The organism is Nocardioides sp. (genome assembly GCF_047602075.1).
Lineage (GTDB): Bacteria > Actinomycetota > Actinomycetes > Propionibacteriales > Nocardioidaceae > Nocardioides.
The window spans coordinates 220,158-276,581 of record NZ_JASGIF010000001.1 but is presented as its reverse complement, the minus strand read 5'-3'; the positions used below and the strand labels follow the sequence as shown (position 1 = coordinate 276,581).

At 68.8% G+C, this 56,424-nt stretch carries 59 protein-coding genes (2 of these 59 running past the window's edge); 12 read left to right on the top strand and 47 right to left on the bottom strand.

What is annotated here, in order from left to right:
• Nucleotides 1-1,024 carry the 5' portion of an ABC transporter ATP-binding protein gene (locus tag QM714_RS01530; RefSeq protein ID WP_415096929.1) on the bottom strand. 146 nt of this gene lie to the left of the window's left edge, so 1,024 of the gene's 1,170 nt are visible here — the first part of the coding sequence; its start codon is at nt 1,022-1,024; its stop codon lies beyond the left edge, outside the window.
• Complete coding sequence (locus QM714_RS01525) at nt 1,008-2,189, bottom strand: spermidine/putrescine ABC transporter substrate-binding protein (protein ID WP_415096927.1); 1,182 nt, start codon at nt 2,187-2,189, stop codon at nt 1,008-1,010. Before QM714_RS01525 ends, QM714_RS01530 begins: the two co-directional genes overlap by 17 nt.
• A 163-nt stretch (nt 2,190-2,352) precedes the next feature.
• On the opposite strand from QM714_RS01525, the gene QM714_RS01520 reads away from it, so the two are divergent.
• The 5 genes from QM714_RS01520 to QM714_RS01500 all read left to right on the top strand — a co-directional run bounded on the left by QM714_RS01520 (nt 2,353) and on the right by QM714_RS01500 (nt 6,239).
• Nucleotides 2,353-2,832, top strand: a complete 480-nt coding sequence (locus QM714_RS01520) for an Lrp/AsnC family transcriptional regulator (RefSeq protein WP_415096925.1) — start codon at nt 2,353-2,355, stop codon at nt 2,830-2,832.
• The gene (locus QM714_RS01515; RefSeq protein ID WP_415096923.1) at nt 2,817-4,214 is read left to right on the top strand and encodes an NAD(P)/FAD-dependent oxidoreductase; all 1,398 of its coding nucleotides are present in this window, start codon (nt 2,817-2,819) and stop codon (nt 4,212-4,214) included. The genes QM714_RS01520 and QM714_RS01515 overlap by 16 nt, the downstream gene beginning before the upstream one ends.
• A 168-nt stretch (nt 4,215-4,382) precedes the next feature.
• Nucleotides 4,383-4,754, top strand: coding sequence for a hypothetical protein (locus QM714_RS01510; RefSeq protein ID WP_415096921.1), 372 nt, complete (start codon nt 4,383-4,385; stop codon nt 4,752-4,754).
• A gap of 23 nt (nt 4,755-4,777) precedes the next feature.
• Entirely contained in the window at nt 4,778-5,116 is a 339-nt protein-coding gene (locus tag QM714_RS01505; protein WP_415100935.1) for an RIO1 family regulatory kinase/ATPase, read from the top strand.
• 10 nt (nt 5,117-5,126) lie between these two features.
• Nucleotides 5,127-6,239: an LOG family protein gene (locus QM714_RS01500; protein WP_415096919.1), complete on the top strand. Its 1,113-nt coding sequence runs from the start codon at nt 5,127-5,129 to the stop codon at nt 6,237-6,239.
• A 217-nt stretch (nt 6,240-6,456) separates the two neighbouring features.
• On the opposite strand, the gene rlmN is transcribed toward QM714_RS01500, so the two are convergent.
• From rlmN to rpsB, 7 genes are all read right to left on the bottom strand, one after another.
• The gene (gene rlmN / locus QM714_RS01495) at nt 6,457-7,611 is read right to left on the bottom strand and encodes a 23S rRNA (adenine(2503)-C(2))-methyltransferase RlmN (protein WP_415096917.1); all 1,155 of its coding nucleotides are present in this window, start codon (nt 7,609-7,611) and stop codon (nt 6,457-6,459) included.
• Complete coding sequence (locus QM714_RS01490) at nt 7,608-8,006, bottom strand: hypothetical protein (RefSeq protein WP_415096915.1); 399 nt, start codon at nt 8,004-8,006, stop codon at nt 7,608-7,610. Before QM714_RS01490 ends, rlmN begins: the two co-directional genes overlap by 4 nt.
• Before the next feature lie 40 nt (nt 8,007-8,046).
• Nucleotides 8,047-8,919 carry a phosphatidate cytidylyltransferase gene (locus tag QM714_RS01485; RefSeq protein WP_415096913.1) on the bottom strand — a complete coding sequence of 291 codons (873 nt, stop codon included), beginning with the start codon at nt 8,917-8,919 and terminating at the stop codon, nt 8,047-8,049.
• 13 nt (nt 8,920-8,932) lie between these two features.
• Nucleotides 8,933-9,487, bottom strand: a complete 555-nt coding sequence (frr, locus tag QM714_RS01480) for a ribosome recycling factor (RefSeq protein WP_415100933.1) — start codon at nt 9,485-9,487, stop codon at nt 8,933-8,935.
• Nucleotides 9,488-9,547: 60 nt separating this feature from the next.
• Nucleotides 9,548-10,264 (bottom strand): UMP kinase, encoded by a 717-nt coding sequence (gene pyrH / locus QM714_RS01475; protein WP_415096911.1) that lies wholly within the window; start codon nt 10,262-10,264, stop codon nt 9,548-9,550.
• A 63-nt stretch (nt 10,265-10,327) separates the two neighbouring features.
• Entirely contained in the window at nt 10,328-11,140 is an 813-nt protein-coding gene (gene tsf / locus QM714_RS01470; protein WP_415096909.1) for a translation elongation factor Ts, read from the bottom strand.
• A 51-nt stretch (nt 11,141-11,191) separates the two neighbouring features.
• A complete protein-coding gene (gene rpsB / locus QM714_RS01465; RefSeq protein WP_415096907.1) occupies nt 11,192-12,250 on the bottom strand; it encodes a 30S ribosomal protein S2 in 1,059 nt (352 codons plus the stop codon).
• A 421-nt stretch (nt 12,251-12,671) separates the two neighbouring features.
• On the opposite strand from rpsB, the gene QM714_RS01460 reads away from it, so the two are divergent.
• Complete coding sequence (locus tag QM714_RS01460; protein WP_415096906.1) at nt 12,672-13,265, top strand: murein hydrolase activator EnvC family protein; 594 nt, start codon at nt 12,672-12,674, stop codon at nt 13,263-13,265.
• On the opposite strand, the gene QM714_RS01455 is transcribed toward QM714_RS01460, so the two are convergent.
• The 4 genes from QM714_RS01455 to QM714_RS01440 form a co-directional block, all read right to left on the bottom strand.
• Entirely contained in the window at nt 13,216-14,115 is a 900-nt protein-coding gene (locus tag QM714_RS01455) for a tyrosine recombinase XerC (RefSeq protein WP_415100931.1), read from the bottom strand. The genes QM714_RS01460 and QM714_RS01455 overlap by 50 nt on opposite strands.
• Before the next feature lie 94 nt (nt 14,116-14,209).
• Nucleotides 14,210-15,352, bottom strand: coding sequence for a DNA-processing protein DprA (dprA, locus tag QM714_RS01450; protein ID WP_415096905.1), 1,143 nt, complete (start codon nt 15,350-15,352; stop codon nt 14,210-14,212).
• On the bottom strand, nt 15,349-16,935 hold the full coding sequence (locus tag QM714_RS01445) for a YifB family Mg chelatase-like AAA ATPase (RefSeq protein ID WP_415096904.1): 1,587 nt from the start codon (nt 16,933-16,935) through the stop codon (nt 15,349-15,351). The genes dprA and QM714_RS01445 overlap by 4 nt, the downstream gene beginning before the upstream one ends.
• Nucleotides 16,935-17,309 (bottom strand): YraN family protein, encoded by a 375-nt coding sequence (locus tag QM714_RS01440; RefSeq protein ID WP_415096903.1) that lies wholly within the window; start codon nt 17,307-17,309, stop codon nt 16,935-16,937. Before QM714_RS01440 ends, QM714_RS01445 begins: the two co-directional genes overlap by 1 nt.
• A gap of 219 nt (nt 17,310-17,528) precedes the next feature.
• Between QM714_RS01440 and QM714_RS01435 the strand changes: the two genes are divergently transcribed.
• Entirely contained in the window at nt 17,529-18,161 is a 633-nt protein-coding gene (locus QM714_RS01435) for a TadE/TadG family type IV pilus assembly protein (protein ID WP_415096901.1), read from the top strand.
• Between the two features lie 7 nt (nt 18,162-18,168).
• Nucleotides 18,169-19,998 (top strand): pilus assembly protein TadG-related protein, encoded by a 1,830-nt coding sequence (locus QM714_RS01430; RefSeq protein WP_415096899.1) that lies wholly within the window; start codon nt 18,169-18,171, stop codon nt 19,996-19,998.
• Nucleotides 19,999-20,011: 13 nt separating this feature from the next.
• Here the strand turns inward: QM714_RS01430 and QM714_RS01425 are convergent, their stop codons facing one another.
• From QM714_RS01425 to QM714_RS01385, 9 genes are all read right to left on the bottom strand, one after another.
• Nucleotides 20,012-20,320, bottom strand: a complete 309-nt coding sequence (locus QM714_RS01425) for a DUF2469 domain-containing protein (RefSeq protein WP_415096897.1) — start codon at nt 20,318-20,320, stop codon at nt 20,012-20,014.
• Nucleotides 20,317-21,102: a ribonuclease HII gene (locus tag QM714_RS01420; RefSeq protein WP_415096895.1), complete on the bottom strand. Its 786-nt coding sequence runs from the start codon at nt 21,100-21,102 to the stop codon at nt 20,317-20,319. The genes QM714_RS01425 and QM714_RS01420 overlap by 4 nt, the downstream gene beginning before the upstream one ends.
• Nucleotides 21,103-21,104: 2 nt before the next feature.
• Nucleotides 21,105-21,869 carry a signal peptidase I gene (lepB, locus tag QM714_RS01415; RefSeq protein ID WP_415096893.1) on the bottom strand — a complete coding sequence of 255 codons (765 nt, stop codon included), beginning with the start codon at nt 21,867-21,869 and terminating at the stop codon, nt 21,105-21,107.
• A 24-nt stretch (nt 21,870-21,893) separates the two neighbouring features.
• On the bottom strand, nt 21,894-22,244 hold the full coding sequence (gene rplS / locus QM714_RS01410) for a 50S ribosomal protein L19 (protein ID WP_415096891.1): 351 nt from the start codon (nt 22,242-22,244) through the stop codon (nt 21,894-21,896).
• 210 nt (nt 22,245-22,454) lie between these two features.
• Nucleotides 22,455-23,603 carry a tRNA (guanosine(37)-N1)-methyltransferase TrmD gene (gene trmD / locus QM714_RS01405; protein ID WP_415096889.1) on the bottom strand — a complete coding sequence of 383 codons (1,149 nt, stop codon included), beginning with the start codon at nt 23,601-23,603 and terminating at the stop codon, nt 22,455-22,457.
• 12 nt (nt 23,604-23,615) lie between these two features.
• Nucleotides 23,616-24,164, bottom strand: a complete 549-nt coding sequence (gene rimM, locus QM714_RS01400) for a ribosome maturation factor RimM (RefSeq protein ID WP_415096887.1) — start codon at nt 24,162-24,164, stop codon at nt 23,616-23,618.
• A gap of 33 nt (nt 24,165-24,197) precedes the next feature.
• On the bottom strand, nt 24,198-24,440 hold the full coding sequence (locus tag QM714_RS01395; protein WP_415096885.1) for an RNA-binding protein: 243 nt from the start codon (nt 24,438-24,440) through the stop codon (nt 24,198-24,200).
• A gap of 5 nt (nt 24,441-24,445) precedes the next feature.
• Entirely contained in the window at nt 24,446-25,018 is a 573-nt protein-coding gene (gene rpsP, locus QM714_RS01390; RefSeq protein WP_415096883.1) for a 30S ribosomal protein S16, read from the bottom strand.
• 203 nt (nt 25,019-25,221) lie between these two features.
• The gene (locus QM714_RS01385) at nt 25,222-25,875 is read right to left on the bottom strand and encodes a GNAT family N-acetyltransferase (RefSeq protein ID WP_415096881.1); all 654 of its coding nucleotides are present in this window, start codon (nt 25,873-25,875) and stop codon (nt 25,222-25,224) included.
• Between the two features lie 138 nt (nt 25,876-26,013).
• On the opposite strand from QM714_RS01385, the gene QM714_RS01380 reads away from it, so the two are divergent.
• Nucleotides 26,014-26,940, top strand: coding sequence for a VanW family protein (locus tag QM714_RS01380; protein WP_415096879.1), 927 nt, complete (start codon nt 26,014-26,016; stop codon nt 26,938-26,940).
• Between the two features lie 50 nt (nt 26,941-26,990).
• On the opposite strand, the gene QM714_RS01375 is transcribed toward QM714_RS01380, so the two are convergent.
• Nucleotides 26,991-27,335 carry a hypothetical protein gene (locus QM714_RS01375; RefSeq protein WP_415096877.1) on the bottom strand — a complete coding sequence of 115 codons (345 nt, stop codon included), beginning with the start codon at nt 27,333-27,335 and terminating at the stop codon, nt 26,991-26,993.
• A 132-nt stretch (nt 27,336-27,467) separates the two neighbouring features.
• Here QM714_RS01375 and QM714_RS01370 point away from each other — a divergent pair, with 132 nt between their 5' ends.
• Nucleotides 27,468-28,391 (top strand): LysR family transcriptional regulator, encoded by a 924-nt coding sequence (locus QM714_RS01370; protein WP_415096874.1) that lies wholly within the window; start codon nt 27,468-27,470, stop codon nt 28,389-28,391.
• 11 nt (nt 28,392-28,402) lie between these two features.
• Here the strand turns inward: QM714_RS01370 and QM714_RS01365 are convergent, their stop codons facing one another.
• The 8 genes from QM714_RS01365 to QM714_RS01330 form a co-directional block, all read right to left on the bottom strand.
• Nucleotides 28,403-29,476, bottom strand: coding sequence for an amidohydrolase family protein (locus tag QM714_RS01365; protein ID WP_415096872.1), 1,074 nt, complete (start codon nt 29,474-29,476; stop codon nt 28,403-28,405).
• Between the two features lie 19 nt (nt 29,477-29,495).
• A complete protein-coding gene (ffh, locus tag QM714_RS01360; RefSeq protein WP_415096870.1) occupies nt 29,496-31,040 on the bottom strand; it encodes a signal recognition particle protein in 1,545 nt (514 codons plus the stop codon).
• A gap of 159 nt (nt 31,041-31,199) precedes the next feature.
• Nucleotides 31,200-32,075: a carbohydrate ABC transporter permease gene (locus QM714_RS01355; protein ID WP_415096868.1), complete on the bottom strand. Its 876-nt coding sequence runs from the start codon at nt 32,073-32,075 to the stop codon at nt 31,200-31,202.
• Nucleotides 32,072-32,962 carry a carbohydrate ABC transporter permease gene (locus QM714_RS01350; RefSeq protein WP_415096865.1) on the bottom strand — a complete coding sequence of 297 codons (891 nt, stop codon included), beginning with the start codon at nt 32,960-32,962 and terminating at the stop codon, nt 32,072-32,074. Before QM714_RS01350 ends, QM714_RS01355 begins: the two co-directional genes overlap by 4 nt.
• Before the next feature lie 75 nt (nt 32,963-33,037).
• Nucleotides 33,038-34,378 carry an ABC transporter substrate-binding protein gene (locus QM714_RS01345; protein WP_415096863.1) on the bottom strand — a complete coding sequence of 447 codons (1,341 nt, stop codon included), beginning with the start codon at nt 34,376-34,378 and terminating at the stop codon, nt 33,038-33,040.
• Entirely contained in the window at nt 34,378-35,223 is an 846-nt protein-coding gene (locus tag QM714_RS01340; protein ID WP_415096861.1) for a PfkB family carbohydrate kinase, read from the bottom strand. Before QM714_RS01340 ends, QM714_RS01345 begins: the two co-directional genes overlap by 1 nt.
• Nucleotide 35,224: 1 nt before the next feature.
• On the bottom strand, nt 35,225-36,235 hold the full coding sequence (locus QM714_RS01335; RefSeq protein WP_415096859.1) for an SIS domain-containing protein: 1,011 nt from the start codon (nt 36,233-36,235) through the stop codon (nt 35,225-35,227).
• Complete coding sequence (locus QM714_RS01330) at nt 36,235-37,245, bottom strand: SIS domain-containing protein (protein WP_415096857.1); 1,011 nt, start codon at nt 37,243-37,245, stop codon at nt 36,235-36,237. Before QM714_RS01330 ends, QM714_RS01335 begins: the two co-directional genes overlap by 1 nt.
• 153 nt (nt 37,246-37,398) lie before the next feature.
• On the opposite strand from QM714_RS01330, the gene QM714_RS01325 reads away from it, so the two are divergent.
• Nucleotides 37,399-38,493, top strand: coding sequence for a LacI family DNA-binding transcriptional regulator (locus QM714_RS01325; RefSeq protein ID WP_415096855.1), 1,095 nt, complete (start codon nt 37,399-37,401; stop codon nt 38,491-38,493).
• A gap of 327 nt (nt 38,494-38,820) precedes the next feature.
• Here QM714_RS01325 and QM714_RS01320 read toward each other — a convergent pair whose 3' ends face one another.
• The 7 genes from QM714_RS01320 to QM714_RS01290 all read right to left on the bottom strand — a co-directional run bounded on the left by QM714_RS01320 (nt 38,821) and on the right by QM714_RS01290 (nt 49,697).
• Nucleotides 38,821-41,040: a [protein-PII] uridylyltransferase gene (locus tag QM714_RS01320; protein WP_415096853.1), complete on the bottom strand. Its 2,220-nt coding sequence runs from the start codon at nt 41,038-41,040 to the stop codon at nt 38,821-38,823.
• A 100-nt stretch (nt 41,041-41,140) separates the two neighbouring features.
• Entirely contained in the window at nt 41,141-41,479 is a 339-nt protein-coding gene (locus QM714_RS01315; RefSeq protein WP_415096851.1) for a P-II family nitrogen regulator, read from the bottom strand.
• A complete protein-coding gene (locus tag QM714_RS01310; RefSeq protein ID WP_415096850.1) occupies nt 41,476-42,846 on the bottom strand; it encodes an ammonium transporter in 1,371 nt (456 codons plus the stop codon). The genes QM714_RS01315 and QM714_RS01310 overlap by 4 nt, the downstream gene beginning before the upstream one ends.
• A 212-nt stretch (nt 42,847-43,058) precedes the next feature.
• Entirely contained in the window at nt 43,059-44,204 is a 1,146-nt protein-coding gene (ftsY, locus tag QM714_RS01305) for a signal recognition particle-docking protein FtsY (RefSeq protein ID WP_415096848.1), read from the bottom strand.
• A gap of 54 nt (nt 44,205-44,258) precedes the next feature.
• On the bottom strand, nt 44,259-44,459 hold the full coding sequence (locus QM714_RS01300; protein WP_415096847.1) for a hypothetical protein: 201 nt from the start codon (nt 44,457-44,459) through the stop codon (nt 44,259-44,261).
• Nucleotides 44,460-44,569: 110 nt separating this feature from the next.
• Nucleotides 44,570-48,145, bottom strand: coding sequence for a chromosome segregation protein SMC (gene smc, locus QM714_RS01295; protein WP_415096846.1), 3,576 nt, complete (start codon nt 48,143-48,145; stop codon nt 44,570-44,572).
• Nucleotides 48,146-48,335: 190 nt separating this feature from the next.
• Nucleotides 48,336-49,697 carry an FAD-binding oxidoreductase gene (locus tag QM714_RS01290; protein WP_415096844.1) on the bottom strand — a complete coding sequence of 454 codons (1,362 nt, stop codon included), beginning with the start codon at nt 49,695-49,697 and terminating at the stop codon, nt 48,336-48,338.
• Nucleotides 49,698-50,056: 359 nt separating this feature from the next.
• Here QM714_RS01290 and QM714_RS01285 point away from each other — a divergent pair, with 359 nt between their 5' ends.
• Nucleotides 50,057-50,575: a class I SAM-dependent methyltransferase gene (locus QM714_RS01285; protein ID WP_415096842.1), complete on the top strand. Its 519-nt coding sequence runs from the start codon at nt 50,057-50,059 to the stop codon at nt 50,573-50,575.
• 23 nt (nt 50,576-50,598) lie between these two features.
• On the opposite strand, the gene QM714_RS01280 is transcribed toward QM714_RS01285, so the two are convergent.
• From QM714_RS01280 to QM714_RS01240, 9 genes are all read right to left on the bottom strand, one after another.
• Entirely contained in the window at nt 50,599-51,834 is a 1,236-nt protein-coding gene (locus QM714_RS01280) for an MFS transporter (protein WP_415096840.1), read from the bottom strand.
• A gap of 82 nt (nt 51,835-51,916) precedes the next feature.
• Nucleotides 51,917-52,114 carry a hypothetical protein gene (locus tag QM714_RS01275; RefSeq protein WP_415096838.1) on the bottom strand — a complete coding sequence of 66 codons (198 nt, stop codon included), beginning with the start codon at nt 52,112-52,114 and terminating at the stop codon, nt 51,917-51,919.
• Between the two features lie 79 nt (nt 52,115-52,193).
• On the bottom strand, nt 52,194-53,075 hold the full coding sequence (gene mutM, locus QM714_RS01270; protein ID WP_415096836.1) for a bifunctional DNA-formamidopyrimidine glycosylase/DNA-(apurinic or apyrimidinic site) lyase: 882 nt from the start codon (nt 53,073-53,075) through the stop codon (nt 52,194-52,196).
• Nucleotides 53,075-53,791 (bottom strand): ribonuclease III, encoded by a 717-nt coding sequence (gene rnc, locus QM714_RS01265; RefSeq protein WP_415100929.1) that lies wholly within the window; start codon nt 53,789-53,791, stop codon nt 53,075-53,077. The genes mutM and rnc overlap by 1 nt, the downstream gene beginning before the upstream one ends.
• Nucleotides 53,792-53,804: 13 nt before the next feature.
• A complete protein-coding gene (gene rpmF / locus QM714_RS01260) occupies nt 53,805-53,990 on the bottom strand; it encodes a 50S ribosomal protein L32 (RefSeq protein WP_415096834.1) in 186 nt (61 codons plus the stop codon).
• Nucleotide 53,991: 1 nt separating this feature from the next.
• Nucleotides 53,992-54,588 (bottom strand): YceD family protein, encoded by a 597-nt coding sequence (locus QM714_RS01255; RefSeq protein WP_415096832.1) that lies wholly within the window; start codon nt 54,586-54,588, stop codon nt 53,992-53,994.
• Between the two features lie 76 nt (nt 54,589-54,664).
• A complete protein-coding gene (gene coaD / locus QM714_RS01250; protein WP_415096830.1) occupies nt 54,665-55,162 on the bottom strand; it encodes a pantetheine-phosphate adenylyltransferase in 498 nt (165 codons plus the stop codon).
• A 40-nt stretch (nt 55,163-55,202) separates the two neighbouring features.
• Complete coding sequence (gene rsmD / locus QM714_RS01245; RefSeq protein WP_415096828.1) at nt 55,203-55,775, bottom strand: 16S rRNA (guanine(966)-N(2))-methyltransferase RsmD; 573 nt, start codon at nt 55,773-55,775, stop codon at nt 55,203-55,205.
• A gap of 15 nt (nt 55,776-55,790) precedes the next feature.
• Nucleotides 55,791-56,424, bottom strand: the 3' end of a protein-coding gene (locus QM714_RS01240; RefSeq protein ID WP_415096826.1) for an ATP-dependent DNA helicase RecG. It continues 1,598 nt past the right edge of the window; 634 of the gene's 2,232 nt are visible here — the last part of the coding sequence; its start codon lies beyond the right edge, outside the window; it ends in the stop codon at nt 55,791-55,793.

Below are 56,424 nucleotides of genomic sequence, written 5' to 3'. Positions count from 1 at the left end.
GCTCTTGGCCCCACGGCATCTTCACGAGGTACGCCGTGCTGACGCCGACGAAACTGACATCGGTCACCACGCCGCCAGGGATGCTGTTGCCGGGAGCGTCGAGCTCCTCGCCGGGGTCTCCGATCAGCACCTTCTCGGGACGGATCCCGATCCAGCCGAGGTCGCCCTCGGTGTGTGCTCGGGCCGCGGGGATCGAGACGTCGATGCCGTGCATGTCCACTCGCACCAGGCCGCCGTCGCGGTTCTTGATGCGGCCCTCGATCAGGTTGGACTGCCCCAGGAAGTTGGCGACGAAGGTGGTCGTCGGGTTCTCGTAGAGGTCCGCCGGGGCGCCCATCTGCTCGATGATGCCGTGGTTCATCACCGCGACCGTGTCTGCCATCGTCATGGCCTCCTCCTGGTCGTGGGTGACGTGGATGAAGGTCAGCCCCACGTCGGTCTGGATCCGCTTCAGCTCGATCTGCATCGACCGACGCAACTTGAGGTCGAGCGCACCGAGGGGCTCGTCGAGCAGCAGCACCTCGGGCTGGTTGATCAGGGCTCGGGCAAGCGCGACCCGCTGCTGCTGGCCGCCGGAGAGCTGGGTGGGCTTCTTGCGGGCCTGACTGCCCAGCTCGACCAGGTCCAGCATCGCGGTCACTTGGCTGTCGACGTCGCCGACCTTGCGGCGGCGCAGCCCGAAGGCGACGTTCTCGAAGATATCGAGGTGTGGGAAGAGCGCGTAGTTCTGGAACACCGTGTTGACCGGTCGCTGATAGGGCTTGGCCCGGGTGATCTCTTTGCCCGCGAGGGTGATCGAGCCCGACGTGGGCTCCTCCAGGCCGGCCACCATCCGGAGCGTGGTGGTCTTGCCACATCCGGACGGGCCGAGGAGGGCGAAGAACGAACCCCTCGGCACATCGAGGTCGAGCGAGTCGACCGCAGTGAAGCGGGCGAACTCCTTGGTCAGCGCACGCATCCGTAGGCCGTCGAAGTCGGCCCCTTCGCTGACGGTCGTGGTGGTCTCCTCAGACGCTTTGGACATCGGCCCAGTCCTTCTCGTATTGCGTGGTCTGCTTGGCATCGAGCGGCATGAATGCGAACGTGTTGGCCAGCGTGTCGTCGTCGGGGAAGATCAGCTGGTTGTCTACGAGGCTCGGGTCGACCTTCTCCATGGCCTCCTTGGCGCCCTTGACCGGGCTGATGTAGTTGTTCCAAGCAGCGAGCTTGGCGGCCACTTCAGGCTCGTAGTAGTAGTTCATCCACTTCTCGGCATTCGCCTGATGCGTGGCCAGGTTGGGCACCAGCATGTTGTCGCTCCACAGTGACAGGCCCTCTTCGGGGACCACCCACTTGATGTCGGGGTTGTCGAACTGGGCCTGGATCACATCGCCAGACCAGGCCTCGCAGGCGAGGATGTTGCCTGTCGCCAGGTCGTTGAGGTAGTCGTTGCCGTTGAAGGCTCTGATCTGCCCGCCCTGCACCGCCTTGCCCAAGGTGTCGATGGCGTTCTCCCAGTCGGTCTGGCTGAAGTCCCCGGGATCTGCATCGACCACCTTGAGCATGAAGGCCATCGTGTCGCGCATCTCGGTGAGCAAGGTGACGCGACCCTTGAGGTCGGACCTGGTGAGCAGTTCGGAGAAGCTCTTGACCTCGTCGGTATGCGCGGCGTTGTAGGCGACACCGGTGAAACCGCTCTGCCAGGGCACGTGGAACTCCAGCTTCGGGTCCCACTGCACGCCCTGCAGCGCGGGGATGAGGTTCTTGTGGACGTTCGGGATCCCGGCGGGGTCCAGTGGCTGGATCCAGCCGAGGCCGATCATCCGCGCCGCCATCCAGTCGGTGAGGACCATGATGTCGCGCTGGACCGACTGGCACGAGCCGAGCTGGTTCTTGACCTTCGCGTAGAACTCAAGGTTGTCGTTGACGTCGTCGTTGTAGGTGACCTCCACGCCGTAGCGGCGCTGGAACTCCTGCAGCGTCGAGTTCGTCTTCTTCATCGGGTCGATGTAGGCCGGCCAGTTGGAGACGATCAGCTTCTTCTCGGTCTCCGAGACATCCTTGGCCCGGCACTTGGCCGGGTCCTGCTCGGCCTTCTGGGTCCCGAAGAACGGGAGTTTGAGCGCCGCAAGGCTGAGCCCGGCGAAAGCGACACCCCCCGCGCCCTTGAGCATCGTTCGCCGGCTGCTCCAGCCAGATGGGCCGTCCACGCACGTCCTCCTCACACCAGATGTGTTCGGCAGCCTGTCACGGGGAGGGCATTCATCACAAGGGATTCCCTTGTTGCAAGGTTGTAAATCAACGGAATCCGCCAGCCCCTCCACGGCGGGGGGACCCTTTGACCATTGTGCTGTCGCCTGCCACTCTTCTCTGGTGAACAGCACCCCTCGATCCGGCCACTCACCGGCTGCCCTCGACGATCTGTCGAAGGCGATCATCGAACAGCTCCAGCAGGACGGTCGCCGGTCCTATGCGGCTATCGGCAAGGTCGTCGGTCTGTCCGAGGCCGCCGTCCGACAACGCGTGCAGCGCCTGATCGACTCAGGTGTCATGCAGGTCGTCGCGGTCACCGATCCGATGGAGCTCGGCTTCGCCCGACAGGCCATGGTGGGCATCCGGGTCCGCGGTCCGATCGAGGAGGTAGCCGACCAGATCGCGGCGCTCGACGAGGTCGACTACGTGGTGGTCACCGCCGGCCCCTTCGACCTCCTGGTGGAGGCGGTCTGCGAGAGCGACGAGCACCTGCTGGAGTTGCTGTCGGAACGTATCCGTACGATTCCCGGCGTGGAGTCCACCCAGTCCTTCATGTATCTGAAATTGAAGAAGCAGACCTACTCGTGGGGTGTGCGCTGAAGCGCCCGTACGCCGAGTTGTCGTGGTGGCACTCGGATCCCGCTCTCGACTGGACGCCTCGGCGCGCACTGCCGGGTGATCTGGACGTCGACATCGCCATCGTGGGGGCGGGCTTCACCGGCCTCTGGACGGCCTACTACCTGGCCGAGGCCGATCCGTCCCTGCGGATCGCGGTGGTCGAGCGCGAGGTCGCCGGTTTCGGTGCCTCGGGCCGCAACGGTGGCTGGTGCTCCGCGCTGTTCCCAGCCTCCGCCGACAAGCTGCTGCGGCTGCCGGGCGCGACCCGCGAGTCGGTTATCGGCCAGCACCGCGCCATGTGCCGGACCGTCGACGAGGTCGGCCGAGTGGTCGTGGCCGAGGGAATCGACGCCGACTACGCCAAAGGCGGAACGGTGGTCCTGGCCCGCACGGCGACCCAACTGCACCGGGCCCAGGCTGAGGTGGCCGCTGCCCGCGCGTGGGGTCACGGCGAGGACGACCTGCGTCTGCTCGACGCCGACCAGGCCAATGGCATCCTGCGAGCCACCCAGACCCTGGGCGGCACCTACACCCCGCACTGCGCCGCCATCCACCCGGCCAAGTTGGTGCGCGGACTCGCCGACGCCGTCGCGCGACGGGGGGCGCAGATCTTCGAGCAGACCCGCGTGCTGGCCGTCGAGCCAGGCATCGTCCGAACCGAGCGGGGCGCAGTCCGAGCGGAGACTGTCATCCGCGCCACCGAGGGCTACACCGCCAGCCTAGCCGGCCAGGAGCGGGCCCTCGTTCCCGTCTACTCGATGATGATCGCGAGCGAGCCGCTCCCCGCCGAGATCTGGGACCAGATCGGCCTGCGACGCCGAGAGACCTTCTCCGACTTCCGCCACCTGATCATCTATGGCCAACGCACGGCCGACGACCGCTTGGCGTTCGGCGGCCGCGGCGCGCCGTACCACTTCGGGTCGACCCTCACCGAGGCGCACGACCGAGACGACCAGGTGTTCGCCTCGATCCACCGCACGCTGCTCGAGCTGTTCCCGGTGTTGCGGGGCACTCGATTCACTCACGCCTGGGGCGGTGCGCTCGGCGTCCCCCGCGACTGGTGCGCCTCGGTCGGGCTGGACCCGACGACGCGCGTGGGATGGGCCGGTGGTTACGTCGGCGACGGTGTCGGCACGACCAACCTCTCGGGCCGCACCCTGCGCGACCTGATCCTCGGCGAGGACACCGAGCTCACCCGACTGCCGTGGGTCAACCACCATTCGCCGCCCTGGGAGCCCGAGCCGTTGCGGTGGCTCGGCATCAACTCCGGTCTCGGCGCCATGACGATGGCCGACCACGAGGAGCACCTCACCCGTCGCGAGAGCCTCACCGCGAAGTTGATGGCGCCGTTCCTGGGCCACTGACTCGGCTGGTCGAGGGCCGGAAAACCAGTTGCCCCAGCTGCTCGCGGACACCCATCATCGTCACGACGGTGTGCCTGACCGGGCTCCGGAGTGAGAGGAGGCGTGCGATGACCACCGCTGCCTGTGGCCTGCCCACATTCCTCTCTACTCCCTGGAGCATCTCTTCTCATGACTTCGCCGTTCTCGGCCCCCGAGTGGGGGCCTGTCCCTGATCGCCCACCGGGCGACAGCCTGTCGGATCTCGATCCGGCCTTCGTCGTCGACTTTCGTGCGTACGACGACCCTGACGACACCAACCAGCGCTGGTCGACCTGGCTTGCCGTCGAGCCACTGTGCCGTGGTCCCGAGCCACGACCGGATTGGCTGGTGACCTCCCAGGGCGCGATCGACACCGAGCTGGGCATCCTCAAGTCCGGCAAGGAAGCCGATGTCTTCCTGCTCGAACGCGCCGATCCGGCTGAGCCCGAGACCGGTGTGGTGATGGCCGCCACGCGTTATCGCTCGGCCGAGCACCGCTCCTTCCACCGGGCCGCGATCTAAACCGAAGGCCGCAGCATGAAGCGATCCCGAGACCAGCGCGCGCTCAGACGGCGCCACGGCTGGCTCAGCAGCGTCCGCGCCCGGCGCTGCTGACGTCGTACTTCGACCAGCTCCGTGACGCCATGGCGACGCTGGTCGAGGCTGGCCTGGTCCACGCTGACCTGTCGGCGTACAACCTGCTAGCCGCGGGCGAGCGCCTAGTCATGATCGACCTGCCCCAAGTGATCGACCTCGCTGGAAATCCCGCCGGCTTCGACCTCCTCCAGCGGGACTGCACCAACGTCTGCGACTGGTTCCGCTCCCGCGGCCTTGCCGTGGACGAGGACGACCTGTTCGCAGATCTGCTAGCGCGGGCGTACTAGCCTCCGTGGCGTGAGACGCACCCGCGGCCGAGGGATCGAGGTCGACACGCTGGCCGACTTCGACCGTCGGCTGGCGACCGGCACGTCACAGATGTCCGCGTGGCAGCTGCACGGCCTCGATCTCACCGAGCGAAGTGACGATCTGCGGCGGGTCTCAGTCGCGGGCGCGCTCTTCCTGGGCTGCCGGTTCGCCGCTGGCGACGAGGAGTGGGTGCAGGACCACGGCGCGGTCGTGTTCCCGACGGTGCCGGGTGCCCCGATCGACACCTATCGCACCACGCTCTACAGCGCCGCGGAGCTGTACGGCGACCGCGGCGCCGATCAACCGATCGCCTATGCAGCCTCGTTCGATGCCCGTGCCTATGCCTGGTCGCGCCAGCCGCTGAGTCGCGACCGGGCACTGGCTCAGGTGCTGCACGACCACACGATCGACCAGGCCCTGGCCACCTGGGTGAGTCAACGCTCCCTCGTCGGCGTGATGGGTGGGCACGGCGTCAAGCGCGGCGAGGCCGCCTACCGCGACGCGGCCAGGCTGGGCCAGGCGCTCGGCCAACATTGGACCGTCGTCACCGGCGGGGGTCCAGGTGCGATGGAGGCGGCCAATCTCGGCGCCTATCTCAGCGGTGAGTCCAGCACCGCGCTCGACGACGCACTCACGACCCTGGCCCGCGTGCCGGCGTACCGTCCCTCGGTGAGTGCCTGGGCGGAGACGGCGTTCGCCCTGCGTGAGCGCTGGCCGACTGGGCGCGACTCGTTGGGCATTCCCACCTGGCACTACGGCCACGAACCGCCGAACGTGTTCGCGACCGCGATCGCGAAGTACTTCCGCAACGCCACCCGCGAGGCGATCCTGCTCGAGATCTGCGACGCGGGCATCGTCTTCCTGCCCGGTGCGGCCGGCACGCTCCAAGAGATCTTCCAGGACGCCTGCGAGAACTACTACGCCGACGAGTCCTCCCTGGCTCCGATGGTTCTCCTCGGCTCCCGCTACTGGACCGAGGAGCTGCCCGCCTGGCCGTTGCTCCGGCAACTGGCCGACAGCACTCCGTTGGCAGGGCGGATCCACCTCGCCGACACCGTCGAGGAGACTGTCGCCGCGTTGCGCCGTCAGCCAACTGGATGACTCGGCGCTGAGGTCGGGCGGATCCCGGCGCCGGAGCGCCGGGAGACGGGCCGGAGGGTCCCGGATGCAAGGATGTCCACCATGGCCTTTGGTCCCTTGCAGCGCAGGCTCACCATGCAGCCCGTGCAATAGTACGAATCTCGACACCGACAGAATCAAACGAATCCCGGCGGACGACCTCATCGCTAGCCACAACTGCTCGGGTCCCGAGCAGCACTCACTCCCCTGCGGCCAGCTGACCGCAGGCGCCGTCGATCTCTCGGCCGCGGGTGTCACGCACGGTGGTCGGAACGCCTTTGGCCTCGAGGCGACGCACGAACTCGCGCTCGTCGGCCGGGTCGGAGGCGGTCCACTTCGAGCCGGGGGTGGGGTTCAGCGGGATCAGGTTCACATGCACCCAACCGCGGGGGCCATGCTCACGCAGGACATCGGCCAGCAGGTCGGCGCGCCAGCCCTGGTCGTTGATGTGGCGCATCATGGCGTATTCAATCGAGACCCGACGTCCGGTCGCTTCGAAGTAGCCCGCCGCAGCCCGCACCGTCTCGGCCACCGACCATCGGGTGTTGATCGGCACCAGCTCGTTGCGCAACTCGTCGTCGGGGGCGTGCAGGGACAAGGCGAGGGTCACCGGGATGCCCTCGTCCGCGAGCTGACGGATTCGCGGCACCAGGCCGACCGTGGAGACGGTGACGCCTCGAGCCGACATGCCGAGCCCCTCGGGCGACGGTTCGGTGAGACGGCGTACGGCGCCGAGCACGGCCCGATAGTTGGCCAGCGGCTCGCCCATGCCCATGAACACCACGTTGGAGACCCGGCCCGGCCCACCGGGAACCTCGCCCCGGGCCAGAGACCGCGCGCCGGCGACGACCTGCTCGACGATCTCAGCGGTGGACATGTTGCGCTGCAGCCCGCCCTGGCCGGTCGCGCAGAACGGGCAGGCCATGCCACAACCGGCCTGGGACGACACGCACATGGTGACCCGGTCCGGGTAGCGCATCAGCACCGACTCGACCCGCGACCCGTCGAACAACCGCCAGAGGGTCTTGCGGGTCGTGCCGCCATCGGCCTCCAGCGTGCGGACCGGCTCCATCAGCGGCGGCAGGAGGGCGTTCACCAGCTCCTCGCGTCCGGCGGCGGGCAGGTCGGTCATCTGCGCCGGATCGTCGACCAGACGACTGAAGTAGTGCTGGGACAGCTGCCGCGCGCGGAAGGTGGGCAGCCCGATCTCGGCCACGGCCTCGCCCCGCTCGGCGAGGCTCAGGTCGGCCAGGTGCCGGGGTGGCTTGCGTCGGCCGCGTGGCTCGTCGAAGACCAGCGGCAGCGTGGTCGGACCCTCAGGCTGCTGGTCTCGGCGGGCTCGATCGACGGTCATGTCGACGTGCGGAGCATCAGCCAGAAGACCAGCGATCCGACCCCGAACACCACCAGCAGCGTGATGACCATGCCGAAGAGCAGGTAGCTCCCGAAGCGCCGCGTCCGCGAGAAGACGATCAGGCAGATCGGCACGGCGAAGGCGAGCAAGATGAACGGGAAGGCCTCTTCGGCCGTGTCGTCGTCGACCGCGACGTGCAGCAGCCCGATGTAGAGCGCCGGCACTACTGCCGCAGCCACCACCCCACTGAAGAAGCCGGCGAGCGCGGTGAAGGTCGGGTGATCTCGGTGCCACCAGTCGAGCTCAGCGCGACCGGCGTCGCCCGCGGACCCGCTGTCGACGACAGCGTCGTCAGCAGCCTCCGGCGCCGTAGTCGTGCGCTCGCTCTCACTCACGGCACCATGGTAGGTGGTCCGGGGCTGCCCGCTGGGATCGTCAGAACACGAGCGTGTGCAACAGCAGCCAGATGGGTGCGGCGGTGGCGAGCAGGGAGTCGAGCCGGTCCATCAGCCCTCCGTGGCCGGGGATGATCTGGCTCATGTCCTTGATGCCCAGGTCCCGCTTCATCACCGACTCGCACAGGTCGCCGAGGGTGGCCATCACCACCGCGATCAGCCCGAGCGCGACGCCCACCCAGGGCGGGCCGTCGAGCAGGTAGGTGACCAGCAGCCAGCCGACCAGGACGCAGAAGATGGCCGAGCCGGCGAAGCCCTCCCAGGACTTCTTGGGCGAGATGACCGGCGCCATCGGGTGCTTGCCGAACAGCACGCCCGCGGCGTACCCCCCGATATCGGAGGCGACGGTGACCAAGATGAAGGTCACGATCCCCTTCACCCCATCGTCGAGGTCGACGCCCACCCCCGGCGTGCCGCCACCCTCCGCCAACAGCATGGCGACGAAGGAGCCGAGGAAGGGCACGTAGATCAAGGTGAACACCGAGGCGGTGGCGTTCTTGACGTAGCCGTCGACCCCGCGTCGCAGCAACCAGAGCATGATCGCCAGGGCTGCCACGCCCGTGGCCGTCACCAGCGCCGCGGCACCGAAGAAGTAGGCGACGATCACCATCACGACGCCGCCGAGCATCAGTGGTTGCTCGGGGATGTCGATGTCCCTGGACAGCATGGCGCGGTGCAGCTCCCAGACCGCCACCACCACCGCGACGGCGACGATAAGCATGAAGGCGGTCTTCCACAGCAGCAGCGATGCCGCGATGGCACCCAGCAGCACGACCGCGGAGCCGATGGCTGCGGGGAGGTTGCGCCCGGCGCGGCCGTGATCCTTCGCCGGCGGGGTCGAGGTGCTCGTCATGGCGCCAGCCCGCTCAGACTTCGAGCAGCTCGGCTTCCTTGTGCTTGAGCAGGTCGTCGATCTTCTCGGTGTGCTGCTTGGTCAGCGAATCCAGCCGCTTCTCGGCGGCGGTCACCTCGTCCTGGCCCGCTTCGCCGTCCTTGTCGAGCTTCTCGAGGTGCTGTTTGGCGTGCCGTCGGATATTGCGAACCGAGACACGGCCTTCCTCGGCCTTGTGCCGGACGACCTTGATGTACTCCTTGCGGCGCTCCTCGGTGAGCTCGGGGAAGACACAGCGCAACAGCTTGCCGTCGTTGGCCGGGTTGACACCGAGGTCGGAGTCGCGGATCGCCTTCTCGATCTCCTGCATCGCATTGAGGTCGTAGGGCGACACCAAGATGATGCGCGCCTCCGGCGAGTTGAACGACGCCAACTGCTGGAGCGGGGTCGGGCTGCCGTAGTAGTCCACGTTGATCTTGTTGAACATGCTTGCGCTGACCCGGCCCGCACGGATGGCCGCGAACTCCTCGCGGGTCGACTCGACCGACTTGTCCATCTTGGTGTCGGCCTCGTTGAGGATCTCGTCGATCACAGCTGCTCCTTGTGGTTGTCGGCCGCGGGGCGGTCGGCCCGAACGGTGAGCGGCGAGTCAGGACCCGGCGCTCACCAACGTGCCAATCTTCTCACCTTGGACGATCCGGGTCAGCGCGCCCTCGTCGTCTGCGCCGAAGACCACCAGGGGCAGGTCGTTCTCCATGCACAGCGCGAAGGCGGTGGCGTCGGCGATGCGCAGACCCTGCTGGAGGGCGTCTTGGTAGGTGAGGGTTTCGTACTTGGTCGCCGTCGGATCCTTCTTCGGATCGGCGCTGTAGACACCGTCAACCCCCTGCTTGGCCATCAAGACCACCTGACACTTGGTCTCCAGCGCACGCTGGACGGCCACGGTGTCGGTGGAGAAGAAGGGCATGCCGGCGCCGGCCCCGAAGATGACCACGCGGCCCTTCTCGAGGTGGCGCATCGCCCGGCGAGGGATGTAGGGCTCGGCCACCTGCCCCATCGTGATCGCGGTCTGCACGCGAGTCTCGACGCCGTCCTTCTCCAAGAAGTCCTGGAGCGCGAGACAGTTCATCACGGTGCCGAGCATGCCCATGTAGTCGGCTCGCGACCGATCCATCCCGCGTTGCTGCATCTCCGCGCCGCGGAAGAAGTTGCCGCCGCCGACGACCACTGCCACCTGGACGCCGGCGCGGACCACGCTGGTGACCTCGTCGGCGATGCGCGCAACCACGTCCGGATCGACGCCGACCTGACCACCGCCGAACACCTCACCGGACAACTTGATGAGCACTCGGTGGTATCCGGTCACGGGCTCTCCTCGTGGTCGTGATGCGGGTCGGGTTCCTGGGTCACCCTACTGGCCCGTACGACGTCAGACCCCGATCTCGAAGCGGGCGAACCGCTTGACGCTGGTGCCTGCGTCGTCCAGCACGGACTTGACCGACTTCTTGGCCTCGGTGATGGACTCCTGCTCCAGCAGCACGACCTGCTTGAAGAAGCCGCCCAGCCGGCCCTCGACGATCTTGGGGATCGCCTGCTCGGGCTTGCCCTCCTGCCGAGTGGTCTCCTCGGCGATGGTCCGCTCGTGCTCCACGATCTCCGCTGGAACCTCGTCACGGGTGAGGTACTCCGCCTTCATGGCGGCGATCTGCATCGCCGCGCCCCGAGCCGCGTCGGCCGCGCCGTCGTACTCCACGAGGACGCCGACCGCCGGAGGCAGGTCGGCCGCACGCTTGTGCATGTAGCTCACGACCGGACCGTCGAAGTAGGCGACCCGACCGAGCTCGATCTTCTCGCCGATGGTGATGGCGAGATCCTCGACCACCTCGGCGACGGTCTTGTCACCGAGCGTCAGCGCCGCTACCGCGGCCTGGTCGCCGGCTCCGGCGGCGGCGGCTGCCTCGGCGATCTGCTGGGCGACGACCACGAAGTCGTCGCCCTTGGCGACGAAGTCGGTCTCGCAGTTCAACTCGACCAGGGCACCGCCCGCGGTTGCCACCAGGCCAGCCTTGGCCTCTCGCTCGCCGGCCCGCTTGGCCATCTTGGCCTGGCCCTTGGTCCGCAGGATGTCGGCGGCCTTCTCGAAGTCGCCGTCGGCCTCCTCGAGCGCCTTCTTGCAGTCCATCATGCCGGAGCCGGTGAGGTCGCGGAGCTTCTTGACGTCGGCCGCGGTGAAGTTAGCCATGGTGCTTCTCTCTTGTTCGTGATGAGTGGGTGGCCGCGTGGGCCGGAGCGCTCAGGCCTGCTCGGCGGCCTCGGTGGCAGCCTCGTCGGTGGCAGCCTCCTCGACGGCCTCGACCGTGCTGTCCCCGACGGTCTCGCCGATGGACTCCTCGACGGGCTCTTCGGCGGACTCGGTCACCACCGCGTCGGCGGCCGCCTCCTCGGCGACGACCGCCTCTTCGACAGCCTCAGTCTCAACGGCTTCAGCGTCAACCTCGGCGACGGCAGCCTCGACGACTGCGGCTTCCTCGACCGCCTCGGCCGCAGCCTCCTCGACGACCGGCGTCTCGGCAGCGGCCGCAGTGGCGCCAGACTGCTCGAGCAGCTCACGCTCCCACTCGGCCAGCGGCTCCTCCGCCGTGGCGTCGTCGGACTTGGCGCCGGAGCGGGCGATCAACCCGTCGGCGACCGCGTCGGCCACGACCCGAGTCAGCAGGCCAACCGCGCGGATCGCGTCGTCGTTGCCCGGAATCGGGTAGTCCACCTCGTCGGGGTCGCAGTTGCTGTCCAAGATGCCGATGATCGGGATCCGCAGCTTGCGCGCCTCCTCGACGGCGAGGTGCTCCTTGTTGGTGTCGACCACCCAGACCGCGGACGGGGTGCGAGTCATCTCGCGGATGCCGCCCAGGGTCTTGTCGAGCTTGTCCCGCTCGCGCTTGAGCTGTAGCAGCTCCTTCTTGGTCCGACCCGAGCCGGCGGTGTCGGTGAAGTCGATCTCGTCGAGCTCCTTGAGCCGGTTGATCCGCTGGTGCACGGTCTGGAAGTTGGTGAGCATGCCACCCAGCCAGCGCTGGTTGACATAGGGCATCCCCACGCGCGTCGCCTGCTCGGCGATCGCCTCCTGGGCCTGCTTCTTGGTCCCGACGAACATGACCGTGCCGCCCTTGGCGACGGTCTCCTTCACGAACGCGTAAGAGCGGTCGATGTAGGCCAGCGACTGCTGCAGGTCGATGATGTAGATGCCGTTGCGCTCGGTCATGATGAAGCGCTTCATCTTCGGGTTCCAGCGCCGGGTCTGGTGTCCGAAGTGCACGCCGCTCTCGAGCAGCTGACGCATGGTGACGACTGCCATGGTGATGTTCTCCTTGGTGCGGAGGATCGCGACGCTTCGGGCGGACCCGAGCGCACGACGACGCCCTCCTGCTGTTCTCAGTTGCCGCTCCCGACGGGTGTCGGTCGCCCTGACGCTCACGCGCGGCCCGACCCGGACCGAAGTCCGGCACTGAGAGCCGTCGCCCACGGGTGACCGGCCCGGGCCGCTCAGCAGGGAGCCGGCCGTGGACCGTCGCGGTCTGTGTGCGTGCGAAGTCGGCTCCCCCGAACAGGCGGGAACCGCTGCAGTCATGGTAGTCGACGCCCGTGCGGGACGGCCAATCCGCCGGGCACGCCGATCTGCACCGCCAGACGTCCACAGGCTCCAGGCTCCGGCTGTCCTCCACAGGCGGGAGTACGCCGGCCCGCGCAGGCCGAGCCAATCGGGGGAGGTTGACGACATGATCGCTTTGAGAGCTGTGGCCGCGCTGGTCCTGGCGCTGACCCCCTGTGCGGTGAGCAGCGCTGCCTCCTCGGCCGAAATCACCCAGCACACCTACCCAGTGGGTGAGTGGCCACTGCGACCAACGCCCACGGTGGTGCGTCGTTTCGACCCACCGAGCTCGCCCTGGGGCGCCGGGCATCGCGGTGTCGATCTGCTCAGCTCGGTGGGACAGCACGTTCGCACCGCATTGCCGGGGCGAGTCAGGTTCGCCGGGATGCTTGCTGGGCGGGGTGTGCTCGTCGTCGACCATGGCGCCACCCGCACCACCTATGAGCCGCTGACCGCCCTGGTCACGGTGGGCGACCGGGTCACGGCCGGTGAGCCGATCGGGCTCCTCCAGCTCGGCGGGTCCCACTGCTGGCCCCGCGCGTGCTTGCACTGGGGCTGGATCCGCAACACCGACGACGTCTATCTCGACCCGCTGCTCCTGGTGGGCCAGGGCCCGGTCCGCCTGCTGCCGTGGTTGGGCAGGTCCCCTAGCAGCGATGTTTCGGCGATGCTCATGCCCTGGGATGAGCTTGCTGGTAGGCCCGCCGCAGTCGGTCCGTAGTCACGTGGGTGTAGAGCTGCGTGGTCGCGAGCGAGGCATGTCCGAGCAGCTCTTGCACCGACCGAAGGTCCGCCCCACCTTCGAGGAGGTGGGTGGCTGCCGTGTGCCGCAGCCCGTGCGGACCGATGTCGGGCGCTCCTGGCACGTCGGCCACCCGCCGATGGACCATTGATCGCACTGCCCGCTGGTCGATCCGCTTCCCTCTCAGGCCGAGGAAGAGGGCAGCCCCGGATCCGACCACCGCAAGCGCCGGTCGCCCCGACTCCAACCATGCGGAGAGAGCATCTGCCGCCGGCGCGCCGTAGGGCACCGCGCGCTCCTTGCGGCCCTTGCCGAACACCCGCACCACGCGTCGGGCAGGGTCGAGGTCGTCGACATCGAGACCTGTCAGCTCCCCCACCCTCATCCCCGTGGCATAGAGCAGCTCCAGGATCGCCACGTCGCGCAGCCCTTGCGGGCTGCCGTCATCGGCCAGCGCTGCAGCACTCTCGACGAGTGCCCTGGCCTCGTCGGCGCGGAGCACCTCGGGGAGCACGGTGTGCGCCTTCGGTGAACCGAGTTGCGCGCCTGCATCGGTCGTCGATCGACCTGTCCTGACCAGCCACGCGGTGAAGACTCGAGCAGCGGTGGCGCGCCGGGCCAGGGTCGTGCGGGACAGGCCGAGCGTCTGCTGCTTGGCCAGCCAGCTGCGCAGGGACCGCAGTTCGAGCTCGTCTGGCCTGACTGCGCCCAGCCGCGCAGCGTGGTCCAGCAGACCGGCGATGTCGGCGACATAGGCCCGCACCGTCAGCGTGGCGAGGTCGCGCTCGGCGCTCAGATGACGCTCGTAGGCGGCCAGCGCCTCGGCCATCGGCTCGGGAAGCGCGGCGGCCTCGATGTCCAGCTCGAGATCCTGCTCGGAGTCTTGCGCAGCCACCGTCTCAGGCTAGCCCCGTGGGCGTAGGTCACTGGGAGGCGAGCGGGGTGAGCCGCCATCCCGTCTCGGTCTGCTCCACGAGCTCGGCCTCGAGGAGCCAGGTGAGGGTCTTGTGCACCTCCACCAGGCCGATGCCGGCGGTGCGGGCGATGGAGTCGACCGGCGCGGCGTGGAGCAGCGGGACCGCATCGAGCACCTGCTGTTGACGAGAGCTCAGCCGGTCCCGCGACCGGACCGGCCCCCGCCGCGGCTGAGTGAGATGCTCGCCCGACGCCCCGAGCATCTCGAGCACATCGGCGGCGTCGGTCACCAGTGCGGCGGCACCGCTGCGAATCAGCTCGAGCGTGCCCTGAGACTGGGCGGTGTTCACCGAACCCGGAACCGCCATCAACACCCGATGGAGTCGCGAGGCCCAGTTGGCCGTGTTGAGGGCGCCGCTGCGGGCGGCGGCCTGGACGACCACGGTGCCGGTGGTCAGGGCCGCGATCAGCCTGTTGCGGGACAAGAAGCGCAACCGCGACGGCGAGCAACCGGGCGCCACCTCCGAGATCACCGCGCCGACTTCGGCGACGTGTGCGAGGAGCGCCTGATGAGACGCCGGATAGGCACGGTCGACCCCGCAGGCCAGCACGGCCACCGTTCTGCCTTCGTCGGATCCGGCCAGGGCGCCTCGATGGGCGGCTTGGTCGATCCCGTAGGCCGCGCCGGACACGACCCACCAGCCCTCGCGAGCCAGCCCGGCCCCGATCGTCCCGGAGACTCCATCGCCATAGCTGGTGGACGAACGCGAGCCGACCACGGCCACCGCCGACGTCAGTTGGTCCAGTCGCATCGGCCCACGCACCCACAGGCCGAGTGGGACTCCCCCTCGTTGCTGCAACGGCGCCGCACCGGCGAGGTCGTCGAGCCGAGTCGGCCATTCGTCGTCGCCGGGGATGACATAGCGGATCCCGGCCTGGTGAGCCCGCTCGAGGTCTGTGGCCGGATCGAGATCGGCCAGGCGAGCCGCGATGTCGGTCTGCAGGCCGCGCAGGTCGCGCTCGGCCAGCAGATGGTCACGCACCCGGATGGCACCGAGCTCGACGACGAGCGACGTCAGACGGGGATCGCCGGGCTCCGCAAGGCGGCACAGCGCGATCCGAGCCAGTCGCTCCCGATCCGACACGCTCACCCGACTCTCCGCAAGAGCGACATCTCGAGCGGCTCACCGGCACGCAGCTGGAGCGCCACCTCGACCTCCACTCTGCCCGGCCGAGGCCTCTGGAACAGGTCGGCAACCGACCAGGCCAACCGATGCACCCGAGCCGCGCCGCGGCGACTGAGCCGACCGGCATACAGCTGGTCGTCCAGCAGCCGTTGCCCACCATCGGTCAGCGGCCAGCCAGCCAGGAGCGCGGGGCCGGGCACCTGCCCGTTGAGCCGCCATGGTTGGTCGGCATAGCGCTCGGCCTGGCGGACCCGAGACTCCTCGACCCGTGCCCGCACCGAGGCGGTCGGCTCGGGGTGGGCGAACCGGTCGCGCACCTCGTGGGCCTGCACGGGGAGCAGATGCCGGGTGATGTCGATCCGGTCGATGATCGGCCCCGTCAGTCGGCGGCGATACTCCCTGCGTTTGACCTCGCTGCAGACACAGCGGCTCTGTCGCGCCGCCGGGTGATAGTCCCCGCACGGGCAGGGGTTGGCGGCGAACACCATCATCGCCCGCGCTGGGAAGGTCACCGACTCCTGTCCCCGCGCGATCGTCACCTCACCGCTCTCCAACGGCTGGCGCAGCGCCTCGATCACATCGGTGCGGAAGAGGGGCAGCTCGTCGAGAAAGACGACCCCACCATGGGCCCGGCTGAGCTCCCCGGGTCTGACCACTCCGGTCCCTCCTCCGATCAGGCTGGCCTTGCTCGCATCGTGGTGCGGCGCGGAGAACGGCGGCCGACGGAGCAGTTCGTCACCGGGCTCGAGCGCGCCGGCCAGCGAGTGGATCGCGGTGAGCTCCAAGGACTCCTCGGGGGACAGGTCCGGCAACAGCCCGGGGACCCGCTCGGCGAGGGTGGTCTTCCCCGAGCCCTTGGGGCCGGACAGCATGACGTGGTGGCCGCCGACTGCCGCCACCTCGACCGCGAACCGGGCATCGGCCATGCCGTGGACGTCGGCGAGATCGAGGTCGTCGTAGCGATCCTGACCGCGCCAGGACAACAGACGGGATCCGGACATCGGCGCGACGGGTGGGGCTCCTGGCACCTGGTCGCCGCGAAGCTCGGCGGCCACCTGGGCCAGGGAGCGCAGTCCGAGCACCTCCATCCCGGGGACCATCGCGGCCTCTCTGGCCTGGGGCTCGGGCACCACCACCCGCTGGATGCCCTGCCGTGCGGCCGCCAGCGTCATCGGCAGCACGCCGGGCACCGCCCGCAGGCCACCGGAGAGGGTCAGCTCGCCGATGAACACCGTGCTGGGGAGGGCTACGCGCGGAACCTCCTCGGCAGCGGCCAGCACCGCAACGGCGATCGCGATATCGAAGTGGGTGCCCCGCTTCGGAAGGTCGGCGGGGCTGAGCAGCACCGTCACCCGCCTAGTCGCCGGCCAGGCCAACTCACTGTTGACCACTGCCATCCGGCAACGATCCCTCGCCTCGCTGAGAGCCGAGTCCAGGCGGCCCACCAGCGTGGTGCCGACCACGCCCGACGAGATGTCGGCCTCGACCTCGATCAGGTGGCCGAACGCGCCCTGCAGCGAGACGGCGTACGCCGTGGCGAAGGGCATCAGCCGATCCCCCTCACATGCTCGATAGTGGGGGCGCCCTTGCGGGCGAGCAGCACCGCCACCAGGTCGATGCGCACCTCCGGTGCCCTGATGCCACGCTCCTCCTGCCACCGAGCGGCCAGCTGCCGAAGCCGGGCGAGCTTCACCTCGTCGACCGCCTCGTGGGGCATCCCACTGAGCGTGCTGGTGCGGGTCTTCACCTCGACGGCGACCAGCACCCGCCCCTCCCGCATCACCAAGTCGAGCTCACCGAGGCCGCAGCGCCAGTTGCGGTCGAGCAGATGCAGGCCGTCGGCAACGAGGCGGCGCACCGCGACGCGCTCGCCGTACCTCCCCAGCGCCTGGTTGTGGACACCGATCGACGACTGTCCCATCCCCACCTCCCGGGTCGATGTGCCGGTCCGACCGTGCTGCCGCACCAGCGTCGCGCCGGAGGCAGACGTCTAGACAGCCCCGCCTGATCGAGTTGTGGAGAGCGTGCTCTGACCCGTCCCTGTGCATGTTTTGCGGTGCATCTGGGCATTCGGCAGCGGGCCTGAGGACTCCGTAGGTACCTTCCGGCTGGAGCCAGACCCCGGGGAAAGGGATCGAGCATGTTGCGAAAGCGGAGCCGCGGGGAGCGCGGAGCGGTGGCCGTCGAGGCCGCCCTGGTGACTCCCGTGCTCTTCCTGCTGGTTCTCGGGATCATCGAGATGTCGCTGTTCATGCGCGACGTCATCAGCACCACCAGCTCGGTGCGCGTCGGCGGCCGAGTGGCCTCGGTCAGCGCCGGTGCCGGGCCGGGCGTCTGTGAGGCCAGCGCCGAACCGCCTCCGTGCAGCCCGGCGAACACTCCCGCACTCGCGCAGGCGGCCGCCGATGCCATCCAGCGCGCTGGTGCCGCGATGCCGAAGGACCAGATCGAATACATCTTGGTCTACGACGCCAACACTGCGGGCTACCCCCTTCCTGAGGGCAATACGTCTATGACCTGCTCGACGTCATGCGTGAAGTACACCTGGGACGATGGACTGGACAAGTTCCGGTACGGAGGCGGAACCTGGGTCTCCACCAGCATCAACGCGTGTGTCAACGACGCCGGCCGCGACACCGTCGGTGTCGCCATGGTGGCCACGCACCCGTGGCTCACCGGTCTCTTCGGTGACGGCGTCACCATCAACGAACGCGCCGTCATGAACTTCGAGCCGCTGCCCAACGACCAGTGCCTTCCAGGCGAGCACCTCTGAGCGACCTATGACCATTTACTCCACACCGAATCACTCCACACCGGGCCATCCCACAGCGGGCTGGGCCGTCCGGTTGGTCGATCGCCTGCGCCATCGGGCCAACGAGGCGGGATACGCCGCCATCTTGATGGCGCTCCTTACCGCGGCCGTCCTGTTTCCGATCTCTGCGCTCGCCGTCGACGTCTCCAGAATGTACGTCGAGGGGGAACGCCTGCAGGCGGCTGCGGATGCCGCGGCGATGGCGGGAGTGACCTACCTCCCCGATGACTTCGACGCCGCAGAGGCGGAGGCACTCAGAGTGTCGGCCACCAATGGCTTCCCGAACGGCGGGCACGCCTTCGGTCGCGATAGCGGCGGGACCGTGACGGTCTTGGTCCAACAAGGCGCGAAGCCCACCCAGCTGCAGGTCACCGTCAGCAGCCAGATCCACAACGAGATCGCGACCATGTGGGGGGACGACACCGCCACCATCACGCGGACTGCTGTCGCCGACTACAACGGGCCAGCCCCGATGGGGAGCCCGTGCAACACCTTCGGGAACGAGCCAGCGGGTTCATCCAGCGACAGCAGCAAGGGTCCCGCCGGGAGCGTGCTCTCCGTCCCCGAGGGCGGCGCAGTCTGCTCGACGAACCCACAGATGTGGGCTGCCATCGCGGGCCCGAACACCGCGAAGGGCAACGGGGACCAGTACATGACGCGCAAGTGCGGCAGCAGTTCGGACAGCGGCTGCACGGGAACCACGAATGACGAGTTCGATCCGCAGGGCTACTTCTTCACCGTCAGCGTCCGGGCAGCGGCCGTCGGTAGCCCGATCACCATCCAGCTCTACGATCCCGCCTGGGTCGAGAACGGCGACACCTGCGGGTCAGCGCCGACCGTCGCAACCGGGGCGAGCCTGGTCAACAGCATGAACAACTACACCACGACCGATGGCATCACCCGCTACGCGATGGCTGCGAACAACTTCTGCACTGGAGACGTGAGCAACGGCGCGGCCCTCCCGGCGACATCCTTCGCGCTGTTGAACCCGACCGACACCTACGACCCGAAGAGGTCGACGGTCTACTCCTCCGGCTGCATCAAGCAGTACCCGGGCTACGCCAAGGACAAGGTCACCACCGCCACCTTGACGAAAGGCAACACGAAGTACGACGACAATCTGGCGCGCGTCTATCACCAGTGGGTGACGATGTGCACCTTCACCCCCACCACCGTGGGCGACTACTACCTGCAGGTACGCACCAACGTCGCGCTGGGCGGCAGCTCTGACGGCGATGGTGGCTACGTCGGAAACACCAAGGTGCACTCGCAGACCGACGACGACACCTCGGTCGGAGGCAACGGCAACAACCGTTTCTCGATCCGGCTCAAGGGCGCTCCGACGGCTTCGGTGTCGGTCGCCGGCTGGCAGCACATGTCGATCTACGCCAACTACAGTGGCGCGTCGTCCACCTTCAACCTGGTCCGGGTGATCCCGGCTGCAGCGACGAAAACCCTGGTGATCGGCTTCTTCGACGTCGGTGACGCGAGCGGCTCCGGCACCATCCGCGTGCTGCCCCCAAGCGACTCCAACCTCACCGCCCTCCCTGATTGCGTCGGCAGCGGCGTGGTCAACGGGACACTGACGAACTGTCAGCTCAGCGGCGTCAGTTCAAGCTCTGGTTGGAACGCCAAGTCGCAGTACATCCGCATCCCCATTCCTGCGACCTACACCTGCCAGAGCTCCAAGCCCGGTGGCTGTTGGTTCAGGCTCCAGGTGTCCTTCCCCAGCTCGGTCAACGACACCACGACGTGGACCGCCCAGATCACCGGGGACCCGATCCGCTTGATCGAGTAGCGCGAGGAGGGCCTCAGGACTTGGGCAGTTCGATGTCGGCCCGGCTGAGCTCCTCGACGTTGACGTCCTTGAAGGTCAGCACCTTGACGTTCTTGGCGAACCGGGCAGGGCGATACATGTCCCAGACCCAAGCGTCGGTCATCGACACCTCGAAGAAGACGTCACCGGCCTCGGTCCGCGCCTTCACGTCCACCTGGTTGCACAGGTAGAAGCGGCGGTCGGTCTCGACGACGTACTTGAAGATCGAGACGACGTCGCGATACTCCCGATAAAGGGTCAACTCCATCTCGGTCTCGTACTTCTCGAGATCCTCCGCGCTCATCGCCCCTCCTCGTGACCCGGCTCGCCACACGCCGAGACGTTGACGACATTGTGCACGCTGTCCGCGGGCTCGAGGTCTGCGACACCGGGCAGTGGCGAGAGATCATTCTCCAGCCCCATGCCGCCGAGCCCCGGCAGGCGCCAGGAGACCCGATGGTGCGGGGTGGGTCCGTAGAGCGACAGCGCGGCGATGTGCTCGGGCGCGGAGTAGCCCTTGTTCTCCGCCCAGCCATACTCCGGATGCTCGTCGGCGAGGCCGATCATGATCTCGTCGCGTGCCGTCTTGGCCAGGATGCTCGCGGCGGCCACGGCGGCGCAGCGCAGGTCCGCCTTGATCATGGTGACGACCGGCGGGATCCGATCGAGCAGGCCCTCCGGCCCGAACAGACCCTCCTGCTTAGGGGGCGAGAGATAGTCGTGGTTGCCGTCGAGGAGCACCGAGTCCGGCTCGACCGACAGGTGGGCGAGCGCGCGATGCCCGGCGAGCCGCATCGCGGGGATGATCCCGAACTCGTCGATCTCGGTCGAGCTCGCATGGCCGACGCCGTACGACGTCGCCCAGCGTCGGATCTTGGGAGCCAGCCGCCGGCGCGCCTCGGGAGTGAGCAACTTGCTGTCGCGGACCCCCTTCGGAGCGGTCCGGGTCGTCTCGGTGACCAACACCATCCCCACCGTGACCGGGCCGCAGAGGGCTCCTCGGCCGACCTCGTCGGTGCCGGCGAGCGCGGACAGGCCCGCTCGCAGCATCCGCCGCTCGACGCGCAGCGACGGGGCCGCCGACACGTTCACGAGCCGGTCGGGACGTCCGCGAACGAGTCGGGACGCGTCAGCCATCGGAAGTTGTCGGCCGGCCAGAGCACGACGAACACCTTGCCGACCACGAGATCGACCGGGACATATTCATGCCCTTCGACGCAGTCGGTCTCCTTGGGTCTGCACATATGTGCCGAGGAGTCGGCCGAATTGCCCCGATTGTCGCCCATCACGAAGATCTTGCCGGCGGGAATCGGGCCGGCCGTCCAGTTGCAGCCGGGGATCATCGGGCCGTTGCAGGCCGTCGTTGGGTCCTTCTTGACGTAGGGCTCGTCGACGGGCTGGCCGTTGACCTCGATCCGGCCCTGTTTGTCGCAACAGTGGATGGTGTCCCCGGCAACTCCGATGACTCGTTTCACCAGGTGGCCGCCCTGGGGATAGAGCCCGATGGCTGCCATCGCCTTGGCGATCGGGTTGGTCGGGCCGGCGTCCTCCGCGGCACTGAGCCAGCCACCTGGGTCCTTGAAGACGACGACATCGCCCCGTTGCGGCGTGCCACCACCCCAGTAGGAGACCTTCTGCACCAGGATCCGGTCGTTCTTGACCAGTCCTGGCTCCATCGACTCCGAGGGGATGTAGAAGGCCTGGACGAAGAACGCCTTGATGAAGATGGCCAGCACCAAGGCGATGCCGAGGAGGAGGATGGTCTCCTGCCACAGCGGCAGCTGTTTGCGAGCCTTGCGCTCCGAGCCGTCGCCCTCGGCGTCAGCGACCTGCGGCCGCTCGTCGGTCGTCACGCGCAGAGCCTAGTCCGACGGGCCTCAGACCTCGCGCCGTTCCTTGATCTTGGCGGCCTTGCCACGCAGGTTGCGCAGGTAGTAGAGCTTCGCGCGACGCACGTCACCACGAGTGACGACCTCGATCTTCTCGAAGATCGGGGAGTGCAGCGGGAAGGTCCGCTCGACGCCCACGCCGAAGGAGACCTTGCGGACGGTGAAGCTGCGGCCGACGCCGGAGCCTTGGACCTTGATGACGACGCCCTGGAACACCTGGACGCGGGAGCGGCTGCCCTCGACGACCTTCACGTGGACCTTGACCGTGTCGCCGGCGCGGAAGTCGGGGACGTCGTCACGCTTGATGTCGGCGCCCAGATCGGCGATGACGTTGTTCATCTCTGCTCCTCACGGATGCCACAGGTCAGCCGCGGTTGGGTGCGGACGTGGTGCTGGTCCAGACCGACTGGCCGACGGCGACCACTCCCCCTGTGGCAGGAGCTGGGCGCGGACTCCCCACCTGTGCTCAGTTGAGGCAGCCCTTCGGCCGACTGGACCGAGGATCAAGTCTGCCACAGCCGACCCGCTCGGACTAATCCTCGAGGAGGCTCATCGGCGACGTTTCGAGAGGTGAGCGGGACCAGACTTGCCTGGGCCCATCCGGTCCAACCGATAGCCCGCCCGTCGGTAGCGACGAAGGTTCGCCGCGCTGTGCTTGCCCGTGAAGAGGGAGTACGACGTTGCCTCCGGAGGCGCCGCCTGCTCGATGTGGGCTAGCAACGCTCTCCCCAGACCGCGTCCCCGCAGATCCGGAGCCACCATGAGCCTGCCGATCTCCCAGGTTTCGCCCTCAAGTCGCCCCCGGACGGAGCCGACTAGACGATCGCCCCGGCGGACCACGAACACCCGCCAACTGCGGATCGACTCTTCGACATCAGCCAACGACTCATGCAGGGCAGGGATCCTGAGATCGTCGTTCACGAGCGCCTCGGTGACCCAGCACGCGAGTTGCAGGGTCAACAGCTCGCCGGCGTCGGCCGGCACGGCTGGGCGGAGCTCTTCGTCCTCGGCCACGACGCTGGGATGGACCAGGTCGGGCCGGCGCTCCGCCGTACGCCGCACTGCCTGCTCCCGACGCCAGGCCCCCACGGCGCCGTGGTCGCCGCTCAGCAGCACCTCAGGGATGTCCAGGCCACGCCACGACGCGGGCTTGGTGTAGACCGGATACTCCAGTAGGCCACCCTCGTGGGACTCCTCCACCAGCGACTCCGGGTTGCCCAACACTCCCGGCAGCAGTCGGGAAACCGCCTCGACGATCGCCAGGGCGGCGACCTCACCTCCGTTGAGGACGTAGTCCCCGAGCGAGACCTCCACCAGTTCCGCCCGCTCGGCGGCGTGGTCGAGCACGCGCTGATCGATGCCTTCGTAGCGTCCACAGGCCACCACCAGGCGCTCCCGGGTCGCCAGGTCGCGCACGATCTGCTGAGTGAGCGGCACCCCGCCGGGTGTCGGCACCACGACGGTGGCACCCTCGATGGCGAGGGCGTCGAAGGCCTCCCCCCAGGGTTCCGGCTTCATCACCATGCCCGCTCCGCCGCCGGCCGGGGTGTCGTCGACGGTGCGGTGCCGGTCGTGGGTCCACTCACGTAGGTCGTGGACCCGGACGTCGAGCAGGCCGGCGGTCCGCGCCTTGCCCACCAACGACAAGGAGAGCGGCGCCAAGTAGTCCGGGAAGATGGTGACGATGTCGATGCGCATCGGCCGCGTCCCTCAGCTCTGGTCCGGGAATGGGCTGACCAGACCGGGGCGATCCGCGATCACCAGCCGCAGCGCACCGAGATCGACCTCGGGCACGAGCGCGGCCACGAACGGCACCAAGGCCTCTCGCCCGTCCAGGGTGCGGATCGTCAGGAGGTCCTGCGCGGCGCCGTGGGTGACGGCGGTGAGCTCACCGAGCAGGGTCCCGGCCTGATCGTAGGCGGACAGTCCGATCAGCTGGTGGTCGTAGAACTCGTCGGGATCGGCGGGAGTGGCATCGGCAGGGATGTCCGCCGACAGCACGATGCCACGCGCGCCCTCGGCCGCGGTGCGGTCCGAGAACTCGGCGAAGGTCGCGAGCAGCACACCCTGGTGTCTGCGGGTGGCGACCACGGTGACCGACTGCAGGGCGCTGACCGATCCCTGTGGCGGCCGGGCCCGCAACACGGTGCCGTCGGCAAAGCGTGCTTCGGGCTCGTCGGTGCGCACGTCGACGGTCACCTCGCCGCGCAGGCCGTGCGGCTTGCCGATCCGCCCGACGACGACCTCGATGGTGTCCACGGCAGCTGGTGTCCAGGCGGGCCGGAGCCTGCCTCAGCGGCGGCGGTCGACGTCGACGAAGTCGATCCGCGCTCCCCCACTGCCCGCCAGGGCAGAAATGACAGTGCGGAACGCCGTGGCCGTCCGACCGTTGCGGCCGATCACCTTGCCGAGATCGTCGGGGTTGACCCGCACCTCCAGGATCGAACCGCGCCGCAGTTGCTTGTCACGCACCGTGACGTCATCGGGGTTGTCCACGATGCCGCGGACCAGGTGCTCGAGCGCGTCGGCCAGCATCCGGCTCAGGCCTCCGTGGAGGCGGCCTCGTCGGCCTCAGCCTTGTCGGCCTCAGCCTCGGCAGCTTCGGTGGCGCCCTCGGGCGTCTCGTCAGCCGGCACCGGCGCGGGGGCCTCCTCAGCGGGCTTCTCGGCAGCGGTCGCCTCCGCGGGCTTCTCAGCTGCAGGCTCCTCGGCCGCGGCCGGAGCCTCCTTCTTGGCCGACCGGCGAGTCACCGCCTCGCCCTTCGGCTCGTTGGCGGCCTCCTTGAGCGCCTCGTTGAAGATGTCCTGCTTGGAGCGCTTCGGCTCCTTCACCTTCAAGGTGCCCTCGGCACCGGGCAGGCCCTTGAACTTCTGCCAGTCACCGGTGATCTTGAGGATCTTCTCCACGGCCTCGGTCGGCTGCGCGCCGACACCGAGCCAGTACTGGGCGCGCTCGGAGGTCACCGCGATGTAGGAGGGGTCCTCCTTCGGGTGATACTTGCCGATCTCTTCGATCACCTTGCCGTCGCGCTTCTTGCGGGCGTCGACGACGACGATGCGATACTGCGGCACCCGGATCTTGCCCAGGCGCTTCAAACGGATCTTGACGGCCACGTCTGTGGTGTCTCCTCGAAAGTCGTGTGGCGGGTGAGGCTCGCGCATCCAGGTGGGGAACACCGGACGTCGGGTCTCGACGGGCTCCGCGACGTCCGGTTGAGAGGGTCCGGGCGCGGCGGGACTCAGCGGCACATTGTGCCAGATCCGACGGAGTCCGCCGAAATCGCGCGGCTCGATCTGGTCCGGCCCGAGAGGCGGCCTCAGTCCGGCAGTCCGATCGCGCGGCGGAAGGCCCCGAGCCCCTCCACCTGCAACTCGTGCTCACCGCGGATGAAGGACTCGGGCGTGAGCACGAGACGGATGTTCTCTGCCATCTCACCGGGCCGGCGTCGGAGCCGGACGATGCCGTTGTCGCGGTAGCCGACCTTGCGGCTGACGGCGATCGACGCCGGGTTGTCGACGAACGCGGCCGAGGTCACCTCCGCAGCGTCGAGGTGGTCGAAGGCGAGCGCGCAGATCACCTGGCGCATCGCCGTGCCGATCCCCCGACCCTGACGCGACCGGCCGATCCAGGAGCCGGTCTCGCCCGTCCTGGTGACCAGGAATTCCCGCGTCGAGAAGCCCTGGGTGCCGACCAGCTCCCCGTCGTGCCAGACCCCGAGATGGAGGTCCCACGCCGCGGGCGAGAAGTCCGCGCGGCTGCGCCAGTGGTATTGCGCCAGGTTGCGCGGCAACTCCTCGATGGGTACGTCGGTCCAGGGGACGTAGAACGGCATCTCCTCGGGCGCGTGGATGCCCGCAACCGCTAGGTCGGCCAACGCCGCCAGATCCTCGTCACAGAGGCCACGCAGCTCCAACGGGCCCGCCGTGATCCTCAGGCCCAACACGGGCAGCAGGTCGTCGATCGCAGTCATGACGCGATTCTGGCCCAGGCCCTCCCGGCCACGCCCCTGAATATCAGCAGGCGGGGCAGCAGCAGGGCGACGTACTCCGGCCACAACCAGTGGCACCGAACGCGCGTCCTACAGGCAGCACCAGCCTCAGGAGGACCGATGCGATCGACCGCCGCAAGCACCGCAGCGCCCCGTCCCGCACGCGCGAGAGCCGTCACCGTCGACGAGGCCGTAGCCGCGGGGCTGCGGCTGCCCCGACCCTCCGGCCGGCCAAAACTGAGCAGTCGGCTGCCCTGGCTCTATCCCTGGGCCGTGCGCTGGCACCGGGCTCGACACCGCTGGGAGTGGTGGACCTCAGACTGGACCTGGTGCACGACCCGGGCCGCGGACGACCTCCCGGTGCGGGTGCGGACCCATTCTTCTCCGCTGCTGCGCGAGCTTCCGGAGCCCGAGATGCGCCTCCAGCACGGGAAGGTCACCAATCTCCGGTTGGCGGCGGCCCGCATCGACGGCCTGATGATCCCGCCGGGCGAGACGTTCTCGTTCAACCGGGTGGTCGGCAACTGCACCCGGCGCAAGGGATATGTCGAGGGCATGCGGCTCTCCGACGGCGCTGCCCAGCCGGGCATCGGGGGTGGCATCTGCCAGTTGGCCAACCTGCTGCACTGGATGTTCCTACACACCGAGCTGACCGTGGTGGAGCGGTCCGAGCACAGTTTCGACCCGTTCCCCGACAACGGTCGGGTGTTGCCGTGGGGTGTCGGCTGCTCGATCGCCTACAACTACGTCGACCTGGTCGTGCGCAACGACACCGAGTCCACCTTCCAGCTGCGGACCTGGGTGGCCGACGGACGGCTGCGCGGGCTCCTCCTCGCCGACCGCGGGCAGACCGTCAGCTACCACGTGGAGGCCCGTGGAGAGCGCTTCTTCCGGCTCGACGGCGCGGTCTACCGGGTCAACCAGATCTGGCGCGAGATCATCGACCGACGCACCGGCGATCGGATCGGCGACGAGTTGGTCAAGCGCAACTGCGCCTTGGTGAAGTACCACCCGCCGGAAGAGTTGATCACCGACGTCATGAGCTGACCTCACCGCGACCGACCACGGCTCGACCGACGCCCGCGCCCGTCAGGGCCTCAGGCTGCGTTGAGGAGCGTCGGCTCGAGCCCGCTCGACACCTCCGCCGCCCGAGCCAGACCGAGGGGATGTGCGACGGAGTTGTCCTGGGCGCGAGCGGCCTGGGCACGAGCGGCCTGGGCACGTCGGATACGCAGCGTGGTGATGGCGGAGTAGACGGCGACCGCCGACCAGAGCAGGTTCGAAGCTGCGCTCGGCCACGCGCCGTACACCGCGCTCGCACAGCCGCCGAGACCGCCGGCGATGCCGTTCAGCGCGGAGTAGCGGAGCGAGGTGGCGCGCAACTGCCCTCGGCTCAGCAAGACGTAGGCACTGATGGATCCGATCGTTCCGATCCATCCCATGACAGCCGCAATCATTCCGTGTTCCTCGATGTCCTCATACTCGGCCGACCTTCGGCCCGACAAGGAAATCGTGCCTCCTGTCAGAGGTTAGCGCAATTGCACTCTTCTTGACACTGGATTTAGCATTGCTTAATGCTCGTGGATCCCCGGAGACTCCGCTTCCTGCTCGCCGTCGCGCGGTACGGCGGGGTGCTTGCAGCCGCAGACGAAATGGGCATCACCAGCTCCGCCGTCTCGCAACAGATCACCAAGCTCGAGCAGGAAACCGGCCGGGCACTCCTGCGCCGGACCCCCTCAGGCAGCGTGCTCACCCCCGCCGGGCTGGCGCTCGCCGAAGCAGCCGAGGAGGTCGAGCGCACCCTGGCCGTCGCCAGGTCACGGCTCGAGCACGAGGACGCCGCCGTCAGCGGGACGGTCCGGATCGGCGGCTTCCAGTCGTTCCTCTCGACCGTGCTCTCGCCGGCGCTGCCGGACTGGCACGACCGCTACCCGGCCCTCGCCTTCGAGACCGTCGAGGCCGACGACACCACCCTCGCCAGGGCGCTCCGCGGTGGTGGCCTCGACGCGCTGGCCGTCGAGCTCGACGCGGGTCAGAGCTACACGCCGCCGCGAGGCACCACCGACGTGCCTCTCCTGGACGAACCGTGGAAGCTGATCCTCCCCTCCGGCGCCTTGCTCAACTCCGACGTCGTCGACCTGAGCCGCCTCGGACTGCCCTGGTTGAGCCTCGATCCCACGGCCGCCAGCGCATCGGCGATCCGCCGGGTCCGCCGTGAGCTGGGCGGAGAGGAGTCGTCGAGGCACACCTACCTCAGCCATCAGAACGCGCTCGCGCTGGTCGCCGCAGGGCAGGGCATGACCCTCATCCCCGCGCTCGCCCTCGAGTCAGTGCCCACGCATGGCGTCGACATCATGGACGTCCCCGGGCTCGGCATGCGCCGCGTGGTGCTGCGCCACCTCACTCGCAGCCGTGCCGCCAGCCCCACCCTGGAGACCGCCATCGGCTTGATCCGTGAAGCTGCTGCCACGTTCTCCTACGAGTCCACCGGGCCCTAGACGAGTCCGAGTCACGCCACCACGTTGCCGCGCAGCACGATGCGGGCCGGCTGACGGAGCACTGACAGATCCGCGCGAGGGTCGCTCTCGAAGACCACGAAGTCCGCGGGCGCACCCTCCGCGAGGGTGGCGTTCCAGCCCAGCCACTCACGGGCGCGCCACGACGCCGCGCCCAGCGCATAGTCGGCAGGCATCCCCAGGTCAGCCATTGCCATCACCTCACCGGCGAGGTTGCCGTGCCGGGAGATGCCACCACCGTCGGACCCGGCGTAGAGCGGGACACCGGCCTCGTAGGCGGCCATGATCGTGGCCGGCTGACGGGCATACAGGTCGGCCATGTGGGCGGCGTACTCCGGGAACTTCTCCGCGCCGGCGGCGGCGTACTCCGGGAACTTGGCGATCTGCATGACGGTCGGCACCAGCGCCACCTGCCGGTCCGCCATCAGGTCGATCAATTCCTCCGACAGTCCGGTGCCGTGCTCGATGCAGTCGATGCCCGCGGTCAACAGGCCCGGCAGCTCGGCCTCACCGAAGCAGTGCGCCGTGACCCGGGCGCCGTGCTCGTGGGCCGCCGCGATCGCGGCCGCGAAGGCCTCGTCTGGGAACGACGGCGCCAGGTCGCCCGCATCGCGCGAGATCCAGTCACCCACCAACTTCACCCAGCCGTCGCCGCGCGCCGCCTCCTGGGCGACGTACGCCGGCAGCTCGTCCGGCTCGACCTCGTGGGCATAGTTGCGGATGTAGCGCCGCGTGCGGGCGATGTGGCGCCCGGCCCTGATCAACCGGGGAAGGTCCGCGCGATCGTGGATCCAGGCGGTGTCGGCCGCCGAACCGGCGTCGCGAATCAGCAGCGCTCCCCCGTCCCGGTCGAGGATGGCCTGCCGCTCGGACTCAGCGTCGTCGACCGCCCCATGGTCGTCGAGGCCGATATGGCAGTGCGCGTCGACCAGTCCGGGGACGATCCATCCGCTGGCGGTCACTGCCGCACCGGCCTGCCGCTCATAGGTGACCCGACCGTCGACGACACACAGATCCGCGGGCTCGCCACTCGGCAGCAACGGTCCGGTGAACCTCAACGCGCCCATGACAGGACCGTATCGGTCGCTACTTCAGATACTTCGAGAAGTCTGTCGGGAGATCCAGAGCGGCGGCGGCCTTCTCGTAGTCGACCGGCTCGCCGTCGGGGCTGCCGAACGGGTTGGCGGCGGCCGGCTTGGCGGCCTTCGCGGGCGCCGACTTGGCGGGGTTGCCGGAGACCCGCCGACCCTTGGCGGGCTTGGCCTTCTTGCGGCGACCCGCGGCGGCCGCCACCCCGGGCATGCCGGGAAGGCCGGGCATACCGCCGCCGCGGGCGAAGGACATCATCATCTTGCGGGCCTCGAAGAAGCGGTCGACCAACTGGTTGACGTCGGACACCTGCCGCCCGGAGCCGCGGGCGATCCGGGCCCGGCGCGAGCCGTCGATGATCTTCGGGTTGGTTCGCTCGGCCGGGGTCATCGAGCAGATGATCGCCTCGATCCGGTCGATCTCCCGCTCGTCGAAGTTCTCCAGCTGGCTGCGGAACTGCCCCATCCCCGGCAGCATGCCCATGATCTTCTGCATCGAGCCGAGCTTGCGGACCTGCTGCATCTGCTCGAGGAAGTCGTCGAGGGTGAAGTCGCCGCCCTTGCCGGTCAGCTTCTCCGCGGCCTTGAGCGCCTGCTCGGCGTCGAAGGTCTTCTCCGCCTGCTCGATGAGGGTGAGCACATCGCCCATGTCGAGGATGCGTGAGGCCATCCGGTCGGGGTGGAACAGGTCGAAGTCGGTCATCTTCTCGCCGTTGGAGGCGAACATGACCGGTCGGCCGGTGATCGAGGCGATCGACAAGGCGGCGCCACCGCGCGCGTCACCGTCGAGCTTGGTGAGCACGACGCCGTCGTAGCCGACCCCGTCGAGGAAGGCCATCGCCGTGTTCACGGCGTCCTGGCCGATCATCGCGTCGACGACGAAGAGGATCTCGTCCGGGGAGACCGCATCGCGGATGTCCGTGGCCTGCTGCATCATCTCGGCGTCGACACCCAACCGGCCGGCGGTGTCGATGACGACGACATCGTGAAGCTTGCGCTTGGCCTCCTCCAGCGCGGCTCGGGACACCGCAACCGGGTCGCCGACCCCGTTGCCGGGCTCGGGCGCGAAGACGGGCACGTCGACCCGCTCTCCGTTCACCTGCAGCTGGTTGACCGCGTTGGGCCGTTGCAGGTCCGCAGCGACCAGCATCGGTGTCCGGCCCTGGTCCTTGAGCCAGAGCGCGAGCTTGGCTGCCAGGGTCGTCTTGCCGGCGCCCTGGAGTCCGGCGAGCATGATGACCGTCGGTCCGCTCTTGGCGAAGCGGAGCCGACGAGTCTCGCCACCCAGGATCGCCACGAGCTCCTCGTTGACGATCTTGACGATCTGCTGGGCGGGGTTCAGCGCCTGGCTGACCTCCTCACCTCTGGCCCGCTCCTTGACGGCGGCGACGAAGTCCTTGACCACCGGCAGGGCGACGTCGGCCTCGAGGAGCGCGATCCGAATCTCGCGAGCGGTCGCGTCAATGTCGGCCTCGGAGAGCCGACCCTTGCCGCGGAGATTCTTGAAGGTCTCGGCAAGGCGGTCAGAGAGCGTGGCGAACAAGTGTGATCCTCGGCGAGTCGGTGGCGCGGCAGTGGCCCAGCCTACCGGGCCGGGGCCGAGAGATTGCGGCGACGGGAGCTTCAGCCAGCGGCAGAAGCCAGCCGCGGACCCGGGGTGCACCGCGGGTCCGCGACTGGTTCGGTATGCCCGTGGAGACTCCTACTTCCCGATGCCGTCGGTCAGACCGCGCAGGAAATGCCGCTGCCCGATCAGGAACAGCGCGATCATCGGCAGCGCAGCCATGGTCAGCCCCGCGAACTGAATCGGCCAGTCGGTCAGCAGTCGACTCTGCATGTCCACCAGGCCGACCGGCAGCGTCTTGCTGTCTCGGGTGGAGATGAACACCAGCGCGAAGGCGAACTCGTTCCAGGCGAACAGTGCCTGCAGCAGCGCCGCCGACACCATGATCGGACGGCACAGCGGGAAGATCACGTGCCAGAAGATCTGCCACGAGGTGGCCCCGTCGACGTACGCCGCCTCGTCGATCGATGACGGCAGACCGACCATGTAGGCACGGATCAGGAACGTCGTGAACGGGATCCGGAAGGCGGTGTACAACACGATCAGTGCCCACAGCGTGTCGTAGATGTGCAGGTCCTGCAGCAGCCCGAACAGCGGGATCAGAGCCACCGTGGGTGCCACCATGAGTCCGCCCAGGATCAGGCCGGTCACCACGTTGGAGAAGGGCATCCGCGCCCGCACCAGGCCGAAAGCGGCCCAGGCACTGATCAAGGTAGTGGTCAGGATCGACCCCGCAGTGACCAGGATGCTGTTGACGAAGTACCGCACCACGCCGGCGTCACCGGCTCGAACGAAGTTCTCCCAGCGCAGCGCCCCGGGCAGTCCCCACGGAGTGTCGAAGATCTCCCGGTTGGTCTTGAAACTCGAGAACACCATCCAGAGCAGCGGGTAGATGACCGCCACGGCCAGCGCGGCGAGGAGGATCACGGCAATGATCCTGCCCACGACCATCAGGGCCAGCTTCGGCCACGGCTCCGAGCTCTGGTTGGCGGGCAGGCCTACCACGCCGTTCATACCTCAACCCTCCTGTATCGAGCCACAGCCATCTGCACGATGGCGAAGACCAGGGTCAAGACGAAGATCAACGTCGCCAGCGCGGCGGCGTAACCCATGTCGTCGGCGAGGAACGCGTTGCGATACATCCACGTTCCGAGCACCTGGCTGGAATCGGCCGGACCACCGGCGGTCATCACCATGACCTCGTTGAAGAGCAGGAATGATCCAGACACCGTCAAGATGATGAGCAGCGTCGTCATCTCACGGACCATCGGCACCGTCACAGTGAAGAAGGACCTGATCCGTCCGGCGCCGTCGACCTTGGCGGCCTCGTAGAGCTCGGTCGGGATGCGCTGCATGGCCACGCAGAACAGCACCGTGGTGTAGCCGATGCTCTGCCACTGCGACATCGCGATGATGCTCCAGATCGCGGTGGCCTGCTCACCGAGCCACGAGTGCTGCCAGCTCTCCAGCCCGACCGCCCCGAGCACGCGGTTCAGGAGGCCGAATCGAGGGTTGTAGATGAAGGAGAACAGCAGGCCGGCCACGGTGATGGAGATCACCGACGGAATGAAGTAGATCGATCGGAGGATCGATCGCATCTTGGGCCACACGAACTCCTCCAGGACCGCGGCCAGCACCAACGAGATACCGACCTGGAAGATGATGGAGACAACGGCGTAGGCCACGTTGTTTTTCAGCGACCTCCAGAACACCGGGTCGTCGACCATGTTCTTGTAGTTCTGCAGACCGACGAACTCCGGCGCCGGGCTGAAGGCGCTCCACGAGAAGAACGACAGCCGGATGTTGTCGACGATCGGGTAGTAGACGAAGACGACCAACAGGACCAGGGCAGGGACCACCCACACCAGGGTCAGCCATCGACGTTGCTTTGCAAGTGCCACCGGGGCCTCACTTTCTGGGGCGTTGGCGCCGGGCTTGCTCGCCCGGGGCCAACGCACCCGTCTCGTTCAGCTCAGTCAGTCGGCCTGCTGCTTGGCCTTCTCGGCCGCCTTCTGCACGTCCTCCATGACGCCCTCCGGGTCGTTGGACCCGTCGAGGATGCCCTGCACACCCGAGAGGTAGGCGTTGGCGACATCGGCGTCGGTCACCGTGTCGAGCCAGATCGCGAAGTCGTCGGCCTTGCTGATGTCGGCCAGCGCGTCCTCCAGTTGCGGGAAGGAGTTCTCGGCCGTCGCCGTACCCTGCACCGGGCTGAGCCAACCGATCTGCTCGACCATCTTCGCGGCGTTCTCCTGGCTGGTCATGAACTTCAAGAAGTCCACGGCCAGGGCGGCCTGCTTGCTCTGCGCGTTGACCATGAAGCCGTCCGGCGCACCGGTGATGGCGTTGGTGTCGCCCGCGGAGTCGGCGGCGGGAGGAAGCCGGAAGAAGCTCCAGTTGTCAGCGAGCTCGGCGGGGGCGCCGCCCTTCGCGGTGAGTGCTTGGAACTCCACCGATTCCAGGTAGTGCATACCTGCCTTGCTGTTGAGGAACTCGGCCTGCCCTGCCTCGTGGGAGAGACCGTTGGTGCCGTCGACGAAGCACGCGTCAGCGATCTGCTTGAACTGCTCGAGCGCCGTCACGTAGCCGGGATCGGTGAACTCACCGGAGGCCGGGTTGTAGTCGGTGTTGCGGACCTCGGCTGGCACGTTGTAGGCGTTCAGCTGGGTGATGTAGTGGATGGCGGGCCAGCCGTACTGGTTGCCGAAACCGATAGGCGTGTAGCCGGCGTCGCTGAGCTTGCCGCAGTCGGCGATCATGTCCTCGAGCGTCTGCGGTGCCTTGATGTCGACCTTGTCGAAGATCGCGGTGTTGTAGGCCATGAACTTGGCGTCAAGGTCGATCGGCACGCCGTAGTACTTGCCGTCAGTCTCGAAGGCGCGCAGCGCCGCCGGAGAGAAGGTCTTGCCCCACTCGGTGTCGGGCGCGAGCACCTCGCTCAGGTCGGCGGCAAGGCCGGCCCGGACGAACTTGTTCGCGAAGTCGCCAGCCCACGAGAAGTAGACGTCCGGCAGCTCCTTGGAGGCAGCCAGCACCCGGATCTTGTCCTTGTAAGGCTGATCACCAACCTGCTGGAGGTCGACGGTGACGTCTGGGTTGGCTGCTTCGTAGTCCTTCGCAATCTGCTCGAAGTACGGTGCGTACTTGGGGTCTGCGAACTTGGTGACGACGGTCAGCGTGCCTTCCTTCTTGGCCGGGGACGAGAGGTCCACGTCCGAAGGCTTGCCGCTGCTGCTGGTGCCGGGGGCACCGCACGCCGCCAATCCAGCCAGGACGGCCGTCGTAGCAAGCGCGCTGACGAGGATTCGTGGGCGCATCATTCCTGCCTTTCACTGCATTTCGGTGACGAGGTGGTGGATCCAACGGTGGTTGCGTGTCCGAAGGCACCGCGCTCCATGCAGGACGCCGTCGCATAAGCGGTGGCGGCCGGCATGAAGACATCTGGGGTTTCACGTCGGCTGAGTCCGACGAGGATGCGGCCGATGAGTGCATCACCCGCGCCGAGAGTGTCGACCACCTCGCGCTCAGGTGCGGCCGCGTGAACCTTCGCAGAGCCGTCGGTCCACAGCGCACCGTCGGCACCGGTGCTCACGATGACCTGACTCGGGCCGAGGGCAAGCACTCTGCTGGCCACATCCGCCGGCTCGTCCGAGGAGCTACGGGGGCAGGAGAGGATCGCCAGGTCGACGTGGGGGGCGAGTGCTTCGACGTAGTCCCAGGGACGTTCGGAGAAGTCGTAACTCAAGAAGGTGGCCGCCCGGCCCAGCGTGGGAACGTGGTCTTCCAGCATGGAGCACTCACCGGTGTGCGTGACTGGGGTCGAGGCGAGAAGCGCTAGGTCGCCAGCGTCCGGCACGAAGCGGGAGACCCCAACCGACCCAGGCGCAAAGTGCCGGTCCCCGCCGACGAGCCGGACGATCGCGTAGGCGTTGGTGCCGGGCAGGATCCTCGTCCGGGTGGTGTCGACGCCCTCCTCGTGAAGGGAGTTCAAGATCACCTCACCGGCGTGATCGGTGCCGAGCGCGCCGATGTAGGTGGCTCGGCCGCCGATCCTGGTCACGTTCACCGCGACATTGACCGCGTTGCCTCCGGGGAACATGATGCCCTCGTCGACATAGACGTCGACGACGTTGTCTCCGATGCAGACGATCTCCGGGATCACCTCAGTACTCCACGCGCTTGTAGTAGCGGCGCGTCGTCAGCGGGTGGTCGCGCAGCACCTCGACGTGGGCGGCGACCCGCTCAAGCTGCGCGGCCAGCACGATCGGTCCGGCGACCGCGCTAGCGGTCGGCGACAGACCCGGCAGGGCGACCTCGGCGGTGTCGATCACATCGACGACGTCGGTTCGTCCGACCAGGAACTTCTCTACCCGGTCCGACAGCGCACGGTGCGCGCTCTGGTCCTTGAGTACGACGACACTCACGCCGGCCTCGACCAGCTCCAGCGTGCCGTGGAAGAAGTCGGCCGCGTGAACCGGACGAGTCCGGATCCACTGCATCTCTTCGAGGATGCACATGGCGAAGTAGTGCGCCTCGGTCCAGCTCGGCCCGCCGGCGGTGAAGATGTGCCACGGCGAGGCGGCGATGAACTCGGCGTGGCTCGCCGCGGTGGCGTCGTACGACTGCTTGACCTCGACCAGCAGCTCCGGGAGGAGTGCGAGCTCCCGCGACAGGTCGGCGGCTGCGGGATCGTCGGCCAGGCCGAGGATGCCGATCATGGTCTGGAGGTAGTAGGACTCCGAGGAGGTGTCATCCGCGGCGTGGTTGACCAGCACGGTGTCGCATAAGTCGCCGAGCGGGGTGTCGTCGTGACCGACCAGGGCGATGAGGTGGGCGCCCTGGTCGCGCGCCTGCTCGGCAATCTGCAGGGTCTCCGCGGTCGTCCCGGACAGGGACGGCAAGACGACAACGCTGCTGGAGTCGAGCCGCTGGACTCCGTCAAGGGTCTCCTCGGCTGGCCGACGCACATGCGCGGCGAACCGGGAGTGCCCGGCAAGGAGCTGGATCGCCGGCTCCATCAACAGGTTGACACCGCCGGTGCCGAGGAAGACGAGCTCCTCGGCACCGCGGGCGCGCGCGCCGACCAACTCGGTGGCCAGCGCACGTCCCGCAGCGACAGCGCCCTGTTGGATCACCAGGTAGCGACCCTCGTCGAAGCCCAGCGGCTGCGCCATCAGTACTCGACTTTGAACATGTAGTGACGGTTGTCGAGGCTGTGCTGGCGGAGGTACTCGTACCTCTGCGCGAGCCGGTTTGCCAGCGCGGCGACCACGATCGGCGAGAACTGGCCGCGGACCTCGGCGGGGATTCCCGGCAGCTCGAGCTTCGCGACGTCCACGACGCGGTGCCGCGGCGCATAGGTCTTCAAGAACGCGATGACGCGCTCGCCCATCGGGCGGGACGGGTCCTCACCGTGCCACACAATGACGGCGGACTTCTCGTCGACCATCTCGAAGGCGCCCTGGAAGAACTCGCCGCTGTTGAAGCCGGCGGCCTGCTTCCACTGCATCTCCTGCAGGAAGCACATCGCCATGCCGTAGGCCCAGGCGTAGCTGGGGCCGGAGCCGAGCACGTAGGTGAAGTCGTCGTTGGCGAAGTCCTCGGCGATGGAGGCCAGCTCCTCGTCGGCCTGTTCGACAGCGTTGACCACGGCACCGGGCAGCGCCTCCAGGCCGACCTTGACGGCGTCCCAGTCCAGCTCGACACCGCTGGCCTCGAGCACGGCGTAGGCGACCAGCAGCTCGAACATGTCGCTCTTGCCGACGAAGGACTGGTGCGCGTTCGCAGCCAGCGGGCTGTCCGCCTTGGCGGCGGCGATGACGGTGGCGCCCGTCTTCGCGGCGGTCGCGGCGGCGGCCACCGTCTCCTTGGTCTTGCCGGTGTAGGACGCCAGCACGACCAGCGCGTGGTCGTCCATCAGCGCGGGCTGGCTGCAGTTGAGCTCGTCACTCTGCACCTGGAACGACGGCACGCGGCCGTGCTGGGTCAGCAGGTAGTGGGCCGGGTAGCTGCAAATGAGGGACCCACCGGCGCCCACCCAGTAGACGGCGTGCAGGCCCTTGTCGACAAGGGGTCGGACCGCGTCGCGGATCGCGTCGTACTCGGCGATGCTCTCCGCCAGCTTCTCGACGGTGTCGGCGTCGATCGGCTTGAGCTCCAAGCGCTCAGCGGCTGTCTCGGTCATCTCGGTGTTCACTCCTCGATTGATAACGTTCTCATACTGGGTCTGATAACGTTCTCAACAGACCGATGGTCTTGTCAAGTGTTGATTTCGGGGGCGTGTCGGCGGTTGAGCTTCGCCGCGGTTACGCTGTCGGCCGGACGAAGGGAGCAGACGGTGACCACACGCTCTCCCGGGATACCCATCGGCGACACGACCGTGGCCGATGTGGCCCGTCTCGCGGGCGTGTCCGTTGCGACTGCCGCCCGCGCCTTGGGCAACTACGGCTCGGTGAGCGCGCGCAGTCGAGAGCTGGTCAGCGCCGCCGCGTCCGAGCTGGGCTACCGGCCCAACATGGTGGCCCGGAGCATGATCACCAAGACCACCCGCACGGTCGGGGTGATCGTCGGTGACATCGAGAACCACTTCTTCCTCAGCGCCCTACGCGGAATCACCGATCGCCTCGACGCCTTCGGGTACGACGTCTTGCTGGCCAACTCCGCTGAAGAGCTCGATCGTGAGCAGCGTGCACTGCAGGCCATGGTCGAGCGCCGGGTCGATGGGCTGATCGTGACTCCGGCCCAGGTGTCGGACCGCGAGCTGCTCAGCGAGCTGATCCACCAGGGACTCCCCGTCGTGCTGCTCGATCGCCGCATCCGCGGTCTGCGCGCCGACTCCGTCGGCATTCGCAACCGCGAAGCCGGCCGGATCGCGACCGACTACCTCCTCGACCGCGGTCACCGGCGCATCGCCCTGATCACGGGCGCGGGCGCCGAGCATCGGGAGGCACTGCACGCCGAGGACCCGCGCGAGTTGAAGACGGTCCGCGCCAGCACCTCCGGCACCCGTGCCTCCGGTTATCGGCAGGCGCTCGCTGCCGCGGGTGTGCCGTTCATCCCCGACTACATCTCGGTCGCCGGATTCCGCCGCGAGGACGCCTGCCTGGCAACCCTGGCGCTGCTCAACCTTCCCGCGCCGCCCACCGCGATCGTCACCCTCGACAGCGGCCTGACCCTCGGCGCACTCCAAGCCTTCCGTCAGGCCGGCATCCGTTGCCCCGAGGAGTGCTCGCTGATCGGCTTCGACGACGCGGAGTGGGCCGAAGTGGTCTCTCCGCCCATCACCGTGATGAGCCAGCCCGTAGTCCAACTGGGCGAGCGGGCTGCCGAACGACTCGTCCAACGCCTCAACGGCGAAGTGCTCGACGTGGCCGCCATCCGGCTCTCCGCCACCCTCATCGAGCGCTCCTCCGTCGCCCCTCCCCCGGGCTGACCTCTGCCTCGGTGCCGGCATCGTGGTCGAGGTTGCTGGTCGTCGGTGGTGGCGACCGACAGCGCAGCGACCACGGGTGAGCGCCGCCCCTGGCCGGGCTGCTGTCCGGGTCGGGGACTGCCTGCGGTGGGCCGTCTGCCGCGGTCTTGTCGTGGCAAAGTGCCTCGTATACCGGGTCCTCAGCCACCACAGCACCGCGGAAGATGGGTCCGGGCCACCACAGCACCGCGGGAGATGGGCCGGGGCGCCGTTTCGGAACAAGCGACGCACCCAGGAGTGCTACGAGCCGCCCTGGTTCCCCAGCAGTCGCACCGGTGGCAGACCCGGTCAGTGCTCGAGTGCGGAGCGTACGGCGTGGGCGACCTGGGCGGCGCGGCTCTCGGACAGCACGCCCGCATCGGCCTCCTGGACATAGAACACGTCGACTGCCTGCGGGCCGAGGGTGTCCACATGGGCGGAGCGGACGGTGATGCCCTGCTGAGCCAGCGCTGCCAGCGCGAGATAGAGCAGGCCGGGGCGGTCGGCGGCACGCACCTCGAGCACCGTCGACTGCTCGGAGGCCTCCGGGCGGATGGCCACACTCGGGCCAAGGGCAGACCCGCTGGGCCGCCGGAGCCGATCGCGGGGGTCAACCCGTCCGGCGACCACGGCCGCGAACCGCTGGCGCAACACAGCCGGGTCGAGCAGCTCGTCGGCCACCTCCCAGACGCTGACGCCGTACTCCCCCTGGTCCCATGCCCGTGCCGCCCGCACCGAGGCACGCTGCAGCGCAAGGCACGCGGCGATGTCGGCGAGCAGACCGACTCGGTCGCGGGCCAGCACGGTGAGCCGCGCGCCATCCACGGTCTGGTCGAGGGTCATCGCGACCGCGTCACGATCGAGCCGCACCTCGTCGGGCACGGCGATTGCCATCTGGCGCACATCGGTCGCCGCGGGTCGGTCAGCCAGAGAAGCCAGACAACGTTGGACGAGCTGGCGCACCAGCTCTGCGCGCCAGCTCGTCCATGCCGCGGGAGCGGTGGCTCGCGCATCGGCCTCGGTCAGCAGAGCCAGCAGCGAGATCGCGTCCGCAGAGCCGGCCCGGGAAATCACGTCGGCCGCGGTGGCAGGATCGTCGGGATCACGTGTGGTCGCCACCTGTGCGAGCAACAAGTGCCACCGCACCAGGGCACCGATCAGGTCGACCTCGTCGGAGGCGAAGCCCATCCGGGCAGCGACCGCACGGGCGATCGGCTCACCAGCGACACTGTGCTCGGTCAGGCCGCCCTTGCCGATGTCGTGCAGGAGCGCACCAACCATGAGCACGTCGGGGCGCGCAGCCCGGCGGATCAATGTCGAGGCCTCGACACAGGTCTCGACCACATGTCGGTCGACGGTGAAGCGGTGGATCGCCGACGCGTGCGGAAGCAGCCGGATCCGCTCCCACTCGGGCAGGATCAGGTCGAGGGCGCCGGTCTCCTCAAGGGTTTCCCAGACGCCGAGCAGCCCCCGACCCGCAGCCAGCAGCCGGGTCAGCTGCTGGCGTGCCTCTCGGGGCCACGGCTCCGGCAGTCGGGCGCCCTCGCGAACCAACCGCGCCGCAGTGGCCGGCGCCAGCACCAGGTCCCGCTCGGCAGCCTCGGCTGCGGCCCGCAACAGGAGGGTGGGATCCGACGACGGTCGCGTGCGCGCGTCGAGCACCACTTCACCAGCAGCCAGCGCCAGGCCCGAACCGATCGGGGCGAGCCGCGGCACCCGCGGTCCGCGGCTGGAGGTCGGCCTGGCGAGCACGGCGTCGAGTCGGCGCCAGGCGAGGCGGGACAGGTGGGTCAGTCGCCGGCCGTGCTCGCGCACGTGGGCCTGGGCTGCGCGTGCGTCCGGCAGGTCACAGCCGCGGGCGATCTCCTCCCACAACTCCGGAGCGATCCGGTCCGTCGGTCGCCCGGTGGCATGGTGCAACACGTCTCGCACGTCGAGGAGCGCGCGGCGGGAGCGCTCCAGCTCGACGTGCGGGACGTCCACCAGCCAGCTTGCCACCAGGGCCCGCAGCACCGTGGCATCGCGCAAACCACCCTGGGCCTCTTTGAGGTCGGGGACCGAGGAGTGCGCCAGCTCACCGACCAAGTCGTGGCGTGAGATGACCAGCTTGTGCAGGGCAGGCAAGCGGTCCCTGGCCTCTCGTCGCCACTCCGCGAGCATCACCGAGCGCAGCCGCAGGGTGAGGTTCGAGTCACCGGCCAGATGCCGCAGGTCGAGCAGCCCGGTGGCCACCCGAGGATCTGCAGCGGCTGCGTCCACCATCTCGGGCAGGGAGCGGACCGCATGATCGAGCCGGCTGCCGGAGTCCCAGAGTGGATACCACAGCCGCTCCACCCACGGATCGACCATCGCGTCGGCGTCGTGGACGAGCACGACGTCGAGATCGGAGTACGGCGCCAGCTCGCCGCGGCCGAAGCCACCGACCGCGACCAGCGCCACCCCCTCGGTCGGTGCGGCCGCGGCGGCGTAGGCACCGGAGCACCATGCATCCGCCTCAGCAGTGCGCCGCGCGCGGCCCGACGCCGTCATCGCACCTCCTAGACCTCACGGACGATGCCTGCGAACATGGCCGAGTGGGGCGCGGCTGGTGCCGTGCAGCCGCGCCCCACTCATCGGTTCGGGATGGTCCTCAGAGGGCCGCCTCGTCGCGCTCCCCCGTGCGAACCCTGACCACGGAGTCGACCGGCGCCACCCATACCTTCCCGTCACCGATCCGCCCCGTCTGGGCGGTCTTCACCACGATGTCCACCACGTCCGCGGCGTCCGAGTCGTCGACGACGATCTCGATGCGGATCTTGGGGACGAGCGCGATGTCGTACTCCGCCCCCCGGTAGACCTCAGTGTGCCCCTTCTGTCGCCCGTAGCCGGAGACCTCGGACACGGTCATCCCGGTCACTCCGAAGGTCTCGAGGGCCTCGCGGACGTCCTCCCACTTGTGCGGCTTGATCACCGCGGTGATGAGCTTCATGCGTTCGCCTCTTCCTTGCTCGAACTGGTGGCGGCCACGGCACCGACCAGCGCTCCGGTCCGGCGGGCACCGCCGCTGAGGCCGAGGTCGTAGGCCGACTCACCGTGCTCGTTGAAGTCGATACCCTCGCTCTCCGACTCCTCGGTGATCCGCCAGCCCAGGGTGTACTTGATCGCCAGACCGATGATCAGAGTCGCGATCGCCGACCAGGCGATGGCGAAGGCGGCCGTCAATGTCTGTACGACGAGCGGCTTGACTCCCCCGCCGTACAACAACCCGTCGACGCCACCGGGGGCACTGGCCGAGGAGACCACGCCGATCAGTACCGTGCCGACGATGCCACCGACTAGGTGTACGCCCACCACGTCTAGCGAGTCGTCGTAGCCGAACTTGTACTTCAGCCCGACCGCGTAGGCGCAGGCCGCGCCGGCAACCACGCCGATGATCAACGCGCCGTACACGTCGACCGAGCCGCACGAGGGGGTGATCGCGACAAGGCCAGCCACCACACCGGACGCAGCGCCAAGCGAGGTGCCCTTGCCGTCCCGCAGTCTCTCGACCGCCAGCCAGGCAAGCATCGCGGCACAGGTCGCCAAGGTGGTGTTGATCCAGGTCACCCCGGTCTCGCTCATGAACTGGGCGATGTCCTTCTCACCGCCATCGCCGGCCACGAAGACGATCGAGCCGACGTTGAAGCCGAACCAGCCGAACCACAGCAGCCCGGCCCCGATCATGGTGAGAGTCAAGTTGTGCGGCTTCATCGGCTCGGCCCCGAAGCCGAGACGCTTGCCGATCAGCAGCACGAGCACCAGTCCGGCGACACCGGCATTGATGTGCACCACGGTGCCACCCGCGTAGTCCTGCGGGATGACCTTGGCCGCGCCGTCGACGAAGCCGAACAGCGTGGCGGAGAGACCGTGCTCGGATGCGCCGGACAAGAAGCCGCCACCCCACACCATGTGGGCGAGGGGGAAGTAGGACAGCGTCACCCATAGCGGCAGGAAGACCAGCCAGGCCGAGAACTTCACCCGGTCGGCGATGGCGCCGCTGATCAGCGCCGCGGTGATGACGGCGAAGGTCAACTGGAAGGCGACATAGACGTAGTCGGCATAGTCGACACCCTTCAGGCCGAACGCCGAGAACGGGTTGGCGAACAACCCCGCGACGTTCGTGCCGGCATAAGACATCGACCAGCCCCAGAGCACGTACACGATGCCCACCACGCCGAGGGCGGTGAAGGACATCATCATCATGTTCAGCACGGACTTCGAGCGGCTCATGCCGCCGTAGAACAGGGCCAGTGCCGGCACTGTCATCATCAAGACCAGCGAGGATGACATCAGCATCCAGGCGTAATAGCCGTCCACGGAACCTCCGTAGGTTTCAGGGTCACGGACGGGTCAGCGGGCTGACGGCGCTGTCGGCACTTGCACCCGTCCTCGTTGCGCCTCAGCCTGTGGCGTCAAGGTTTCGCCGCGCGTCGTGCTGTGTTGCGGGTAGGCAACGAGTTGGCGCCTGATGTTACGGCCGTGTGAACGGCGGGCCGGTCGGCTGGCTCAGGCGGGGTCCCCGGGGTGGGTCAGCCAAGGAGCGCGTCGACGAACGCCTGCGGGTCGAACGGCGCCAGGTCGTCGGGGCCCTCACCCAGACCGACGAGCTTCACCGGCACACCGAGGTCCCGCTGGACGGCCATCACGATGCCGCCCTTGGCAGACCCGTCCAGCTTGGTCAACACGATGCCGGTGACGTCCACGACCTCGGAGAAGACCTTGGCCTGGATCAGGCCGTTCTGTCCGGTGGTGGCGTCCAGCACGAGCAGCACCTCGGTTACCGGCGCCTGCTTCTCGATGACGCGCTTCACCTTGCCGAGTTCGTCCATCAGGCCGGCCTTGTTCTGCAGGCGGCCGGCGGTGTCCACGATGACGGTGTCGGCGCCGCGGTCGACGCCGTCCTTGACCGCCTCGAACGCGACCGAAGCCGGGTCGCTGCCTTCGGGGCCGCGGACCACCTCGACCCCGACCCGCTCGGCCCAGGTCGCCAGCTGGTCCACGGCAGCGGCGCGGAAGGTATCGGCCGCGCCGAGCACCACCGAGCGGTCCTCAGCCACCAGGATGCGTGCGATCTTGCCGACGGTGGTCGTCTTGCCGGAGCCGTTGACGCCGACCACGAGGACCACGCCGGGGTTGCCCTCCTCACCGCTGACCTGAAGTCGGCGGTCCATGGTCGGATCGACCAGCTCGAGCAGCTCGTCTCTGAGGACAGACCGGGCGTCCGCCGCCTGTCCGCCCTCCACCCGGAGTCGGGTGCGCAGGTGCTCGACGACCTGCTGGGTGGGTTGGACCCCGATGTCGGCGGTCAGCAGGGTGTCTTCGATCGACTCCCAGGTGTCCTCGTCGAGGCGATCGCGAGACAACAGCGCCAGCAGCCCGCGGCCGAGTGTTCCCTGCGAGCCGGCGAGGCGCTGCCGCAGCCGCACCAGCCGCGACGCCGTGCTCTCCGGCTTCTCCGCCTCGGGCTTCTCTCGCGTGCCGGTCGCCGCCTCCGCTGGCGAGCCGGGCTCGGTCGTCGGCGCCTCTTGCTCGCGGCGGCTGAGGACCTCGGTGCCGCCGCTGGGCGGCGTACGACGACGCGTCCGCGCCACCAGTCCGGAGACCAGGAGGACACCGGCGATCACGAGGACGCCGACGAGCCCGATCAGGACGACCACAAGAAGCCAATCAGCCATGGGCATCATCCAAGCAGAGCCGAGTGTCTGCACCCGACGCCGGATCGGATGCGGTCAGCGTAAGGAGGTCTCCGCGTGCTCGTAGAAGTCCTCGGGCGTCGCGCCGGTCGGCATCGACTCGACGGTCTTGTGCATGGCGTCACCGAGCCAGGGCATCACGGGCATCTGCTGGCCGCGATGAGGGAACGCGACATAGGCCACCACCGCGGCGGCGACCACCAGGATCAACACCATGGTCAGGCTGATCAGGACCATGCGGAACTACCCCCGACGAAGAACGACGAACCCGTTGTCTCAACGGTGCCACATCGGACAAGCAACGACCCAATCGCGACACGCTGCTGGGCCGATCACCTCGGCCCGATTCAGGCGGACTCGGCCTCGCGCAGACGCTGGCTGATCACGGTCGAGACACCGTCCCCGCGCATCGAGACGCCGTAGAGCGCGTCGCCCACCTCCATGGTGCGCTTCTGGTGGGTGATCACGAGCAGTTGGGAGTGGGCCCGGAGCTCCTCGTAGATCTCCAGCAGTCGACCGAGGTTGGTGTCGTCGAGCGCCGCCTCGACCTCGTCGAGGATGTAGAACGGCGACGGGCGGGCCTTGAAGAGCGCCACCAGGAACGCCACCGCGACCAGTGACCGCTCGCCGCCAGAGAGCAGCGACAGGCGCTTGATCTTCTTGCCCGGTGGCCGGGCCTCGACCTCGACCCCGGTGGCGAGCATGTCGTCGGGGTCGGTGAGCACGAGCCGACCCTCACCGCCGGGGAACAGCCGCGCGAAGGTCTCCTCGAACGCGACCTCGACATCGGCGTAGGCCTCGGTGAACACCTGCTCCACCCTGGCGTCGACCTCGCGGATGATGTCGAGCAGGTCGCGCCGCGTGTGCTTGAGATCCTCCAGCTGCTCGGTGAGGAACTTGTGCCGCTCCTCCATCGCGGAGAACTCCTCCAGCGCGAGCGGGTTGACTCGACCGAGCATCGACAACGACCGCTCCGCGGTGCGCAGCCGCTTCTGCTGCTCCTCGCGGACGAACGGCACCGGCTCGGGGGGCTCGTCGTCCTGGTCGACCTCGCCAGCGGGGCCTTCGACGAGGCTCAGGACCGGCGGCACCAACTGGTCGGGGCCGTAGTCGCTGACCAGCGAGCCCGCGTCGAGACCGAGCTCTTCGAGCGCCCGCTCCTCGAGCTGCTCGATCCTCATGCGCTGCTGGGTGCGGGCCATCTCGTCGCGGTGGACGGAGTTGACCAGCTCGTCGTGCTCGCGGGTCAGCTCGCGCAGTCGAGTGCGGACCTCGACCAGCTCCTGCTCGCGCCGGGCCCGCGCCCGCTCGACCTCGGCGCGCTCCACGGTCGCGAGATCCACCGAGGCATCGAGGCGCGCCAGAACGACCTCCATCGCCGCAACCACCGCGCGGGCGGCCTCGCCCTCCCGCAGGAGCCGCTCGCGCCGTTCCCGCGCTCGCTCGCGTGACTCCCGCTCGGTCTGCGCGGCGCGCAGCAGCGAGTCGGCGCGGCCATGCAGGGCTCGGGCCCGCTCTTCTGCGGTGCGCAGCGCGAGCCGTGCGTCCATCTCGGCTTGACGTGCGGCCCGGGCCACTTCGGCCAGCCGCTCGCGCTCGCTGGTGTCCGGCTCCTCGTCGGTGGCGTCCTCGGCCTTCGCCAGCCGCGTCTCCAGCTCGGCCAGACCGGCCAGGTCGTGGTTGCGGGCCTCCTCGGCTCCGGCGATGGTCTGGGCGAGCCGGTCGGCCTCGGCGCGGGCGGCCCGGGACAGCGAACCATGCTGACCGAGCTCCTCGGCCACGGCCGCTAAGGTGGCGTCCGACTCGTGCAGCTTCGCCAGAGCGACGTCGACACGCTTCTGCGCATCGAGCCGCTCGGCCTCCAGCCGCGACATCTCGAAGCCGAGCCGCTCAGAGCTGGCCACCGCTTCGGCGAACTGCTCGGCAGCCTCGTCGACGGCAGCCTGGATCTCCAGCAGCGACGGCTGGCTGGACGAGCCGCCGGACGCGAAGTGAGCGCCGAGCAGGTCACCGTCCCGGGTCACGGCGACAAGGTCGGGCCGCTCCGCCACCAGAGCGCGGGCGGTGGCCAGATCATCGACGACGGCGACCTTGAAGAGCAGTCGGGCCAGCGCGCCGGCAAGCTCGGCCGGTGCCTCGACCATGTCGCGAGCGTACGACGCGTGCGCGGGCAGCTGCGGCCACTCCTCCGTGGGCGACGGAGCTCCGCCGAGGATCAAACCGGCGCGACCGAGGTCGTCGGTCTTGAGGTGGTCGATCGCGGCTAGGGCGGCCCCTGAGTCACGGACCACGACGGCGTCGGCGGCACTCCCCAGTGCCGCGGCGACCGCGGCTTCGTAGCCCGTCCGGACCGAGAGCAGGGCGGCCACCGAGCCGAGAAGGCCGGAGACAGAGTCGGAGGCCGCAAGCAGTGCACCGGCGCCGTCCTTGCGGCTGAGGCCGAGCTCGAGAGCATCCTTGCGTGCCGCCAGCGACGCTCGGTCGCGGTCGGCTTGCAGCGCGGCGTCGCGCATCTTGGCGAGCCGCTCGTCGAGGTCGGTGAGGCCGGCCAGAGCGGCTTCGTGCTCGGCGTCGAGACCCTCTTCGCCGGCGTCGAGACCGGCGACCTGGGTCTCCAGCGCGGTGAAGTCGCGCTGGGCCCGCTCGGCCCGCGCGAGTGCTTCCTCGCGGGCCAGCGCGAGTCGGCCGATCTCGTCGTCGGCGGCCGCAGCCCGGGACTTCAGCGCGTTGACCTGGCCGTGCAGTCGGGCGAGCCCCTCGCGGCGATCGGCCGCCGCGCGCTGCAATGCGGTGACCCGGCGCTCCTCCTCGGCGGCGGCGTCCTCGGCGTGGCGACGTCCCGTGACGGCGGACTCGAGCACGGAGCGCTGCTGGTCGACCTCCGCACTGATCGCAGCCTCCTGCTCACGCACTCGCTCGGCCTCGGCCTCCAGGGTCTCCGGGTCGCGGCCGGACTCGAACTCCAGCTCGGTGGCACCCTGCGCGTTGCGCACCCGCTCGACGGCCAGCGACTCGGTGCCGCGCAGCCGCTCACGCAGCCCGGACAGCCCGAACCAGATCTCCTGGGCGCGGGCCAGAGCGGGCAGATCCTCGCGGAGCTTGGCCTCGACACCGGCCTCGGCCTGCTGCACCTGGGCCAGGCCGGCCTCCACCTCGGTGCGGCGCTCGATCAGGATCGACTCGTCGGCGAGCTCCTGCTCCAGCGCACCGCGCACGGTGACCAGGTCGTCGGCGAGCAGTCGGGCGCGGGCGTCGCGGACGTCGGCCTGGATTGCCACCGCCTTGCGGGCCACCTCGGCCTGACGACCGAGGGGCTTGAGTTGACGTCGGATCTCGGTGAGCAGGTCGGCGAGGCGGGTCAGGTTGCCGTCGGTGGCGTCGAGCTTGCGGAGCGCCTTCTCCTTGCGCTTGCGGTGCTTGAGGACACCGGCGGCCTCCTCGATGAAGCCGCGGCGGTCCTCGGGGGTGGCGTGCAGGATCGAGTCGAGCTGGCCCTGACCGACGATGACGTGCATCTCCCGGCCGATTCCGGAGTCGCTCAACAGCTCCTGGACGTCGAGCAGTCGGCACTGGTTGCCGTTGATGGCGTATTCGGATCCCCCACTGCGGAACATGGTGCGGGAGATGGTGACCTCGGAGTAGTCGATCGGCAGGGCGCCGTCGCTGTTGTCGATGGTCAACTGCACCTCGGCTCGCCCCAGCGGCGGTCGACCGGAGGTGCCGGCGAAGATGACGTCCTCCATCTTGCCGCCGCGCAGGGACTTGGCGCCCTGCTCGCCCATCACCCAGGCCAGCGCGTCGACGACGTTGGACTTGCCCGAGCCGTTAGGCCCCACGATGCAGGTGATGCCCGGCTCCAGCTGCAGGGTCGTGGAGGAGGCGAAGGACTTGAACCCCTTGAGGGTCAGGCTCTTCAGGTACAACAGGGCTCCTCACTCCGGCGGTCACGGCTGCGGCCGGGGCATCCTCTGAGGATGCCCGCTCGGGGGAAGCACGGCGCTGACTAGCCTAAGGGACACCGCCGGCAGCCGAGGGCTTCGGCGTGCGTGTCGCCGCGAGGCGGCGCGGGCGGGACAACGACGTACGACGACTCTCGGGGCGCCAGTCGCGGGGCTAGAAGATGGCGCCGGGGTTGAGGATCCCGTCGGGGTCCAGAGCAGCCTTGATCCGGCGGTTGAGCTCCATCACGTCCGGGCCGAGCTGGTCGGGCAGAGCCGCCTTCTTCGTCCGACCCACACCATGCTCGCCGGTGATGGTGCCGCCGAGTCTGACGGCGGCGGCCAGGATCGCGTCGAAGGCAGCCCGTGCGCGCCGTTCGGAGTCGGGATCGGCGGGGTCGTAGACGATGATCGGATGGGTGTTGCCGTCCCCCGCGTGGGCGACCGTGGGGATCTCTACGCCGTGCTCCTCCGCGATCGCCGCCACGGCGGCCAGCAGGTCGGGCAGGACCGGCACCGGTGCGCCGACGTCCTCGAGCAGGAGCGCGCCCCTGGCCTCGATCGCCGGGAAGGCGGCGCGGCGGGCCTCCACGAACATCTCGCCTTCGTCGGCGTCGTCGGTGACGAAGACGCCGGTGGCGCCCGCCGCACGGCAGGCTGTCTCGATGACGTCGACCTCCTCGCCTCGAGCAGCACCGGGTGCGTCCGACTGCGCCACCAGCAGCGCGCCGGCGGCGCGATCCAGGCCCATCGGCCGGTAGTCCTCGACGGCGTTGACCGAGGCCTGATCCATCAGCTCGAGCATCGAGGGTCGCAGGGTGCGACCGACGCTCACCACCGCCTCGGCCGCAGCCGGCACGCCCGAGAAGGTCGCGACCAGGGTCGAGCGAGCGCCCTGAGCCGGCACCAGCCGCAACAGCACCCGGGTCACGATCCCGAGGGTGCCCTCGCTGCCGACGAAGAGCTTCAGGAGCGACAGCCCGGCGACGTCCTTGACCCGCGGGCCACCGAGCTGGACGAGCGTCCCGTCGGCGAGCACGACATCCATGCCGAGCACGTAGTCCGTGGTCACGCCGTACTTCACGCAGCAGAGGCCGCCGGCGTTGGTCGCGATGTTGCCGCCGATCGAACAGATCTCGTACGACGACGGGTCGGGCGGATACCAGAGCCCGTGCTCGGCGGCGGCAGCCTTCACCTCGGCATTGAATGCGCCGGACCCGGCGACCGCAACCCGGCAGGCGACGTCGATCTCGATGGCGCGCATCCGCTCCATCGACACCACGATCCCGCCCTCGACGGCTGTGGCGCCCCCGGAGAGCCCGGACCCCGCACCTCGCGGGACTACGGGGAGGCGGTGCCGCGCCGCCCAGCGCACGGCAACCTGCACCTGCTCGGCGTTCTCGGGTCGCACCACCGCCAACGGGTGGCCCGCTGCGGCGTCGTGCGACCAGTCTCGACGGTACTTCTCCATCCCGTCCGGGTCGGTGAGCACGACGCCGTCCGGCAGCTCCGCGAGCAGTTCCGCGAGTGGGTCCATGGGGTCATCCAACTCCATGCGCGTGAATCCGTGGAGGTCTCCCGCGGTCTTCTTGCGTCTCCCGCGGTCTTGTAGTGGCAAAGTGCCCGGAATACCGGGCCCCAACCCACGACAGCACCGCGGCAGATGGGTCAGGGCAGCCGGGTCGGGGCAGATGGGTCGGGGCAGCCGGGTCGGGGCAGCCGTGCAACGATTCCTCATGAGCTTCCGAGGAGACCGATCCCGACGCTGGCGCCGGCGCGGAGGCCCAGGCGAGCCCGCGCTGGTTCCGCGCACGGAGTCCGGAGCAGCGCACCGACTATGCGAGTCGTTTCGTCCGGCTGACCGAGCAGGGTCAGGACATCGACGGTGAGGCGCGGTTGATCGACGCGATCCTGCCCCGGGGCTCGGCGATCCTCGACGCTGGCTGCGGCGTCGGCCGGGTTGCCGCCTACCTCGCCGACCAGGGACACCAAGCGGTCGGTGTGGATGCGGACCCGGTGCTCATCGAGGCCGGGCACGAGCTCTACCCGAACTTGCCGTTGGTGGTGATCGACCTGGCCGAGCTGACCTCCGAAGCGCTCACCGATGCCGGCTTGCCGGGTGAGTTCGACCTCGTCGTCTGCCCCGGCAACGTGATGCACTTCGTGGCCGAAGGCAGCGAGCCCCGCGTCGTGGGCCGGCTCGCCGGAGTGCTCCGCTCGGGAGGGCGAGCGGTGTTCGGCTTCGCGACCGAGGCAGAGGCCGGCCCGCCGGAGGGTCGCACCTACGCGATCGCCGACCTGGACCGCGATGCGGCGGCGGCAGGCTGGACCCTCGAGCACCGGTTCGGGACGTGGCGGCTCGACCCATTCGCGCCCGACTCCACGTGGGCGGTCTCGGTCTACCGCGCGAGCTGACAGCAACCCGTCCGGAGGGTTGCTCAGCGGGTCGGCACCTCGGCATGGGACAGGTGCGGCAGCTGGCGCCACACCGACGCCAGGATCAGGCCAGTGGCGACGAAGGCGAACCAGAACGGTGCGGTGATGCCGAAGTGCCGCGCGATCACGCCACCGAGGAGGCTGCCGACAGCCATCCCGCCGTACACCCCGACGCTGTAGACGCTGCCCACCCGGCCCTGGAAGTCCAGCGGTACGGCGCGTTGGCGCACGGTCTGCGAGAGGGTCGCCCACACGAACGCATAGACCCCGAAGCCGAACATGATCACCATCGCGACCCAGGGCGCCGTCGTCAGGGCCAGGCAGAGATGCATCAGCACCTCCAGGCTCAGACAGACCCTCATCAACGTGACCAGCCGGACATGGCGCTCCAGCCAGCCGTAGGACGCGGTGCCGACCAGCCCTCCGACGGCCGTTGCCGAGCTGAGCAGGCCGAACCCGACCTCCCCCATGCCCAGGTGCACGGTCGCGTAGAGCACCAGCACCGACCAGCCCGCACCCCAGGTCACGTTGAAGCTGACGATGATCAGCGCCAGGGTCCGCACGGGCGGGTTGTGCCAGACCCAGCGCACCCCCTCGGCTATGTCACGACGCACATGGCTGGCCCCTCCGGCGCGCTGCAGCGCAGGCAGCGTGATCCTGGCGACCAGCATCGCTCCGAACACGACGCACACCAGCTCGGTGACAAAGGGCAGCGCCATGCCGGCGGCGAACAGCGCGGCGCCGATAGGTGGGCCGGCGAGTTGGTTGACGACGATGTAGCCGCCGAACAGCCGCGAGTTGGCGGTGCCGAGGTCCTCGCTGCGCACGAGCATCGGCGTCAATGCACTTGAGGTGGTGTCGGCGAAGGTCTCGCACAGCCCGAACAAGAACAGCGCGACGAGCACCCCGCCGATCCCTACCCAGCCGCCGGCGATGGCAGTCGCCAACATCAGCAGTACGGCGGCACGGCACAGGTTGGCGGTGACCAGGACGATGCGTCGATCCACCCGGTCGACCACGGCACCGGCGTACAGCCCGAACAGCAGCCAGGGCAGTTGTTGCATCACCGGCGCGAGCGCCACCATGAGTGGATCGCGGGTGAGCGAGGCGATCAGCAGCGGGCCGGCGGCCAAGGAGATGCCGTCGCCGAGATTGGAGATCCACGAGGCGACGACGACGAACCGGAACCGGCGCCCCAGTCGCGCCGGCAGGATGGCCTCCACGATGCCGCTGCCCACGGGCGCAGGACGCTACCAGTCTTCGGGCGCGGACAAGACCAGCCCGCCCGGTCCGCTCAGCGGCCGGGTCGTGGGACCGGCTTCAGGCGGGCTGCATCTCCTCGTCGAGCACGAGCAACTGCTCGGCTCGCTGAGAGAGCAGGGAGTCGTTCTCTTCCTGAAGCCTGAGCACCAACTGCTCCAGCTCACCGATCCGCGCGCGCAGACGCGCGTTGTCGGTCGCCAGACGGTCGGTGCTGCGCCGGTCGTTGCTCAGATAGCCGATCAGCGCTTTGGCCATCAACGCCTCCGTGGTCAGTGGGGACGGTCCGTCGCCGCGCGCGGACCATCTCCAAGAGTCCCACCGAAGCAGCGGTGGGTCAATTCGGCGAGGTAGGTCTCTTGCGGCGGATGCCCCGCGGCGGCCGCTGGCAGACCGGGCAGAAGTACGACGACCGGTTCATGAACGCGACCCGGCGGATGGGAGCGCCGCACCGATCACAGGGCATGCCCTCACGCCCGTAGGCGTGCAGGGAGCGGTCGAAGTAGCCCGACTCACCGTTGACGTTGACATAGAGCGCGTCGAAGGAGGTGCCGCCCTGGGCCAGTGCCTCGCCCATCACCACGCGGACCTGGCCGAGCAGGTCGAACACCTGACGACGGGTGAGCCGGCTGCCGATCCGCTCCGCGTGAAGACGGCTGCGCCACAACGCCTCGTCGGCGTAGATGTTGCCGACCCCGCTGATCACCGTCTGGTCCAGCAGCAGGCGCTTGATCCCCGAGTCGGAGCGACGCACCCGCCGGACGAAGGCGTCCTCGTCGAAGGCGAGGTCGAGCGGATCCCGGGCGATGTGGGCGATCTCCGCCGGCAGCTCTGCACCACCCTCGGACACCGACAGACCCCCGAACATGCGTTGATCGACGAAGCGAAGCTCTCGATCGGTCGGTGCACCAGCCAGTCGGAGCCGGACCCGCAGGTGTCGCTCGTCCGGAGCGTCGGGCGGCTGCAGGAGGAACTGGCCGCTCATGCCGAGATGGCCGAGCAGGGCGTCGCCGTCCTCGAGCGCCAGCCAGAAGTACTTTCCACGGCGCCGGACGGCCTCGATCCGATGGCCGATCAGCGCCGCGGCAAAGCCCTGGGGGCCACGCGGGTCGCGTCGCACCGGGCGAGGGTGCAGCACCTCGACCGCGGCGATGGTGGCGCCGACGGTGTGCTCCTCCAGCCCGGCGCGCACCACCTCGACCTCGGGCAGCTCCGGCATCAGTCGGCAGTGGAGACGTCCGGAGCGTCCGGACCGGCGGCACGTAGTTCGCCGTACGCCGTCTCGGCGGCGCCCTGCTCCGCCTCCTTCTTCGAGCGCCCGACCCCGTGCCCGTAGAGATCCTCGCCGACCCGCACCTGGGCGGTGAACGTCTTCATGTGATCGGGGCCGTCGTCCTCGATGACGTACTCCGGGACGCCGAGGCCCAGCTCGGCCGTCAACTCCTGCAAGGAGGTCTTCCAGTCCAGGCCGGCGCCCATGTCGGCGGCGGCCGCCATCACCGGGTCGAAGAGCAGATGCACGACTCGGCGGGACTCCTCGATCCCGGCGCTGAGGTGGATCGCTCCGATCACCGCCTCGACGGTGTCGGAGAGGATCGACGCCTTCTCACGGCCACCGGTGGCCTCCTCGCCGCGACCGAGCCTGATCGACGCGCCGAGGCCGATCTCCCGGGCCACGTCGGCCAGCGCCCGGGCGTTGACCACTGCCGCCCGCAACTTGGCGAGCCGGCCCTCCGAGAGGTCGGGATGGTTGCCGAAGAGCGACTCGGTCACCACGATGCCGAGCACGGAGTCGCCGAGGAACTCCAACCGCTCGTTGGTCGGGATCTGGCCGTTCTCGTAGGCGTAGGAGCGATGCGTGAGGGCACGCTCGAGGAGCTCGGGGTCGAGCTCAGGATTCCCGAGCGCCTCTCGGAGCGCGGTGTGCTCGGTCAGTGGACCGGGCGGGTCAGAGGACCTGGCGGCGGTTGGCCCGGGCGCCGTACTGACCGCACACGCCACACGCACGGTGCGGGAGGTGCTTGGCACCGCAGGCGGGGTTGGCGCAGGTCACCAGGGTCGGCGCAGTGGTCTTCCACTGCGAACGGCGGTGGCGCGTGTTGCTGCGCGACATCTTCCGCTTCGGGACAGCCACTTCACTTCTCCTCGGTCTTGCCGGTCACGTCAACGTCGTCCTGCAGCGCCGCCAGCGCTGCCCACCGCGGATCCACGGCCGCTTGGTGTGCGTGGCCGGGATCATCGGCGAGCCGGGCGCCACACTCGACGCACAGCCCGGGACAGTCCTCCATGCACAGCGGCTGGAACGGCAGTTCCAGCACCACTGCGTCGCGCAGTAGTGGTTCGAGGTCGAGCAGGTCTCCCTCGAGCCGTCGGACGCCGGCCTCCTCGTCGTCGGCGGGCCGGCCACGGTCGTCGTACTCGAAGAGCTCCTGGAAGTCCACGATCACCTCGTCGGTGATCGCCTCCAGGCACCTCGCGCACTCGCCGGTGAGTTCGGCTGTCGCCGAACCCGTGACCAGCACCCCCTCCATGACCGCCTCCAGTCGCAGGTCGAGGTCGACCGGCGAGCCTTCGGGGACACTGAGGACGTCGATGCCCAGATCTGCCGGGGCCGGCACCGTGAGCGACACCTGACGCTGGGACCCCGGGCGGCGGCCGAGCTCGTGGGTATCGAGCACGAGCGGCGCTCTCGGGTCCAGGCTGGTCAGCTGATCACTCCCGGATGAGGACACGACAAATCTGAAGAATCCTAACCGGGTGGCGCTCGGGACGCCAAAAACTCGGCCCGCGCGGCCTGGATCCCGCCGATCAGTCGCCGTCGGCGCGCTCGGCGAGGCGGGCGAGCAGCCGGTCGTGGACGAAGCCGGGGACGAAGCCGGAGACGTCGCCGCCGAAAGCGGCGACCTCCTTGACCAGGGAGGAGGACACGAACGCGTGAGGAGGGGCGGTGGGCAGCAGGACGGTCTCCACCCCGGGAGCGAGGCTGGCGTTCATCTGGGCCATCTGGAGCTCGTAGTCGAAGTCGCCTCCGGCGCGCAGTCCTTTCACGATCGCGACCGCGTCGTTGTCGACGCAGAAGGCGGTGAGTAAGCCGTCGAAACCGCTGACTCGCACGTTGTCGATGCCCACGCAGGCGGTGCGGAGCATCTCGATCCGCTCGTCGGCCGAGAACAGCCGCCGTTTGGAGACGTTGACGCCGACCGCGACGACCACCTCGTCGAAGATCCGAGACGCGCGCGCGATGATGTCGAGGTGCCCGTGCGTGACGGGGTCGAAGGACCCGGGGCAGACCGCGCGACGGGCCATCGTTCACTCCTCGGGTCGCTGGGGCCGTTCTGGCGTGAAGTTACACCACCGGTCCGGTCCGGAGCGCAGACCAGAGCATCGTCTCGCCGTAGCGTCGCTCGCTCCGGGGGGTGTATCCCTCCGGCCAGGTCAGCGGGTCGCCGCGGGTGGGTCGCTCCACCACCACGAGGGCGTCAGGTGCCAGCCAGCCGTGGTCGCGCAGGAGCTCCAGATCGGTCACCACGTCCGCGGTCGGCAGGAAGTACGGCGGGTCGCTGAGCACCAGATGGTAGGGCGAGGTCGCGCCTCGACCGAGCACCGAGGCGACCGATCCGCTGCGAACATCACCGGAGTCGAAGCCGATCGACCGGGCGTTGGCGGCGATGACCGTCGTCGTACGCCGGTCGGCCTCCACCCAGGTGACCGCTCCGGCCCCTCGGGACCACGCCTCCAGGCCGAGTGCACCTGAACCGGCGTAGAGGTCGAGCACGCGTTGGTCGACAAGCGTCCCGCACCACGACTCCACGGCGGAGAAGAGCGCCTCGCGCACCCGATCGCTGGTCGGTCGGGTGTCGGTGCCCTTGGGCGTGGCCAGCCGACGCCCCTTGGCGCGGCCGGCGATGATGCGGGTCACGGCTGCCGGATCACCTCAGCTCTTCTCCATGAAGTCGGACTCGACCGAGATCTCCAGGGCCGCGACGGCCCCGGCGAGGTCGGGGTGGGTGGTGAGGTTGGGGTCCGCGACGTGAAGTGCCTCGGCCTCCTCACGCGCCGCCACGATGGTCTCCTCGTCGCGCAGCACGCGCAGGGTCTGCAGGGACGAGCGTCGGCCGGCCTGGGCGGCCCCCAGCACGTCACCCTCCCGGCGCAGGTCGAGGTCGACCCGGGACAGTTCGAACCCGTCAGTGGTGGCGGCTACGGCGTCGAGCCGAGCCCGCCCAGGCGTGCCCGCTTCGGCGCGGGTGACCAACAGGCACAGCCCCGGCAGTCCACCGCGTCCGACGCGGCCGCGGATCTGGTGGAGCTGGGAGACCCCGAACCGGTCGGCGTCGAGGATGACCATGGTGGTGGCGTTCGGGACGTCGACGCCGACCTCGATGACCGTGGTGGAGACCAGCACATCGATGTCGCCGGCGGCGAAGTCCCGCATCGCGCGGTCCTTCTCCTCGGCTGGCAGCCGACCGTGCATGCGCCCGAGTCGCAGCCCGTTCAGCTCCATCAGGGAGAGGTCGGTGAAGGTCTGCTCGACCGAGGCGAGGTTGAGCGGAGCGGTGACGGGGTTG

Bases quoted from the DNA above. Each gene is read 5' to 3' on its own strand.
- QM714_RS01510 (WP_415096921.1), top strand. From the start codon at position 4,383: ATGACTTCGCCGTTCTCGGCCCCCGAGTGGGGGCCTGTCCCTGATCGC.
- coaD (WP_415096830.1), bottom strand. From the start codon at position 55,162: ATGGCCCGTCGCGCGGTCTGCCCCGGGTCCTTCGACCCCGTCACGCAC.
- rplS (WP_415096891.1), bottom strand. From the start codon at position 22,244: ATGAACAACGTCATCGCCGATCTGGGCGCCGACATCAAGCGTGACGAC.
- QM714_RS01440 (WP_415096903.1), bottom strand. From the start codon at position 17,309: ATGGGACAGTCGTCGATCGGTGTCCACAACCAGGCGCTGGGGAGGTAC.
- QM714_RS01455 (WP_415100931.1), bottom strand. From the start codon at position 14,115: ATGGCCGAGGCGCTGGCCGCCTACGAGCGTCATCTGAGCGCCGAGCGC.
- QM714_RS01290 (WP_415096844.1), bottom strand. From the start codon at position 49,697: ATGGACCCACTCGCGGAACTGCTCGCGGAGCTGCCGGACGGCGTCGTG.
- QM714_RS01335 (WP_415096859.1), bottom strand. From the start codon at position 36,235: ATGGCGCAGCCGCTGGGCTTCGACGAGGGTCGCTACCTGGTGATCCAA.
- ftsY (WP_415096848.1), bottom strand. From the start codon at position 44,204: ATGGCTGATTGGCTTCTTGTGGTCGTCCTGATCGGGCTCGTCGGCGTC.
- QM714_RS01355 (WP_415096868.1), bottom strand. From the start codon at position 32,075: ATGAACGGCGTGGTAGGCCTGCCCGCCAACCAGAGCTCGGAGCCGTGG.
- QM714_RS01485 (WP_415096913.1), bottom strand. From the start codon at position 8,919: ATGACGAGCACCTCGACCCCGCCGGCGAAGGATCACGGCCGCGCCGGG.
- QM714_RS01345 (WP_415096863.1), bottom strand. From the start codon at position 34,378: ATGCGCCCACGAATCCTCGTCAGCGCGCTTGCTACGACGGCCGTCCTG.
- rlmN (WP_415096917.1), bottom strand. From the start codon at position 7,611: ATGACCGTCGATCGAGCCCGCCGAGACCAGCAGCCTGAGGGTCCGACC.
- QM714_RS01315 (WP_415096851.1), bottom strand. From the start codon at position 41,479: ATGAAGCTCATCACCGCGGTGATCAAGCCGCACAAGTGGGAGGACGTC.
- trmD (WP_415096889.1), bottom strand. From the start codon at position 23,603: ATGCGCATCGACATCGTCACCATCTTCCCGGACTACTTGGCGCCGCTC.
- QM714_RS01275 (WP_415096838.1), bottom strand. From the start codon at position 52,114: ATGGCCAAAGCGCTGATCGGCTATCTGAGCAACGACCGGCGCAGCACC.
- QM714_RS01365 (WP_415096872.1), bottom strand. From the start codon at position 29,476: ATGGGCGCGTTGAGGTTCACCGGACCGTTGCTGCCGAGTGGCGAGCCC.
- tsf (WP_415096909.1), bottom strand. From the start codon at position 11,140: ATGGCTAACTTCACCGCGGCCGACGTCAAGAAGCTCCGCGACCTCACC.
- QM714_RS01385 (WP_415096881.1), bottom strand. From the start codon at position 25,875: ATGACTGCGATCGACGACCTGCTGCCCGTGTTGGGCCTGAGGATCACG.
- QM714_RS01460 (WP_415096906.1), top strand. From the start codon at position 12,672: ATGATCGCTTTGAGAGCTGTGGCCGCGCTGGTCCTGGCGCTGACCCCC.
- QM714_RS01445 (WP_415096904.1), bottom strand. From the start codon at position 16,935: ATGCCCTTCGCCACGGCGTACGCCGTCTCGCTGCAGGGCGCGTTCGGC.
- QM714_RS01435 (WP_415096901.1), top strand. From the start codon at position 17,529: ATGTTGCGAAAGCGGAGCCGCGGGGAGCGCGGAGCGGTGGCCGTCGAG.
- QM714_RS01380 (WP_415096879.1), top strand. From the start codon at position 26,014: ATGCGATCGACCGCCGCAAGCACCGCAGCGCCCCGTCCCGCACGCGCG.
- rpsB (WP_415096907.1), bottom strand. From the start codon at position 12,250: ATGGCAGTCGTCACCATGCGTCAGCTGCTCGAGAGCGGCGTGCACTTC.
- QM714_RS01320 (WP_415096853.1), bottom strand. From the start codon at position 41,040: ATGACGGCGTCGGGCCGCGCGCGGCGCACTGCTGAGGCGGATGCATGG.
- QM714_RS01375 (WP_415096877.1), bottom strand. From the start codon at position 27,335: ATGGGATGGATCGGAACGATCGGATCCATCAGTGCCTACGTCTTGCTG.
- QM714_RS01395 (WP_415096885.1), bottom strand. From the start codon at position 24,440: ATGCTGGCCGACGCGCTCGAGCACCTGGTCCGCGGCATCGTGGACAAC.
- QM714_RS01330 (WP_415096857.1), bottom strand. From the start codon at position 37,245: ATGACCGAGACAGCCGCTGAGCGCTTGGAGCTCAAGCCGATCGACGCC.
- QM714_RS01370 (WP_415096874.1), top strand. From the start codon at position 27,468: ATGCTCGTGGATCCCCGGAGACTCCGCTTCCTGCTCGCCGTCGCGCGG.
- QM714_RS01425 (WP_415096897.1), bottom strand. From the start codon at position 20,320: ATGAGCGCGGAGGATCTCGAGAAGTACGAGACCGAGATGGAGTTGACC.
- mutM (WP_415096836.1), bottom strand. From the start codon at position 53,075: ATGCCGGAGCTGCCCGAGGTCGAGGTGGTGCGCGCCGGGCTGGAGGAG.
- QM714_RS01300 (WP_415096847.1), bottom strand. From the start codon at position 44,459: ATGGTCCTGATCAGCCTGACCATGGTGTTGATCCTGGTGGTCGCCGCC.
- QM714_RS01430 (WP_415096899.1), top strand. From the start codon at position 18,169: ATGACCATTTACTCCACACCGAATCACTCCACACCGGGCCATCCCACA.